This is a genomic window from uncultured Alistipes sp., from assembly GCF_963931675.1.
GTDB lineage: Bacteria > Bacteroidota > Bacteroidia > Bacteroidales > Rikenellaceae > Alistipes.
The window spans coordinates 605,393-661,938 of sequence record NZ_OZ007039.1; the positions used below are offsets into that span (position 1 = coordinate 605,393).

Here is a 56,546-nt window from a genome sequence, read left to right on the forward strand (position 1 = left end):
CCCCATTCCCAAAACGGCGAGCCCCGAAGAGTGCCGGACCAAATCAAATCCGTCACCCTTCAGGGCCCGCTGCCTGTCGCCGGCCGGGCGATTTCCGCGCCCTGCGCCTCGGAGACTACTCCTCGTCAGCCTCCTTCATCGTGTGGTAGACATTCACCACATCGTCGTCCTCCTCCAGTTTCTCGACCAGCTTCTCCACCGACTCGCGGCCCTCGGCATCGAGCTCCTTCGTATCGGTCGGGATCCGCACCGATTCGCCCGAGACAATCTCAAGTCCCTTGTCATCCAGCCACTTCTGGATGGCTCCGAACGACTCGTAGGGCGCGTAAACCGTAATGCCGTCCTCCTCGGGGTAGAACTCGTCGACGCCCAGGTCGATCATCTCCAGCTCCAGCTCCTCGGGATCGGCATTCCCCGCCTTGAACTTGAAGACGCACTTGTGGTCGAACAGAAAGCCCACCGAACCGCTGTTGCCCAGCGTACCCCCGCACTTGTTGAAGTGCATCCGGATATTGGCCACCGTGCGGTTCGTATTGTCCGTCGCCGTCTCCACCAGGAATGCAATGCCGTGAGGGCCGTATCCCTCGTAGATCACCTCCTTGTAGTCGGCGGCATCCTTCTCCGTGGCCCGCTTGATCGCGCGCTCGATATTCTCCTTGGGCATGTTCTCCGCCTTGGCGTTCTGGATCAGAATGCGGAGGCGCGTATTGCCCGAAGGATCGGCACCGCCCGCCTTCACGGCGATTTCGATCTCCTTACCCAGTTTCGTGAAGGTCCGGGCCATGTGACCCCAACGCTTCAATTTCCGCGCTTTGCGGTATTCAAAGGCTCTTCCCATAATATGAATTTTTTCGGATTTTTTCGTTCAGACTGCAAAGGTATAAAATTCACAAGAAAAAACGGAATCCATACCCAAAATATTCGGCCGCTTTTGCCCCGAAACGGCGGATTTGTCCCGGGTTTTTCCTATTTTTGCAGCGGCTCCGCCCCGCAAAAGCCGATTCCGGACCCCGGCAGCGATTGTCTGGCCCGGGCTCCGACAGTGACCGGCAGCTCCCCGGGCACCGGACCCGTCCGAAACCCAAAAAAAGAAAGCCATGGAAATCAAAAGCCGTTTCGACCATTTCAACATCAACGTCACCGACCTCGACCGCAGCCTCGAATTCTACGACAAGGCACTCGGACTCAAGGAGATCAGCCGCAAGAAGGCGGCCGACGGCTCCTACGAACTCGTCTTCATCGGGGACGGCGAATCGCCCTTCAAACTCGAACTGACCTGGCTCCGCGACCACGCCGCAACCCCCTACGAACTGGGCGAAAACGAAAGCCACCTCTGCCTGCGCGTGGCCGGAGACTACGACGCCATCCGCGAATACCACCGCGCGATGGGATGCGTCTGCTTCGAGAATCACGACATGGGGCTCTACTTCATCAACGACCCCGACGACTACTGGATCGAGGTGCTCCCGCTCAAAAAATAGGCCGGCCATGCAGAACGTCCAGAAAGAGAAACGCGACGAAGCCCTGATGCGCGAGGTCGACGAGGCCGTGCGCACGCTCCGTCAGGGCGGGATCATCCTCTATCCCACCGATACGGTCTGGGGATTGGGGTGCGACGCGACCAATGCCGGGGCCGTCGAGCGCATCTACCGCCTCAAACGCAGCGAAAACAAAAAGTCGATGCTCGTGCTGTGCGCCTCGGCCGACATGGTTGTCCGCTACGTCAACCGCGCCCCCGGCATCGCCTTCGAGGTCATGGAGATGGCCACCTCCCCCCTGACGGCCATCCTCCCCGGAGCCGCAGGCGTCGCCCCGAACCTCATCCCCGACGAAGGGACCCTCGGCGTGCGGATCCCCGACCACGAATTCTGCCGCCGGATGCTCCGCGCATTCGGGAAACCCGTCGTCTCGACCTCGGCCAACATCTCCGGAGAACCGACCGCCGTCGGGTTGCAGGACGTCGCCCGCGAGATCGTCGATGGCGCGGATTTCGTCGTAAACCCCCGTTTCGAGGGGAAACCCTCCCGCAAAGCCTCCTCGATCATCGCATTCGGAGAGGGCGGCGAGGTCAAGATCATCCGCGAGTAAGATGGCACGGACCCTGACAACACCCATTCAGAAGCGGTTCTCCGACGTCGACCCCTTCCAGCACGTGAACAACGTCGCGCAGCAGATGTATTTCGACGTCGGAAAGATGGCGTATTACGAAAAGGTGCTCGGTGCCGACGCCCTGCTGGGCGACCTGAGGATCGTCACCGTCTCGACCTCCACCTCCTACCTGGGGCAGGTCCGCATGGGCGATCCGGTGCAGGTCACGACCACCTGCGAGCGGATCGGGAACAAGAGCCTGACGCTCTTCCAGCAGATGCTCGTCGGCGACGACGTGCGCAGCGAAAGCCGCTCCGTGATGGTCGTCTTCGACTTCCCGAATCAGTGCAGCCGCCCCGTCCCCGACGAGTGGCGCCGCCGGCTGCTGGCCGAATAGTGCGGCAGGCGGCCGTCGCTCCGCAGCAGCAGGTGCATCCAGCCGTAGGCCCACCAGCAGCAGCGAAACCGGCACGGTCCGTCCCGCATCGCGCCAGCCGATGCGCCGGGAGCCGCGCGTGAAGAGCGCAAAGGGAATGAAAAACAGCGTCGCAGAGAGCGCCTGCAACATGAAGATCTGCGGAAATCCAGACAGTCGCGCTTCAGCGAGAGATAAAACGAGAAGTCCGCCCCGAAAAAGAGGTTGGCGAAGATGGGATCCAGGTGACAGTGCGTTTTTCCCACAAATGCCCTGTCCGGCAATTATCGCACCGATTTTTTTCCTAACTTTGCCGCGTCTTCAACGTCACGGTCCGCCGTCACGGTCGGAAACCGAGACAAACGGACGACCGTTCAAAGCGTTCCCGAACATGGACAAAGGAAAACTCAAAGGTCATGTGGCCCTCTGGGTCGCCAACATCATCTGGGGGCTCAACGCCCCGATCGGCAAGAGCGTCCTCATCTCCGCAACCAACCCCGGCGGCATAAGCCCCTTCGCCATGAGCGTCTACCGCATGATCGGAGCTGCCCTGCTCTTCTGGACCGCCTCGCTCTTCCTGCCCCGCGAACGGGTCACACGCCGCGACATCGTGCTGCTCTTCTTCGCCTCGCTCTTCGGCATCCAGCTCAACCAGATGCTTTTCCTCTGGGGGCTGTCGCTCACATCGCCCATCGACACCTCGATCATCGCCACGATCGTCCCCGTGCTCACGATGATCCTCGCCACGCTCTTCCTGCGCGAACCCATCACCTGGCTCAAGGCCGGGGGCGTATTCCTCGGCTGCGCCGGAGCCGTGCTCCTTATCCTCGTCAGCCAGCACGGCTCGGGACACACCTCCAGCGTCAAGGGCGACGTGCTCTGCATCATCAGCGCCGTCAGCTACGCCACCTACCTCACGGCTTTCCGCGACGTCATCGTCCGCTACTCGCCCGTGACGGTCATGAAGTGGATGTTCCTCTTCGCGGCCATCGTCGCCGTCGCAATCTACTACCGCCCGCTCGTCGAAGTCGACTACGCAGCTCTCTCGTCCCGCACCTGGGGCGGAATCGCCTTCGTGGTCGTCGGGGCCACGTTCGTCTCCTACCTGATGGTCCCCATCGCACAGCGCTACCTGCGGCCCACCGTCGTCTCGATGTACAACTATGTCCAGCCGCTTGTGGCCGTGCTCTTCACCGTCGCCATCGGGCTCGACACCTTCGGGCCCACGAAGGGATTCGCCGCGCTCTGCGTCTTCGTCGGCGTATGGCTCGTCACCAAGTCGAAGTCCCGCGCCCAGCTGGAGGCCGAAAAGGCCCGACAGGGGAAAAGCGACGTAGAGAAGGCTTAGAGCTTCCGCAACAGGCGGAATCCGACGACCGAAAAAGCGGACCGGGAAAAAGGCGGCCCCAAAAGAGAGAGGGGAGAGAGGGGAGAGAGGGGAAAGAGGGAAGGGTGAGAAAAAAGGAGAAGGGAGAGAGGAAAGGAAGAGAAAAGGAAGAAATAGGGAGGGAAAGTCGGGTCGGCTGTCCGCAGGAAGCCGAGGCGCCCATGTTTTTCGGAAGGCGATGCCCGGATTTGGCAGTTCTCCGAAAAATACTATCTTTGCCCGGTAACCTGAAACAGACTCTGAACGACATGTATCGCATCATCTGCTTGTTTGCCCTGGCGGGAGTGCTCCCCGTATCGGCCCTGCCGATCCAAACGCTCACCGATCCCGACCCCGAATACCTGATCGACACCCGTTATCTGCCAACCGATCCCGTCGCAACGACGCAACACTCCGCCCGGAAGAGATTCGACCCGTGGCAAAGCCGTCAGGAAGCCACCCTCTCCATCGGCATGTATACCGCCGTGCAGGGAGAGGACGGAGGGGCTCAGGAGAGTTACCGCCTCGATTACACATCGTTCGGGTTCAACGACCTCGGATTCCGCGTCGGGGTTCTCTACATCCCCCAGTTGCGGGGAATCGAACGATCTTTCGGGATTCCGATCCAGTTCGCCTGGCGCTCGCCGCTGCGGGGCCGCGAACGCTGGAGCGAGAACTGGCCCGACGCCGCAGCCTCAACCATCGAGAACCGCGGCAATCCGCTCCCGGGGCTGCTCTTCATCCTGCTGCCCCAGCGCATCGAGTTCAGCGGAGGTGTGACCCCCGGCTGGATCTTCGGGAAGGAGGACGTCCACTCCACGCGCACCCCGGCGGTCAACAACGGGGAGTGGTACGACGAGGGAATCCTCCGACACCACCCCTTCACACTCTCCATCGACGCGGAGATGCGGCTCACCTACCGCATCTGGCGTTTCACACTCTCCGTCTCGCCGGGGATCCACTACCATGTGACCGACAATTTCCGCACCTACACCTCGTTCTCCGACCATCGCTCCGACCCCGGACGCTGGTATTTCAGCCTTTACGGAGGATTGGGATTCCTGTTCTGAGCGGACTCCGGCACCCGGATCCCCATGACGGAAAGAGGGTGGAAGCATCTCCGCGTTCCACCCTCTTCCTTGTCGTCCGGCGACCGCCACCCGAATCAAGTCACCGCACCGCCTTCACAAGGCCCCGTTCGGCCGCCAGACGCTCCATCAGCGCGTAGGCCGCCCCGTATTCGTTCGGGATCTCCCCGTCGAGGATCGCATTCTTGATCACCTCCTTGATCTCGCCGATCACCCGGCAGGGGCCGATTCCGTAGGTCTCCATGATGATCTCGCCCGTGATCGGAGGCTGGAAGTTCCGGATCCGGTCGCGCTCCTCCAGGTCCTTCATCTTGCGGCGGACCAGTTCGAAATTCGCCAGATAGCGCTTCACCTTCGCATCGATCCCCGACGTGATGTCCGCCTCGCACAGCGTCATCAGCGCCTCCACATCGTCGCCCGCCTCGAACAGCAGCCGCCGCACCGCCGAGTCGGTCACCAGATCCTCCGAAAGGATGATCGGACGCAGGTGCAGGAAAACCAGCTTCTGCACGAACTTCATGTGTTCGTTCAACGGGAGTTTCAGCTGGCGGAAGATCCCCGGGACCATCTTCGAACCCACCACCTCGTGGCCGTGGAAGGTCCACCCCACCCGCGGGTCGTAGGCCTTCGTCTGCGGCTTGCCGATGTCGTGCAGGATCGCCGCCCAGCGCAGCCACAGATCGTCCGAACGCCGCGAAACGTTGTCCAACACCTTCAATGTATGGTAGAAATTGTCCTTGTGGGCGTGTTTGCCCCGCCGTTCAACCCCCTTCAGGGCCTGCAGCTCCGGGAAGATCAGCTTCAAAAGCCCGGTCATCTCCAGCAGCTCGAAGCCCATCGACGGAACCGGTGACAGCACGATCTTGTTCAGTTCCACGGCGATCCGTTCGCGCGAAACGATCCGGATCCGTTCGGCATTCCGGCAGATGGCGTCGAAGGTCTCCTCCTCGATCGTGAAGCCCAGCTGCGCGGCGAACCGCACCGCCCGCATCATCCGCAGCGGATCGTCCGAAAAGGTCACGTCCGGGTCGCACGGCGTGCGGATGATGCAATCCTCCAGATCCGACATCCCGTCGAACGGATCGACCAGTTCGCCGAACGTCGCGTCGTTGAGCGACCACGCCATCGCGTTGATCGTGAAGTCCCGCCGCCGCTGGTCATCCTCCAGCGTCCCGGGCGAGACCTCCGGTTTGCGGGAATCGTGCGTGTAGGACTCCTTCCGCGCCCCGACGAACTCCACCTCGATCCCCCCGGCCCGGACCATCGCCGTGCCGAAGGTCTTGAAGACCGAAACCTTCGTCCGCAGCTCCCGGCCCAGCGCTTCGGCCAGGGCAATGCCGCTCCCCACGACCACCACGTCGATGTCCGTCGAGGGACGGCGCAGGTAGTAGTCCCGCACGTAACCCCCGACCACGAAGGCCCGCACACCCTGCTCGTCGGCAAGGCGCGAAATCCGCCGGAATATCGGATTCGAAAGCGGCACGCGGCTATTTGACATGGATTTTGATTGCATCCCGCCACACCAGATAGCCCGGGCCCATCAGATGCAGCCCGTCGTTCGTGTAGCGTTTGTCGAGTTTCCCTTCGTAGTCGGCCAAGGCTCCCCACACGTCGAGGTACTGGACGCCCTTCTCGTCGCACAGCGCTTCGAGGCGCTTGTTCGTCGGGACGATCAGGTGGGCGTGTTCGTAATGGTTCCGGTACTTCGAGAAGTCCACGCCGTTCACCGGAAGGATGCTCTGCACGTAGATCTTCGTCCATTTCGACTCCGTCCGGAAGCGGTCGATCAGCCGCGCGACGTTCCGCACGATCTCATCCGGCGAGATGCCCGCCGCCAGGTCGTTCGTCCCGATCATCAGGAAGAGCTTCTTCGGGTGCGCCGCGATGATCGAATCGAGGCGTTCGAGCAACCACCCCGAACGGTCGCCGCTGATCCCGCGGTTCTTCACGTGGCGGTTCTCGAACAGCTCGGCCCATTCGCAGCCGTCGGTAATCGAATTGCCCAGGAACACGATGTCGCTCGAATGCAGCGGAAGCACGTCGAAAAGGCTCCGGCGCTGGAAGTGATACTCCCCCTGGGCGAAGGCCGCACCCGTCAGCAGCAGGGCCGCGGCAAGAATCAGCAGGCGTTTCATCCTCTTACATTTTTAAGTTCGCGGAGGTAGAGCCCCACGGTATTTTCCAATCCGTAATAGAGGGCGTCGCTGATCAGCGCATGGCCGATCGAGACCTCGTCGGTCCACGGAATGCGCTCCACGTAGTAGCGCAGGTTCTCCAGCGAGAGGTCGTGCCCGGCGTTCAGCCCCAGCCCCTGACGCCGCGCCTCCTCCGCAGCCGCCACATAGGGCGCCACGGCACGCGCGGGCTCCTCACGGTACTCCCGGGCATAGGCCTCCGTATAGAGCTCCACCCGGTCGGCACCGCACGCCTTCGCCCCGGCAACCATCGACGGCTCGGGGTCCACGAAGATCGAGACCCGGATGCCCCGTTCGTGGAAGCGCCGCGTCACGTCGCTCAGGAACTCCCTGTGCGCCAGCGTGTCCCAGCCCGCATTCGAGGTGATGGCGTCGTGCGCATCCGGCACCAGCGTCACCTGTGCCGGAACGACCTCCAGCACCAGATCCACGAACGACGGGATCGGATTGCCCTCGATGTTCAGCTCGGTCGTCAGGACCCGTTTCAGGTTCCGCACGTCGTCGTAGCGGATATGGCGCCCGTCCGGGCGCGGATGCACCGTAATCCCGTCGGCCCCGAACCCTTCGATGCGCGTGGCCGCCAGCACCACGTCGGGAAGATTCCCGCCCCGCGAGTTCCGGATCACGGCAATTTTATTGATGTTTACACTCAGTTTCGTCATAGTCTTCTCCTCCTTGTCCCGAAGCGCATCCATACAGCGACCCGGCTGCGAGGCCCTCCCTCAAACCATGTCCCGGACCCCGGAAGGGCTTTCCGACAAAAATCCACGACAAGTTTGGATTTTGCTCCCGACTTTCACTATCTTTGTATCGATATGCCGGTCGCTGCGCCTCGAAAACCGTCTGAAGCAATCCCCGGACGGGCCCGGAGCGTCTCCGGCGTGGTAAAGTTACGGATTTTTTCGAAACTCCGCCGATGAAAATCATACTTTTTTCCCGACCCCGGGTCGCCCACAAACCCGAAGTGCTCCGCGAAATGCTCCGAGCCATCGAACGCCTCGGATTCGATTTCGCCGTAAATGTGGAGTTTGCACCCATTCTCCGACACGCTACCGGATGCAATCTCCCGCCCCGACAAATTTACGGGCCACAGGTCGGCGAGCAGCCTGCCGACGCGCTCATGATCTGCTACGGCGGCGACGGAACCCTGCTCGAAGGCGTACACCGACTCCACGGTGCCCCGATCCCCGTCATGGGTATCAACGCCGGGCACCTCGGATTCCTCACCAGCGCTCCAAACAGCGACATCGGGCTCCTCTTCCAGCAAATCGCCGAAGGAAAAATACAGACCGAACCCCGCTCGCTGCTCCACGTCGAGGGCGTATTCCCCCAGCAGCCCGATTCGTATCTGGCCCTCAACGAATTCACCGTCCAGCGCCACGGCGCCGGGATGATCGTCGTCGAGACCTGGGTCGACGGGCAGATGGTCGGAACCTATCACGGCGACGGAATCATCGTATCCACCCCGACCGGCTCGACAGCCTACTCGCTCAGCGCCGGAGGCCCCGTCGTGGCCCCCGCCTGCCGGTGTCTCATCATCGCGCCGCTCGCCTCGCACAACCTCACCATGCGCCCCCTGGTCATCCCCGACTCCAGCGTCATCACCTTCCACGTCCAGGCCCGCCGCTCCGACGCCTTCGTCACCCTCGACAACCGGAACTACCCCATTCCCCACGGCGCCACGTTCTCCATCCGAAGAGCCGAACAACCGATTTTTCTCGCCGTTCCGCACAATATATCATTTTACGACACGTTACGCAATAAGATGATGTGGGGAATAGACATCCGCGGCTGACCCCCTCCGAAAGCCGTCATGGAACGTACAGCGAATCATTTATCCGATTTTTCCTGCTGTTAACAGATTTTTTCCCTATATTTGTGCCCTACCATGAGCGAATTGAAACGCATACCGCAACACGTCGCCATCATTATGGACGGAAACGGCCGCTGGGCCGAACTGCGCGGACTGGAACGCTGCGAAGGCCATGCGGCCGGGGTCGAACCCGTCCGCGCCTCACTGCGCGCAGCGGCACGGCACGGTGTGAAGTTCCTCACGCTCTACGCCTTCTCCACGGAAAACTGGGGACGGCCCTCGGCTGAAGTCGACGCCCTGATGGAACTCTTCTGCCAAAGCGTCGCCAATGAAGCCCCCGAACTGATCCGACAGGGCGTCCGCGTCCGGATGATCGGCGAACGCTCCCGATTCTCGGAAAAGGTCCAAAAGGCCCTCGCCGAAATCGAGGACCGAACCGCCGAAGGGAAAACAATCACCCTGATCCTCGCACTCAACTACTCCTCGCGCAGCGAAATAACCCGCGCCGTGCGCCGAATCGCCGAAAAAGTCGCCGACGGACAGATCGCCCCCGACCGGATTCAGGAGGAAACCGTCGCGGAAAACCTCGACACGGCACCCTATCCCGACCCCGACCTGATCATCCGAACCAGCGGCGAACAGCGCCTGAGCAATTTCCTGCTCTGGCAGGCTTCATACGCCGAACTCTGGTTCCCCGAGGTCCTCTGGCCCGATTTCACTGAAAGGGAGTTCGACCGCGCCATCGAAGAGTACGCCCACCGGGACCGGCGTTTCGGCCTCGTCAAAGGTAAATGAAGTTATTTGTTTTGACAAGAGAGCATAGATGAACTATTCCGGTAAGATATTCTCGGCTGCAGCCCTCCTCGTGCTGTGCTGCTCGAATATATTCGCCCAGGAGCCCCAGCCCCAGGATACGACGGCCGCTCCGAAACCCGCCATCTCCGAAAACGCACCGATGTTCAAAAGCGCCGGAGATCCCAAACTGTACTACATCCGAAAGATCAATGTCCACGGCGTCAAGTACCTCAACCCCGACGTGCTGAAGTCGTCCGCCGGACTGATCGAGGGCGATTCGATCTATCTGCCCAGCAACTTCATCGCAAACGCAATCACCCGATTCTGGAGCCAGCGCTTCTTCTCCGACGTGAAGATCGGAGCCGAAATCGACGGAGACAGCCTCGATCTGGAGGTGTTCCTCAAGGAGCGGCCCCGGGTCTACAACTGGATGTTCGAGGGGATCTCAAAGGGCAAGCAGAAGGAACTGCTCGAAAAACTCAAACTCAAACGAGGCAGCGAACTCTCCGATTACGTCATCGACAAGAACAAGAAACTCATTCGGGACTATTGGTCTGAAAAGGGTTTCCGAAACACCGAAGTGGACGTGCGGATCGACAACGACTCCCTGCGCCCCGGACAGGCCGTCAACGTCACCTTCCTGATCGACCGCAAGGAGAAGGTCAAGATCGGACAGATCAACTTCATCGGGAACGACCAGTTCAAGGACAAACGCCTGCGCCGCACCTTCAAGAAAACGCACCAGAAGTCCATCAACTTCTTCAAGGGCGCCAAACTCAACGAATCCGATTACGAGGCCGACAAGGAGCTCCTTATCGACTTCTACAACTCGAAGGGTTACCGAAACGCCAACATCGTCCGGGACTCGATCTATCCGATCAACGAAAAACGGATCGGGATCGACCTCGAAGTCTCCGAAGGCAACAAATACTACATCCGCAACGTCTCGTGGGTCGGAAACTCCGTCTATGAAACCGACGCCCTGCAGCGCATGTTCGGCGTCAAGAAGGGCGACACCTACGACAAGAAATCCATGCACAAGCGGCTCGGTATCGGCAAGGAGAGCAATCCCGACGAAATGTCCGTGTCGTCGCTCTACCAGAACGAGGGATACCTCATGTCGCAGATCGAACCCGCCGAGACGATCATCGGAGCCGACTCGATCGATATAGAAGTCAAGGTCTTCGAGGGCAAGCAGTTTACCATCAACAACGTCGGGATCTCCGGAAACCAGAGAGTCGACGACGAGGTCATCCGCCGCGAACTCTACACCCGACCGGGCGAGCTCTACAACCGCTCGCTGCTGATGCAGACCATCCGTACGCTCGGATCCATGGGGCACTTCAACCCCGAGGCCATCATGCCCGACATCAAGCCCGTCACCAACGAGCTCGTCGACATCAACTGGCCCCTCGAAGAGCAGGCTTCCGACCAGTTCAACATCGCCGGAGGCTGGGGATCGGGCACCTTCGTGGGATCCGTCGGCATCACGCTGAACAACCTGTCGGTCAAGAACTTCTTCAAGAAGGGTGCCTGGAGACCCTACCCCATGGGGCAGAACCAGCGGCTCTCGCTCTCGGCCCAGACCAACGGCACCTATTACAAGGCCTTCGCCCTGAGCTTCACCGACCCCTGGCTCGGCGGCAAGAAGCCCAACTCGTTCACCTTCTCGGCACATATCTCCGAGCAGAACAACGCATACTACATCTGGCAGACCGCCACGCAATACTTCCGGACGTACGGTGTCGCCGCCGGTCTCGGAAAGCGCCTCAACTGGCCCGACCCCTACTTCACCTTCTACGCCGAGGCCAGCTACGAACGCTACAACCTCAAGAACTGGACCGGATTCGTCGTCGAAAACGGCAGTTCGAACCTCCTATCGCTGAAACTCGTCTTCGGCCGCAACTCCGTCGACCAGCCCATCTATCCGCGCCGCGGTTCGGAGTTCAGCGCCTCGGTGCAGGCTACGCTCCCCTACTCGCTCTGGGACGGGAAGGACTACTCCGACCAGTCGATGAGCGACCAGGACCGCTACCGCTGGATCGAATTCCACAAGTGGCAGTTCAAGGCCCAGTGGTTCCAGGGATTCCTCAACAACTCGAACCTCGTGCTGATGCTCAAGGCCGAAATGGGATACCTCGGAAGCTACAACAAGAACAAGGTCTCGCCCTTCCAGCGTTATGAGGTCGGTGGCGACGGCATGTCGGGATACAACATCTACGGTATCGACATCATCGCCATGCGCGGTTACGAAGACGGCGCCCTCGACCCTTCGAGCTACTACTCCCGCGGTTACAACAAGTACACCGCCGAGTTGCGATACCCGGTCATTCTGAAACCCTCGTCGCAGATCTATGTCCTCGGATTCCTCGAAGGCGGTAACGCGTTCGACTCCTGGAAGGAGTTCTCGCCCTTCAAGATCAAACGGTCGGCCGGTTTCGGCGTGCGGCTCTATCTGCCCGTCGTCGGTATGCTCGGTATCGACTGGGGCTACGGATTCGATCCCCCCGCAAACTCCACCACCAAGAGCGGCAGCCAGTTCCACTTTGTCCTCGGTCAGCAGTTCTAAAATCGGCCTGATGGCAATAAATTTGAAAGAAAAGAGTTATATTTATGACAACATCTCCGGAAAACCGGAATCGATAACTTAAAATTTCAGATTATGAAACGGCTGATTTTATTGGCAGCAGGTGTGCTGTCCGCAGGAATCCTCTCGGCACAAAATTACATAGTCGTCAACAGCGAGAAGATATTCAAGTCGATAGACGCCTACAACAACACCATCGAAGAGCTGGATTCGCTCGCCAAACAGTACCAGAAACAGGTGGATGAGAAATTCGCCGAGGTAGAGACCCTCTACAACAACTACCAGTATCAGAAGGCTTCGCTCTCCTCGGCAGCTCGCCAGGCCCGCGAAAATACAATCCTCGCCAAGGAAAAAGAGGCGCAGGAGTATCAGGAAAGCCTCTTCGGGCAGGAGGGAACCCTGATGAAAACCCGAATCGCCAAGATCTCGCCGATCCAGAAAGAGGTCTTCGCCGCCATTGAAAACTATGCCAAACAGGTCGGAGCCGATCTCGTCCTCGACTCCTCGAACAACCCCACGCTGCTCTACAACAACCCCTCGGTTGAACGCACGCAGCAGGTGATCGACCTCCTGAAAAAATAAACCGACATCAAAACATTAACTGATAAACGTATGAAAAAAATTCTCAAATTAACACTTGCCATCGCCCTGCTGATGGGGTCCACGTCGCTCTTCGCGCAGAAATTCGGACGCATCAACACGCAGGAGATCATCATGTCGATGCCCGAAACCAAGACCATGCAGACCAACATGGAGGCTTATGCCAAGGAGTTGCAGGACAACATCGAGACGATGAACGTCGAATTCAATACCAAACTGCAGGATTTCCAGAAGAATTTCAACACCCTCACCGACATCGCCAAAGAGATGAAGGAGAAGGATCTCAACGACCTGCAGGCCCGAATCCGCGAATTCCAGGAGCGCGCACAGCAGGAGTATCAGAAAAAGCAGAACGAACTCCTCTCCCCGATCATCGAGAAGGCCAAGAACGCCATCGACAAGATCTCGGCAGCTGGCGGATACCTCGTCGTATTCGACACCTCGACGGGTTCGCTGGCTTACTTCGATGAGGCTACGTTGACCGACATCGCTCCCGAAGTGAAGAAGGAGCTCGGAATCACCGAGACGCCCGCAGCCACCACGACGCCTGCACCTGCCGCCGAATAAGCTGGAGGGGGGGGGCACGAAAAACAGAGGCCAATATACCCGAACGGACGCCGAACCATCAGGTTCGGCGTCCGTTTTCCAAAACACGACCCTTCAAAACAACTCGTAAAATGTTCATTCTTTCGCCTTAAAAGACTTTTCGGCACGCTTTGCCGTTATAGTTCCGTATGACAACACACCCTAACTTACTTAATGAGAAGATGAACAACGAGATCCGGGAAACCCCCATCACCCGCTTTACGCTTCAGGAACTCATCTCCATACACGGAGGTACAAACAGGCCGGGGATAATGGGTGAATGCATCGCCGCCAGCACCAAATCCCATCTGCAGACATTCCGGGATCCATGTCGAATCGATGCGTTCATCATCGGAGTCGGGACCGAAGGCGAATGCTCCGGACTGCTCAATCTCCAGGAATTCCGGATCAAAAAGGACACGCTGTTCATCTGCGGGCCCAACAGCATTCTCCAGGGCCAGTCCGTCGAACAGTTGACCGTACACACCATCGCCATATCGCCCGACTTCTTCAAGCGCATCAACATCGACACGAAACACCTGCTGCCGCTGCTCCTGCAATTTGCATCCTATCCCTGCCTGGATATCTCGCACGACGAATGCCAGGCCATGCAGAGTTTCATCGCCCTGATCGAACAGGAACTCAAGGCGCCGGAGAGCGAATTCTCGACCGAAATCATCGGGGGGCTCATCTCGGGAACCATCTACAAGGTCGGCGAGATCCTCCACCGCTACCTTTCGGAGCATCCCGAAGTCGAAAACCCGGCCCACGACCGTGCCAAGGAACACTTCACGCAATTCATCCGGCTGCTCAACGAAAGCTACAAACGAGAACGAAGCGTCGGATTCTACGCCCAGCAACTCTGCATTACCCCCAAGTACCTCACCACGCTGATCAAACGCATCAGCGGAAAGTCCGTCTCGGAATGGATCGACAGTTACGTGATCCTCGAAGCCAAAACGCTGCTCAAATATTCGGACATGAGCGTGCAGGAGATTGCCTATTCGCTGAATTTCCCCAACCAGTCGTTCTTCGGAAGCTACTTCAAACGCAACACCGGCATGTCTCCGTCGCAGTACAGGACCCGGCAACAGCACGGATAGACGGCGCAAAGCGGAGCTCCGGGAGCAAAATCCGGTATGCATAGGCCTCTTTTTACGGGCGGACGATTGGTTTAATCGCCCGCTTTTTGTACCTTGCAGGGTAATTCCGCAGCGACGGCCAATCGTGAAAAAATTCCTCAAATATACCCTTCGGGGAGTGCTTGCAATCGTTCTGCTGCTCTTCTGCTGCCTGGGCCTGCTCTATGTCCCGGCCGTGCAGGAACTGGCCCGGCGCAAAGCCCTGGGCCCCCTCTCGAAAAGCCTCGGGCTGGAGATCTCCGTAGAGCGGTTCCGGTTGCGCTTCCCGTTGCGGCTCGCCGCCGAGCAGATCCGGATCCTCGACTGCAGCGATACGCTCGTCGACTGCGGACGGATCGCCCTGGAGGTCAACCCCTGGCCGCTGGTCCGCAAGCGGGCGGTTGTCCGGGAGTTCGAAGTCGAACGTCTGGCGGCCCGCTACCGGGATACGGCGACGGGATTCGAGTTGCGAATTGCGGCCGGGCTGTTCGCCATCGAGCAGCTGCGGGCCGACCTGCAGCACGAAAAGGCTGCCGTCCGGCACATCGCGCTGGACAGCGCCGCCATCGTCCTCCATCCCGGAGAGCCGACAGCCGAAGAGAAACCCGACTCCGCCACCGCCCCGCTGCGCTGGGCCATCGATCTCGACACCCTCTCGATCCGCCGCACGGCCTTCGAAATGGGAGCGGAGGGGATCGATCCGGAGTTGTCGGTGCAGTTGGCCGAAGGGGGTGTGGAGCAGTGTCGGGTGCAGCTCGACAGCCAGCAGGTGGCCGTAGTCCGCGTATGGATCGACCGGGGCGACTACGCCTATTTCGTTGCACCTCCCACAGCCGGGACTGCCGGGACTGCCGGGACTGCCGGGACTGCCGGGACGGTCGGGACGGTCGGGACGGTCGGGACGGTCGGGACGGTCGGGATTTCCGAGAAAGCGGGAGCGGCAAGCATAGAAAAGACCGCCATGCCGGAAGCCGACGGACGTCCGAACCGTTCGGGAGCGGAAGCAACGCCTCAACCGGAAACAACGTCCGAACCGTGGAGCATCCGGATCGGGAAGCTGGCGTTAGCCGGGAACCGGGTTGCTTACGGTGTTGCAGGACATCGTCCGGCGGAGGGATTCGATCCCGGACGGATCGTCCTGAACGGGGTCGATCTGACGGTCGACTCGCTCTACAACCGCGGCGGAGCGGTCGCCCTGCAGATCCGGCAGCTGGCCTTCACCGAACGCTGCGGGCTCACGGTAGAACGGACGCAGGGGCGTTTCGAAATGGGACCGGAGGGGATTTCGCTCTCGGGATTCGAGCTCGCCACCGCAGCCTCACACCTGCAGGCCGACCTGACGGCAGGCCCCGGGGCGCTGCAAATGGAGCCGACCGCCCCGCTGACGGCCGATCTGACGGCCGAAGTGGCCACCCGCGACTTGGCCCGCATCGCCCCCGCGGCGATTCCCGCACCGCTGGACAACCGGCTGCTCAGGCTGCATCTCGCCACGGCCGGAACATGGGAGGAGCTCGAAAAGATCGGCGTGGAGATCTCCTCGCCTGAATGGCTCTCCCTTACACTGGACGGCAAGGCACGCTATCCGCTCGATCCGAAACGGCTGGACGCTTCGGCCCGGTTCCGGGGTGCACTCCGCAATCCGGCGTTTCTGCTGGAGGTCCTGCCCGATACGGCCCTGCGCCGCAGGGTGGCACTCCCGCGGCGAATCGGATTGCAGGGCTCGGCAACGGCTTCACACGGGGTCTATTCGCTGGCTTCGGTACTGACGGCCGGGACGGGACGGCGCGATGCAGAAACAGGTGCGGGTGCGGGTGAAAACGGAACCGGCCGCACCGGAACGGAGGGCCGCATCGGGTTGGAGGGACAGTTCGACGCGCAACGGAAGGCCTACGAGGCGACGATTCGCTGCGACAGTTTCCCGGCAGGGAGTTTCCTGCCGTCCGATTCGCTCGGACGGATCGATCTGACACTCTCCGCCCGAGGCGAAGGGTTTGATCCACTGGCTCCCGCGACCCGGGGCCGGATTCAGTTAGAGGTTGCACGGGCGGAATATCGCAGGCACGACTTCGGTGGGGTCAGCGTGGAGGCCGGACTTGCGGAGGGACGGTTGACCGGACGGATCGAGGACCGCGATTCGGTCCTGCGGCTCGCGCTCGGAATCGAGGGGCAGTTGACCCGGGAGCGGCAGCAGGCCCGGATGACAGGGCGGGTCGGATGGTTCGATCTCGCGGCACTGGGGCTGATCGCCGAACCGATCGGCGGAATGTTCCACCTCGATGCCGAAGCCGCGGCCAACGCCCCCGGATGTTACGACGCCCGCATCGCCCTGGACAGCATCGCCATTCGGAACGGAACGGAGGTCGACCGGATCCTTCCTGCGAGCGCAGCCTTCCACACCGATTCGACGCAGACCCGGGCCGAGATGCAATCGGGAGATTTACGACTGGAGTTCCGCTCCCCGGAGGCACTCGATTCGCTGAAGAACGCACTGCCCCGGTGTATCGGCGTGCTGACGCAGCAGATGCAGGCCCAACGGCTCGACATGGATTCACTGAGGCCCGTCCTGCCCGATTTCCGGCTGCAACTCTCGGCCGGACGAAACAACATCCTGAACAACTTCCTCCGCACGAAGCAGGTCGCCTTCCGAAGGCTGGAAATGCTCGGGATGAAGGGGGATTCGCTGCCCGTGGCGCTCGGAATGCAGGTCGAGGGGCTGACTTCGGGAGGCATCCGCCTCGACAGCGTGGAGGTGTCGATGCGGCAAAGAGGCCCCCGGCTGCAATATGCCCTCCGGGTGGCCAACGCCCCCGGGAATCTCGACCACCTGGCCGCTGCCGGCGTCTACGGCAGCATCGTACAGAATACCGCCCGGGCCAACCTCTACCAGCGCGACCGCAGCGGCCGCGAAGGATTGCGCTCGCAGATCGACGCCGCATGGAACGACTCCCTCGTCCGCGTAACGCTCGGGCCCGATCCGCAATTCGGATTCGAACCCTGGGCCGTCAATCCCGGCAACTACCTCGTCTACCGCTTCGACCGCAGGATCGGGGCCGACCTCGATTTGACCCGCGGAGAGCAGCGGTTCGCCATCCATTCGCTCCCCGAAGAGGGTTCGACGGACGGAATTCGGCTCGAAACGGCCGGGCTGGGGATCGGGACCATCCTGAAGCTGCTCCCCTCGGCGCCGCCCGTCGACGGTATTTTCGGCGCCGATCTCGCCCTGAGGTTGGGGGCCGATACGCTCGGGATGCAGGGGACGGTCTCCGTCGCCGGGCTCTCCTACGACCAGCAGCGATTCGGGGATGTGGCGCTCACGGCACGCTATGCCCAGGGCGCCGGGCAGCAGGCCGAAGCCCGGCTCTCGCTCGATTCCATCGATATGCTGGCGGCCTCCGTCCGCTATCGGAAAGAGGACGAAAATCCCCTCACGGCTTCGCTCGCCATCCCGGGGCTTCCCCTGCAACGTCTCAATCTCTTCCTCCCCGAAGAGATGCTGCAACTCTCGGGGGATCTCTCCGCCGAACTCCACGCAACGGGATCGCCCCGGAGGCCCATCCTCGACGGCGGTCTGCACTTCGCCGGCACGCAGCTCCGCGTCCCGATGATCGGCACCGCATTCACGCTCGCCGACGACACCATCCGCTTCGACCGCAGCCGCCTGCTCCTCGATCGATACGCCATCCTCGCCCCGAATCGCAAACCGCTGACAATCAACGGCGAGGTCGACCTTTCGGATTTCGCACGCATGAGTGCCGACCTTACCCTGCGGGCCGCGGATTTCCAACTCGTGAACGTCCCCCGCAAGGAACGGACAACCGTCTACGGAACCGCCTACCTCGACCTGAATACCTCCGTCAAGGGGCCCGTCGACGAACTTGCGGTCCGCGGAAACGTCGCCCTGCTCGGCGGAACAGACATCAACTACGTCATGCAGGGTTCCCCGATGGAGGTCAAGGAGCAGTCGCAGAACCTCATCACGTTCGTCTCCTTCCGCGATCTCGACGCGCAGGAACCCCTCGAAGAGCTCCCGCCCGTGAAGATCGGAGGGCTGGACATCGCCCTGAACATCGACATCAACAACGACGTCAAGGCCGCCGTCGACCTCTCCACCGACGGCAGCAACCGCATCGACCTCCGCGGCGGAGGGAACCTCGCCTACACGATGAACCCCCTGGGCGACATGCGTCTCGCAGGGAAATATGTCCTCTCGGGCGGAAACGTCAGGTACAACCCGCCCGTCATCGCACAGAAAGTTTTCAGGATCAAGGAGGGCAGCTACGTAGAATGGATCGGCGACCCCGCCGACCCGTCGTTCAACATCACCGCCGTGGAGAGCATCCGCACAACCGTCTCCTCCTCGTCCGACGGTCAGGATGCCCGGGCGGTGAATTTCGACATCTCGATCAATATCCGCAACACGCTCACCGACCTGGCCATCAGCTTCGACCTCGCGGCGCCCGAGGACCTCACGATGCAGAACCAACTCAACTCCCTCACCGCCGAACAGCGGGCCAATCAGGCCATGAACCTACTGATATACAACACCTACACCGGGCCCGGGACCACCGCCAAGGTCAGCTCCGAAAACCCGCTCAACACCTTTATCCAGAACGAACTGAACCAGTGGGCGCAAAACAGCCTCAAGGGTGTGGACCTCTCCTTCGGAATCGACTCCTACGGCCAGGATGACCCCAACGGGCAGCGGACCGACTACTCCTACCGCCTCTCCAAGAACCTCTTCAGCGACCGCATCCGCGCCGTCATCGGAGGCAAGTTCAGCACCGACACCGACCCGACCCAGAACCTCAAGGAGAACCTCATCGACGACATCTCGATCGAATACATGCTCGACAAACGCGACAACATGTACATCCGCCTCTTCCGGCACACCGGTTACGAAAGCATCCTCGAAGGCGAAATTACCGAAACCGGCGTCGGATTCGTCATCCGCAAACGGATCTCACGGCTCGGGGACCTCTTCCGGTCGTCGAAACCCAAACCCCAAAAACAGGTACGACATGAAGACGAGGCTCAATAGAATCCGGGGCGTACTCACCGCCGTGGGGCTGCTGCTGCTCGGAGCCTGCTCCACAACCCGCCGTATCCCGGAGGGCGAGGTCCTCTACACCGGGGTGAAACACTTCCGCATCCTCCCCGATTCGGGGGTCGTACTCTCCGCCGAGGCCGAAAGCGCCGCCCGCGAACCCCTCTCCGTGGCTCCCAACAACCCGCTCTACAGCCCCTATCTGCGCACCCCCTTCCCGACCGGACTGTGGGCCTGGAACTACTGCTACACACCCCGCGAAAAGGGATTCAAATACTGGTTCTACAAACGGCTGGCCAAAGAGCCCGTCCTCCTCTCGAGGGTCCAGCCCGCAGTCCGCACCCGGGTCGCCGAACAGGCCCTCGAAAACCACGGCTATTTCGGCTCCCGCATCTCGGACTCCCTGCGCTACCGCAAGCACGGGCGCAAAGCAAAGGTCGACTACACACTCCGCATCGCACGACCCTGGTACTACGGCAGCGTCGAGTATCCGAAGGTCAACCCGACGATGGAGCCCCTGATCGACAGCCTCCGCGCCACCTCGCTGATCCGATCCGGCGCGCAGTACAACCTCGATACGCTGACCGCCGAACAGCAGCGGATCACCGGAATCCTCCGAAACCGCGGATACTACTACTTCCGCCCCGAATACCTCGAATACCTCGCCGATACGACCCAGCGCCGCCAACAGGTCGACCTGCGGCTGAATCTGAAACCCAATCTCCCGGCCACGGCCCTCAAGCCCTATCGTGTGGGGGATGTCACCGTGCGTCTCCGGAACCTTCAGCCCGGGCCCGTCGATACGCTCCGCATCCGCAACGCCACGGTATTCGCCCAGCAACCCATGAAGATCCGGCCTCGGCTCCTCGCCCGGACCCTCACCCTCGAACCCGGCGAGCTCTTTACCGTCGAGGCCCAGAACCGGACCCAAACCGAACTCAACAAGCTCGGCATCTTCCGATCCGTCAGCCTCTCGGTCACACCGCTCGATTCGCTGCGCGGCGGGGACTCGCTCGACGTCGCCATCGACGCCCGGTTCGACTACCCGCTGGAGGTCGCACTCGAAACCGATGTCACCTCCAAGTCAAACAGCTTCATCGGACCCGGTATCGCCCTCAAGGTCAGCAACAATAACCTCTTCCGCGGCGGCGAGGTCCTCGATGTCAAGCTGAACGGATCCTACGAGTGGCAGACCGGAAACAAAAACTCCGGAGGACGCTCCTCGCGGCTCAACTCCTATGAGCTGGGGCTCAATGCGAACCTGAACCTCCCCCGGCTGCTGCTGCCCCGCGAGTGGGTCCGCAGGATGCGCTATCCCGGAAGCACCTCGTTCCAGCTGGGTGTCGACCTGATGAACCGGCCCCGTTTCTTTCACCTGATTGCCTTCAGCGGGTCGGCAGGATACAATTTCCAGACATCCCCCTACAGCCACCACGCCCTCACGGTCTTCAAACTCACCTACAACCGGCTGCTCCATACCACCGCCAGTTTCGACCAGACCATGGAGGAGAACCCCTCCATCGCCATGAGTTTCCGGAACCAGTTCGTACCCTCGATCAGTTATACCTACACCTTCGACAAAACCTACGGCGCAACCGGAAACCGCCGCTTCTACTGGCAGAACAGCCTCACATCCGCCGGGAACCTCCTCGCCGGAATCCTGCGCGCCTGCGGCGAACGACAACCCCAACTCCTCTTCGGCAACCAGTTCTCGCAGTTCGTCAAGGAGGTCAGCGAAGTGAAGTTCTACCACCGCATCGGCCGCCGCAACAACTGGCTCGCAACCCGCTTCCTCGTCGGCGTGGGGTATGCCTACGGAAACTCCGAGGTGATGCCCTACAGCGAACAGTTCTACATCGGAGGAGCAAACAGCATCCGCGCCTTCACCGTCCGCTCCATAGGCCCCGGCAGCTACCGCCCGCCCGCCGACGACAGCGACGGATATCTCGACCAGACCGGCGATTTCAAACTCGAAGCCAATATCGAATACCGGTTCGGGATCATGGGACGTCTGAACGGCGCCGTCTTCCTCGACGCTGGAAATGTCTGGCTGCTGAAAAACGACCCCAAACGTCCGGGAGCCGAACTCAAATGGAAAGGACTGCTCAATGAAATCGCACTCGGAACCGGATTCGGGCTGCGCTACGACATCAGTTATCTGGTCATCCGCGCAGACCTCGGGATCGGCATCCACACCCCCTATCCCAATCCCGACAAACGGGGCTATTACAACATCTCCAGTTTCAGGGACGGGCTGGGATTCCACCTCGCCATCGGGTATCCCTTCTGAGTCGGGCTGGCCGAAGGAGCAGGCTGGCCGGGCTGGCCGAACCGGACCGGGCAGACCGAAAGGATCAGAAAGGCAGGAAGAAGGCTGAAAAGGGCCTAAGAAGCCGGACAGGAGAGGCGGAAAAGAAGAGGCCGGAGAGAAGGCCGGAGGACGCAAAAGAGAACCGGAAGAGGGGCGGAAAAGGATCGGAAGAGGGCCGGGAGGTTGGCCGGAAAGTTGGTCGAAAGGTTGGCCGGAAGGTTGGCCGGAACAAGTTGCAGCGGCTCCACCCCGCGGCCCGCACTAAAACGGATAACCCACCCCGAAGTTCAGCGCCGTATTCTTCCACTTGAAGTTGTGGATCCAACGCTCGCCCGCCGGATTGTTCGGATTGTGAAGCTGGATGCCCCAGTCGAGGCGCAGCACCGCAAACTTGATGTCGAAACGAAGACCCAGACCCGTGTTGAAACCCAACTGCCGGTAGAAACGGTCGAAATGGAAAACCGCATCGTCCGAATACTCGTTCGGATTCTGGCGGATATACCAGATGTTGCCCACGTCGAAGAACGTCGCACCGTGGATCATGCCCCAGATCGGGAAACGCAGTTCCAGATTCGCCTCCAGTTTCACATCGCCCGTCTGCACCGGGAAGGCGTTGTGCGGATTCGCCACCGAACCCTGACCCAGCGTTCGCGGCGCCCAGCCCCGCATACCGTTGCTGCCGCCGCAGTAGAACTGGCGATCGAACGGAACCGACTCCGAATTCCCGTAGGCCATCGCCACACCGCCGTAGAGGTGTCCGACCAGTGCCGTCACGTCCCCCAGCATGATTTTACGGCTCACACTCAGGTCCGTCCGGAAATACTGCGAATACTGGATGCCGAAGATCGTATAGTAGTCCTTCCCGGCCGCCGGGGAGAAAAAGGCGTGCTCCACGGCATCGATCAGGTTGCCCGCCGTCTCGCCGTTGAAACGGACCGTCGTGGCGTTGCCCCCGAAGTTCTTCCGCTGGTTGTTGTAGCTGTAGCCGAACGACAGTCCCCCGATGAACTGCGTGCTGAAACTGTTGATCAGGTATTTGTTCTGCGTGCTCCCCAGAAACTCCGGGTCCACCGGCCGGGTCATGTCGATCACGTTGATGTCGATCGGCCGCAGCGAGAAACTCGAATAGCGGTTGTTCGTCCACAGATATGTCAGACCCGCACTCGACAGCGTCCGCGCATAGTAGGGACGGTCCTGGAAATTCACCGAAATCTCGATCTTCGTCCGGGGCTGGTTCACGTTCCGAAAGCGGCGCATGTGCCACGGCGCCAGGAACCGCGGGAAGGTCAGGCCCGCCGTGATTCCGAACTCCGTGGCCCGTTTCTTCCGCGCATCCGGGGCCTTCATGAACTCGTATCCCGCCGTGAACGACATGTCGAAAGACTCCGCACCCCGGAAAATATTCCGGTTCTGGTAACCCACCGTGGCCTTCAGTCCGTAGAAACTCGACGTCGTGCTCCCTTCGAGGTCCACTTTCACGCTCTGGCGCAGCGTCGGCGTACAGAGGATGTTGCACGTCAGATAACCCTCCCGCGTATAGAGCGTCGTCTGCGTGGAGTCCGCCGACGATCCGATGAACGAGACGTAGTTCGTGGAATCCACACGCTGCGGCTGCTCCTCAAACGCAATCCGCGTACTCTTGAAATAGCCCAGCGACATCAGGTCCGCATAGGCCCGGTTGACCTGCGACGAGTTGTAGATGTAGTTCGGGTAGAGCGGGACCGTCTGACGCAACACCCGCGGCCGCAGGTTCGGACGTTTTTCGTAGATGATGTTCAGACCCCGGTAGTAGGTCGTATCCAGCCGCGAGAAGAGTGTCGTATCGTTCCGGAGCTCCGTCGGGTCGTAGTCCGGGAAGATGTTGATCCGGTCGATGCGGTAGACCATGTTGTTGTCCATCACGGCCTTGCCTCGGGCATCGTAACCCGACAGGTACTGCTTGACGACCACCCGAAGGTCCACCTTCCGGCCTCCGCCCAGCGTATCGGCCAGGTACATGATGTTGTTCACCGAGAAGTTGTAGTAACCCCGGTCCCGCAGGTACTCCGTAATCCGTTCCCGTTCGGCATCCAGCACCGTCACGTCGTAGATCGCCCCCTGCCGGAGCAGCGTCCGCGACGTATCCGGGAGAACGATCTGTTCGAGGAACCGGTCCTGGAATTCGTAGGAAATCGAATCGATCCGGTAAGGGGCGCCCTGATGCGTATGGTAGTAGACCTTCGCCCGTTTGCGACGCGACACGGTGTCGACCCGGAACGAGACCTGCGAATTGAAGAACCCTTTCGAATCCATGTAGACCTTCAGGTTCTCGGCGCTCTTCTGCGTAAGGCTCTGGTCCAGCAGCACCGGGGCTTCGCCGATCTTCCGTTTCCATTCGTTCCAGCGGTTCTCCTTCGCAGGATTGGCCTGTTCGTAGAGCCAGACGTAGAAATTCGTTCCCAGGAAGCGTTTGTTCGGACTCTGGCGCACGTACTTCTCCAGCTCCGAAGCCGGGATCCGCTCCCGGCGCGGAACCGTCCGGTCGGATTCCACCTTCACCTGCTGCACAAGGTAGCTGCCCTCGGGAATATGCCGCGTGACGCTGCACGCCGAGCCCACCAGGCCCAGCAGCGCTGCAACGATTATGCGGCACAGCTTGCCCACGGAGGATCAGTGATTGAAGAAGCCCTTCTCTTTCAACAGCGCAAAATAGGACTCCGAGATGGCCAGGTTGTCCCGCCTCACATAACGCCGTTCGGTGAAGATCTTCGCCAGATTCGGCAGGCCGTTCTCCTCCAGCAGCCGTTTCGTCAGTTCCGACTCCTCGCGTTCGGCCCACAGTTCGTCGATCTCCGCAGTCGTATAGTCCGTGTATTTCTCGTAATGGACCACCGCATCCAACGGAAGGCGGTCGGTCAACCCGGGCGATTCGGCCGGATAGCCCAGCACTACCGTTGTGAGGGGAATAACCCCCTTCGGGAGCTCCAGGATCCGCGAAATGTCACCCGCGGTATAGATCGTCGTGCCGAGGATGCAGATCCCCAGCCCGTGCAGTTCGGCCTCCACGCAGAGATTCTGCGTCGCCAGCCACGCATCCGCCGAGGCGTTCAGGAACCACGCGAAGTTGTCGTAGGCCGGATCGGCGTCGCGCTGTTCGCACCACATCGTAAAACGGTGCACGTCGGCGCACACCGTCACCAGACACGGAGCCTCCAGGACCATCGGCTGGTTGAAATGGCACGGCGAGAGTTTCTCGCGCAACGCCCGGTCACGGGTCACGATCAGCGAATAGAGCTGCATGTTGCCGCACGTCGAAGCCCGCGTGGCGGCTTCAAGGCATTCGCGCAGAACCTCTTCGGGAATCGGCGTCGGGCGGAATTTACGTATCGAACGATGCTTGAAAAGCACACTTTTCATAGATTAGACCTTTAAAAAACACCTTTGTCTTACAAAATATCCGGACTCCGAGACTCTCGGGCGGATATTTTTCACAAAAGTAGCAAAACTTTTAGAAGTTTTACTATTTTTGTACAGGATAAACCGCCGCACAAAGAGGCCCGACCGTGCGCCGTACAATCCGGGAACAACCGCCAGGTCACCGACTTGCCGGGACAAAACAGCCGAAAGGTGCAAACCGAATTTGCAAAATACGAGGGTGCCGGAAACGACTTCATCCTCATCGACAACCGCAACGGCGTCTTCACGCCCGAGCCCGGCTTGATCGCCCGGTTGTGCGACCGCCACTTCGGAATCGGAGCCGACGGAGTGATGACCCTGGCCCACAGTGCCGAAATCGACTGCTCGATGCGCTACTACAACGCCGACGGATCGGAAGGCGAAATGTGCGGCAACGGCGCCCGATGTTTCACGCTCTTCGCCGAACACCTCGGAATCGGAGGCGAAACCAAATTCTTCGACGCCGCAGACGGACTCCACACCGCCCGCATTCTCCGCACGAAGGGGCTCACCGGAGAGATCGAACTCGGCATGATTGCCGTCCGTGAGATTCACGAAGGCGACAGCTGGTGGTTCCTCAATACGGGAGTGCCCCATTACGTCGAGTTCGTCGACAACCTCGATTCGGTCGATGTCGTGGGTTGCGGCCGCACGATCCGCTACGACACGGCTCGTTTCCCGCAAGGTACGAACGTCAATTTCGTCCAGGTCACCGGGAAGGGCGCCATCCGGATCCGTACCTACGAACGCGGCGTGGAGAACGAAACCCTCGCCTGCGGAACCGGGGCTACCGCCGCTGCCATCGTGGCCAACTTCGCCCTCCAGCCCGAAACTTCCCGCTATGCAGTCTCCGTACCCGGAGGGACACTCGCGGTACGGTTTTCGCATGAACCACACACGCAGATTTACACGGACGTCCGCCTCTCGGGTCCCGCCCGCCGGGTTTTCGAAGGCACGTTCGACCGCGAAAACTTCTAATTACCAACCTTTTCCATTTCCCTATCCATGAAAACACAAAAGGGAGTCCGTGAACACGACACGGACGAACTTCGGAAAGCCAAGCGCCTCGAACCCATCCGCAAAAGCGGTAAAGAACGTCACGCCCTCTACAGCAAATTCGAGGAGGATGAGGACGACGATGCGTACACCTCCTACATCAAGCGCGAATCCGCACTCGACTACCTCGACGACGAAGAGGAAGCATAAACCCGTTCACCCATGATCGAAAAATTCATCATGGCAGGGCCCACGGCCCTGCATGTCTGCGACTCCCAACAGGGAGAGCGATGTATCGTGCTGCTGCACGGTTATCTCGAATCGATGCTCGTCTGGGAGGATTTCATACCTTATTTATATAAGGAGGTGCGCGTCGTGACGCTCGACATCCCCGGGCACGGCATCTCCGTCGTCCAGGGCGAAAAGCACTCGATGGAGTTTCTGGCCGACACCGTGGCCGATGCCATCCGTGCGCTGGGAATCTCCCGCTGCACGATCGTCGGGCACTCCATGGGCGGCTACGTGGCCCTGGCCCTCTGCGAACGCCACCCCGACCTGCTCGACGGAGTGGTATTGCTGAGTTCGACGCCGAATCCGGACACGCCGGAGAAGGCCGAGAACCGTCGGCGCGAGATTGCATTGGTGAAGGCCGGCAAGAAGGAGTTGCTGGCGCGGGTCGCCCCGGCAGCAGGATTCGCCGAGGAGAACCGGGACCGGATGAAGGATTACATCGAGGATCTCACCGAACAGGTCTTCATCACCGAAGATGACGGAATCGTGGCATTGCTGAACGGCATGATCGACCGCAAGGATCAAAATGCGATGCTGCGCGAGACCCGGGTGCCGGTGCTCTTCATCCTCGGGCGCAAGGACAACTACATTCCGGTAGAGGTCGCCGAGAAGATGGTTGCCGACCATCCCGAAGCCCGGGTTGTCTGGCTCGAAAATTCAGGGCACATGGGCTTCCTCGAAGAGCCCGAGGCAACCGCCCAGGCGCTGCTCGATTTCGTCAAGGCGCCGAAGTGATCCGCCGTCTTAAGAAGACGGTTTCAGGGGCGGCCGACCGGCACATGGCTCAGACGCAAATCCCCGCTCTCCAACCTTATAACCTCCCCACAAGCCCCGGTAGCAGAAAACCGGGTCGAATCCCTATTCGAATCGGCTGCCCCCAAACCCAAAGGGGGCTTTCTTAAAGCCCAAACCCTTCCTTTCAAGGAGGGGTTTGGGGTGGTTGTCTGCATCAATGGCGGCTTGCCGCCTCTTCAAGACCAGAAATACGGACATCCCGGGATGTAAAGCAGACAATACCTCAAATACACACAAAAAAAGACCAACCCGTAAAGGCTGGTCTTGAAGAGGCGGCTACCTACTCTCCCACGGGATAACCGCAGTACCATCGGCGTTAGTGAGCTTAACTTCTCTGTTCGGAATGGGAAGAGGTGGAACCTCACTGCTATAACCACCTAAAAGATCCTGTGCTTCATTCTATCGAAGCCGTGCGAGTATCTTCCGATACAAAGCCGTCGCACCCGGTATAGCTTGACACGTTAGGGAAATGAGATATAGATGCGCTGTAGGAAAGCCGTTCGGGTAATTAGTACTGCTCGGCTTTGACATTACTGTCTTTACACCTGCAGCCTATCAACGTAGTCGTCTCCTACGCCCCTCAAGGGAAGACTTATCTTGGGGATGGCTTCGCGCTTAGATGCTTTCAGCGCTTATCCAAACCGAACGCGGCTACTCGGCGGTACACTTGGCAGCATAACCGATACACCGGAGGTTCGTCCAACTCGGTCCTCTCGTACTAAAGTCAGGACCCCTCAATCTTCCTGCGCCCGCGACAGATAGAGACCGAACTGTCTCACGACGTTCTGAACCCAGCTCGCGTGCCACTTTAATCGGCGAACAGCCGAACCCTTGGGACCTTCTCCAGCCCCAGGATGTGACGAGCCGACATCGAGGTGCCAAACCGCCGCGTCGATATGAGCTCTTGGCGGCGATCAGCCTGTTATCCCCGGAGTACCTTTTATCCTTTGAGCGATGGCCAGTCCACACAGAACCACCGGATCACTATACCCTACTTTCGTACCTGATCGACTTGTCGGTCTCACAGTCAAGCGCCCTTATGCTATTGCACTCTGCGCACGGTTACCATTCGTGCTGAGGGCACCTTGGGAAGCCTCCGTTACGCTTTTGGAGGCGACCACCCCAGTCAAACTACCCACCAAACGGTGTCCCCCTCACCGGGGTTAGAATCCAAGTACACAAAGGGCCGTATTTCAACGTCGGCTCCTCGAACACTGGCGTGCCCGACTCAATGCCTCCGGCCTATCCTACACATTCTGTACCCAAATTCAGCGTTAAGCTATAGTAAAGGTTCACGGGGTCTTTTCGTCCCGTCGCGGGTACCCGGCATCTTCACCGGGACTACAATTTCACCGAGCTCACGGTTGAGACAGTGTCCAGATCGTTACACCATTCGTGCAGGTCGGAACTTACCCGACAAGGAATTTCGCTACCTTAGGACCGTTATAGTTACGGCCGCCGTTTACTGGGGCTTCGATTCAATGCTTCTCTTGCGATGACATCCCCTCTTAACCTTCCAGCACCGGGCAGGTGTCAGGCCCTATACCTCTTCTTTCGAATTTGCAGAGCCCTGTGTTTTTGATAAACAGTCGCCTGGACCTCTTCGCTGCGCCCTACTCTCATAGGGACCCCTTTTCCCGAAGTTACGGGGTTAATTTGCCTAGTTCCTTAACCGTGATTCACTCGAGCACCTTAGGATACTCTCCTCGACCACCTGTGTCGGTTTACGGTACGGGTGACATGCACTGTAACTTAGAAGATTTTCTCGGAAGTCAACTTGGGTGAACTATCAGATTGGCCGTAGCCGCTCCGTACTGTCAGGTCTCAGCAAGGACTAACTCTTAATCTGTCCCTATACCTACGCCTTTTAACCACCTATTCCGTCAGGCGGCGTCACTTACGTCCCTTCGTCTCTCCATCGAGGTACATGTCAGTATCGGAATATTAACCGATTGTCCATCGAGATCTCCGTTCGGATTACCCTTAGGACCCGACTAACCCTGATCCGATTAGCGTTGATCAGGAAACCTTGGTCTTGCGGTGTGCGGGTTACTCTCCCGCATTATCGTTACTTATGCCTACATTTGCTTTTCCATACGCTCCACAAAATCTCACGACTCTGCTTCGGCGCGAATGGAATGCTCCCCTACCACACTCTCGTGTCCAGAATTTCGGTGATATGCTTGATGCCCGTTTATTATCCACGCTCTGTCGCTCGACTAGTGAGCTGTTACGCACTCTTTGAATGAATAGCTGCTTCCAAGCTAACATCCTAGCTGTCTCTGCAACAAAACATCGTTAGTTCAACTTAGCATATGCTTTGGGACCTTAATTGCTGGTCTGTGTTGTTCCACTCTCGTAACCGGACATTAGCACCCGGTCGCTCACTGCTGTAAATCATACTACTGGCATTCGGAGTTTGTCAGGATTTGGTAGGCGGTGAAGCCCCCGCATCCAATCAGTAGCTCTACCTCCAGTAGACTCTTTATTACAACGCTGCCCCTAAAGGCATTTCGGGGAGTACGAGCTATTTCCCAGCTTGATTAGCCTTTCACCCCTACCCTCAAGTCATCGAGAAGCTTTTCAACGCTTATTCGTTCGGACCTCCAGTCGGTGTTACCCGACCTTCATCCTGCTCAAGGGTAGATCGCAAGGTTTCGCGTCTACAACCACTGACTGGCCGCCCTGTTCAGACTCGCTTTCGCTTCGGCTCCGTGACTCCTGTCACTTAACCTCGCCAGTGATTAGTAACTCGTAGGCTCATTATTCAATAGGCACGCCGTCACGGCACGAAGCCGCTCCGACCGGTTGTAAGCGTATGGTTTCAGGTTCTATTTCACTCCCCTGTTCGGGGTTCTTTTCACCTTTCCCTCACGGTACTGGTCCACTATCGGTCTCTTGGGAGTATTTAGCCTTACCGGGTGGTCCCGGCTAATTCTGACAGGATTCCTCGTGTCCCGCCATACTCAGGATACTGCTATCGAAAAACTAACTTACCTGTACGGGCCTTTCACCCTCTATGGACGAACTTTCCAGATCGTTCCAGTTCATTGTCTCTTGAATATCGCAGTCCTATTACCCCGGCATTGCCGTAACAATACCGGTTTGGGCTCCTTCCCGTTCGCTCGCCGCTACTTAGGAAATCGATGTTTCTTTCTTTTCCTCCTCCTACTAAGATGTTTCAGTTCAGAGGGTTGGCCTCCGTCGCCGGATGTCAGGCCTTCTGCCTGACGGGTTGTCCCATTCAGAAATCTCCGGATCAAATCTTGTTTGCAAATCCCCGGAGCTTATCGCAGCTTACCACGTCTTTCTTCGCCTCCAAGAGCCTAGGCATTCCCCATACGCCCTTATTTACTTTCTTACAACTCCTTATACGTCGCAATACGTATAAGAACCATATCTCATCTCCTTAATCATGTCAATGAACGTTGAATCTTGCGATTCAGAGTGGAGGATAAGGGAGTCGAACCCTTGACCCCCTGCTTGCAAAGCAGGTGCTCTAGCCAACTGAGCTAATCCCCCGAGTGTTGCATCGGTGTAGTCCCGTGCGGACTTGAACCGCAGACCCCTACATTATCAGTGTAGTGCTCTAACCAACTGAGCTACGGGACTGTTATCCGCGGGAAAACCCCACTCGAGTATAACATTAAAAATTACCAGTTACTTTGAGAGAAAATCGTAGATCGATCTGTCTGCGAACAGTCATACTCTCCAGAAAGGAGGTGTTCCAGCCGCACCTTCCGGTACGGCTACCTTGTTACGACTTAGCCCCAGTCACCGGTTTTGCCCTAGGTCGCTCCTTGCGGTCACGAACTTCAAGCACCCCCAGCTTCCATGGCTTGACGGGCGGTGTGTACAAGGCCCGGGAACGTATTCACCGCGCCATGGCTGATGCGCGATTACTAGCGAATCCAACTTCATGGAGGCGGGTTTCAGCCTCCAATCCGAACTGAGACAGGCTTTCGAGATTCGCATCCCCTCGCGGGGTAGCTGCCCTCTGTACCTGCCATTGTAACACGTGTGTAGCCCCGGACGTAAGGGCCGTGCTGATTTGACGTCATCCCCACCTTCCTCTCGGCTTACACCGGCAGTCCCGCCAGAGTGCCCAGCTTGACCTGATGGCAACTAACGGTAGGGGTTGCGCTCGTTATGGGACTTAACCCGACACCTCACGGCACGAGCTGACGACAACCATGCAGCACCTAGTTTCTCGCCCCGTAGGGAAGACCTGTTTCCAAGTCCGTCGATAACTTTCAAGCCCGGGTAAGGTTCCTCGCGTATCATCGAATTAAACCACATGTTCCTCCGCTTGTGCGGGCCCCCGTCAATTCCTTTGAGTTTCATTCTTGCGAACGTACTCCCCAGGTGGATAACTTATCGCTTTCGCTTAGCCACCGACCGTGTATCGCCGACAGCGAGTTATCATCGTTTACTGCGTGGACTACCAGGGTATCTAATCCTGTTTGCTCCCCACGCTTTCGTGCCTCAACGTCAGATATAGTTTGGTAAGCTGCCTTCGCAATCGGTGTTCTGTATGATCTCTAAGCATTTCACCGCTACACCATACATTCCGCCTACCGCAACTACTCTCTAGTCCAACAGTATTAGAGGCAGTGCCGGAGTTAAGCCCCGGGATTTCACCTCTAACTTATCAAACCGCCTACGCACCCTTTAAACCCAATAAATCCGGATAACGCTTGGATCCTCCGTATTACCGCGGCTGCTGGCACGGAGTTAGCCGATCCTTATTCATACGATACTTTCAGTCACCTACACGTAGGTGAGTTTACCCTCGTACAAAAGCAGTTTACAACTCATAGAGCCGTCTTCCTGCACGCGGCATGGCTGGTTCAGACTTGCGTCCATTGACCAATATTCCTCACTGCTGCCTCCCGTAGGAGTTTGGTCCGTGTCTCAGTACCAATGTGGGGGGTTAACCTCTCAGTCCCCCTATGTATCGTCGCCTTGGTGAGCCGTTACCTCACCAACAAGCTAATACAACGCATGCCCATCCAAAACCACCGGAGTTTTCAACACCAAAAGATGCCTTTCAGTATGTTATGGGGTATTAGTACCAATTTCTCAGTGTTATCCCCCTGTTCTGGGTAGGTTGCATACGCGTTACGCACCCGTGCGCCGGTCGCCGGCAGTTGAAGCAAGCTTCAACCCCGATGCCCCTCGACTTGCATGTGTTAGGCCTGCCGCTAGCGTTCATCCTGAGCCAGGATCAAACTCTCCATTGTAAAAAAAGAATGTTTCGTTAGAGTCCTGACTATTCGTTTTCCTTTAAAGGAAATTGACAGATAAATACTACAATTTTGCTCTCAAAATATAACCAGTAATTCAAAGAACCACTTTAAAAAAGCTTCGCATTTTGGTTGCGAAAGGGATTGCAAAGATAAGTCATCTTTTTGAATCCCGCAAATCTTTTTCAAGATTTTTTTTCGGCCTTCCCGAAGGAGCGGCGCGAAAGGGATTGCAAAGATAGGTAATCTTTTCCAAACCTCCAAAAACTTTTTCAAGAACTTTGCATCTTATTGAAAACCAGACCTCAAAACCGTCTCAAGCTCCTTTATTGTAAACCTTCGACTTGTTTGTAAGAACCGTTGTTTCTCAAATGCGGATGCAAAGGTAGCGACTTTTTCCGAACCTGCAAATATTTGCGGCTATTTTTTTCAAAAAAATCATTTTTTTGCCAAAAGAAGGCCCCCTACCCTATATATATTAGGCAGGGGGCTTCAAATCCCTCTTTCTGCAACCCGTCCGTCAGAGCCAGCCGCCATTCCCGGCCAACCCGGCCCGCGAAACCACTGCAAACTCCCGGGTAAACTCCGTATCGCCCGCCGTCGCCTTTATGCGCAGGATCGAAACGCCCGGCCTGGTGCTCCGGAACGTAATCTGCGAGCCGTCGATCTGCTGCGACGCGGCGGCGATCCCCAGACTCTCCGGAGATTCCAGATCCGCAGACTCCAGCGCCACCTTACTCTGCTCGCCGCCGAAGAAACGCGCGAAATCCACCGTCGTGGACTCCCCGACCGGAATATAAATCGCCGAAGTCCCCCGGATCGCCAACAGCAGTTTGAGCGCATCGACGCAGCCGCCGCCCATCTTGTCCTGGTAAGCCGTAAGATCGGGAACCGTGATCCCCTCCTTCGTACCGGTGAAATAGTGGTCGATTCCATAGACCGAGCTCAACAGCAGCGACTTGAACTCCGCCGCCGTATATTTGCGGCCCAGCTGCGCCGCATAGGAGAGCCCCAGGGCCGCAACGCCCGAAACGTGCGGGCACGCCATCGAGGTCCCCTGCATGAACCCGTAACCATAAAACGACGGATCCTGTTTCCGGCCATCCTGATAGTCGATGGCATTGTCGCAGAGGATCGTGCTCAGCACCTGGCCGTCCGCATAGTATTTGCCCGACTCCTCGGCCGGAGAGGTATAGACGTCCCCGCCCGGAGCCGTCATGTCGACCCACGTGCCGTAATCCGTATAATAGGCCGGGCAGAAGGCCCAGTCCATCGCCCCGACGGCAATCACCGGCGAGTAGGCCGCCGGATACATCGGGGCATCGCCGTAAATATCGCCGTCGTTCCCCGCCGCGAAGATCACCAGGCCGCCCTGCAGCGGCGAATTCGGGTTGTTGGTCCCGGCACCCGCGACAAAGGTATCGATCGCCGTGCGGATCACGCCATAGGAACGATCCCACTCCCTGTCGATCTGATCTGCCGTAAGGTCCTCGAAATCATATCCCCAGCTGTTCTGAGCGATGACGGCGCCGTTCCTCCAGGCATACTCGAAGGCCTTCACGACCGGATTGCTCGATTCGTCGCCGTCGCCGTAGCCCATGATCTGGCACGACATGATCTTCACGCCGCCCTTGCCGCTCCGGCCCCCGGCTATGCCGCAGACGCCGCGCGAATTGTTGTTCACGGCGGCGATCACGCCCGCAACGTGCGTGCCGTGGTCGGCATAGGTCCACCCGTCCTCGTCGTGCATGGCCGAACGCCAGTCGAGTTCCGCCGTATTGTCCCAGAAGTTGTAGCCGTGTTCCTGCGGTTTGGAGGGGTTCGACCAAATGTTGGCCGCCAGGTCGGGGTGCGTCGTCTGCACCGGCTCGTCGAGCACCGCGACGACGATCTCCTCGTCGCCCGTACAGAGCTGCCACGCATCCAGCAGGTTGATATCCGCACCGGCTCTCGGCGTGGAGAAGTATTCGTTCGGGCCGGCATTGTCGAAATGCCACTGATAGGGCAGCATCCTGTCGTTCATGGAGGTCGAAGCACGGGTTTCGCCCAAAGCCGGGAAGTGCCCGGAACGGGCCGGAACGACCCGTCCGACATGCAGCGGGCGGATGTGCCGCGGATTGATCTCATACTCCACGGCCGAAATCCCCGACACGGCGGCAAAACGCGTCCCGACCTCCGAGAGGTCGGCGTCCTTGTCAAATGCGACCCGGTACCAGCAATTCATACCCGTCCGGTCGTAAACCGCCTCCCATTCGGGATCGTAGTCCACGATTCGCTGGAAGCGGTCCGCGCCGATCTCTTCAAGCAGCGCATCGATGTCGTCAACGCCCGAACGGGTTGCGCATCCCCCTGCACGGGTGGAAGCCTGTTGCGCCTGCGCGGCGGCCACGGTCCGGGCCATCTCCGGGGAGAGTTTCACCGAAAGAGCTCCCTGCAAGGCGACCTCCGGGGCCGGAGTCCCAATAATTCGGGCTTGGGTCCCGGACGTCTCCAAGGGCTCCTTCACACAAGCAGCCGCGGCCACCAGGCTGCAAATGATCAACAATCTCTTCATACACATTTCTCTCTTGATGTAAGATTCCAAAGGTATCGCTTTTTTGCAAAAATCAAAATATCCGGCCCGGATTTCCGCCAAAATATACCCCATTCTCCGAAAAAAAGAGATTTTTTCGTATTTTTGCCCCGCACAACAACCGGAACTTATGAATCTGAAAAAAATATCCCTGCTCGTCGTCCTGCTGCTCATCGCAGATCAGGCCCTCAAGATCTGGATCAAGACCCACATGCACCTCGACGAGTCGATCGTGGTCTTTCCCGACTGGTTCCAGCTCCGTTTCATCGAAAACAACGGCGCCGCATTCGGCATGCACATCAACACCGGCAGCGGTTTCGACTGGGGGAAACTCCTGCTCGGGATATTCCGCATCGTGATGGTCGGATTCATCGGGTGGTTCATCTGCCACCTCGCCAAAAAACGGGAAGGGACTCCCAGGGGGGTGATCGTCGGGCTGGCGCTGATCTTCGCCGGGGCCATGGGCAACATCCTCGACAGTGCCTTCTACGGGCTGATCTTCTCCGAATCGACCCCTTACAGCGTGGCGGAATTCGGCGGGCACTATGCCGGGTTCATGATGGGGAAGGTCGTAGACATGTTCTACTTCCCGCTGTTCCAATGGAACGGAGTGCCGCGGATGCTGCGGTTCCTGGTCGACAGCAACAACTATTTCTTCGGCGCCATCTTCAATCTGGCCGATGCCTACATCTCCGTGGCCGTAGTCTATCTGCTTCTGTTTCAGTATAAATTCTTCAGCAAGTAGTTTTTTTTCAAAAAAACGGTTGTGAATTCGGAAAAAAGTATTACTTTTGCACACCGCAATTCCGAAAAGACACCGGAAAATGCCCAGGTGGCGGAATAGGTAGACGCGCACGTTTCAGGTGCGTGTGCCGCAAGGCGTGCAGGTTCGATTCCTGTCCTGGGCACTGGAAACCCCGTTGAACGCAAGTTCAGCGGGGTTTCGCCTTTTCCGTATCCGCATCGTCCTGTTTTTACTGGTTTTTCTCCAATACGGGCAAGTTGTTGCTGCCAAGTACGTACTTCCAGCCCGTGCCGGAAAGAGCCGTGTTCATGGCATCCTTGGCTCCTGACCAGTTACCGTCCGTCACCTGTGTGGTTCCGCCGGTACCTACCTGGTCTTCACCGATGCCTTGTTCCTGACCGTTGCCTCCCCAGTAGCAGGCGGTGATGATACCGCTACCTAACATGGAGTCCTTGAAGTTCCGTCCCGCCACGCCGCCTGTGGCTCCGTCCGAGCCTTTGACAGTCCCTTTGGCATGGTAGCAGGCAGTCAGGGTGCCTACATCGTTGGTTCCCGTTACGCCGCCTACATAGATGGTGCCGCTTCCGCTACCGGTCACGCTGCCCCAGGCATAGCAGGCTTGGATGCAGGATCCGCCGTTGCTTCCCACCACACCGCCGGCAAAATAGGTGCCTATATCGTTGTTACTTACAAGGGTCACGCTGCCCGTGGCATAGCAGGCGGTCAGGATGGCACCACTATTCGTTGCACCTGCCACGCCGCCTGCCCGCTGCGTTCCCTTCACTGTGGCCGAGGAGCTGCATCCAGTGATGGAACCGCCCACTTGGTAGCCCACCACACCGCCTACGTCGCTAATGCCGCTGACGCTGACGCTACCCGACACCGAGCAGTATTCAATGTTGCCATAGCTATATCCTGCCACGCCGCCGACGCTGCCCAAACTGTTATCGCTTGTTATCTGTACGCCCTCCAGCACCACGTTCTTCACCGTGCCGCCGGAGCCGATCCTTCCGAACAGACCCGCATATTGGTCACTTCCCGTCACGGTCAGCCCCGTGATGGTCTTGCCGTTGCCGTCAAAGATGCCGGTGTATGCGTTATTGTAGTTTGTGCCTATCGGCGTCCACTCCATATCTGTGAGATTGATGTTTTCAGTCAAAGTAATGTTGATACCGAGATTACCGTTGTTGGCTATGTCTGCCACAGCCTTCAATCCCTCGGCAGTAGTCACGATGTAGTTGCCCTGTCCGTCGTCGGTATATCCCTTGTCCTTATCCAGCGTGATGTCATAGAACTTGCCCGCCTCGGGAGTGATGGCAGCGGAGAGGTTGCGCTCCTCGGTGCCGTTTGCCCGCAGTTTCGTGATTTCGTAGCCGGGCACCACGTTCGCCTCCCAGCAGGTGATGGCGTTGCCGTTTTCGGTATATTCGCATTTCATCATCTCTATCCAGTCTTCTTGCGAGCCTTGCACTACCTCACCTTTTTCATAAGTACACCGTGTGTAGGTATAGAGCTGGAGGCTGTAAGAACATACGAACAACGAACTACCATACGTTACCAAGTTTCCAAAATATCAGCGTTTTAGCCCGATTGTTGGTAACATAAGAAACCATACGCTACCGATTAGTTAAGGCGTATTTGGGTTCCTTTTTGGGTTCGGCTTATTTTCCTTGTTGTCGGGGTATCGGGAACTTGTTAAATTTATCCATTTCGGCGACCTTCAATTTATCGACAATTTTAATATAGGGCTTCATCGCTTTGTAGTCGCTGTGCCCCGTCCACTTCATAATGACCTCGGCCGGAACCCCAAGCCTAAGCGCGTTTATGATAAAAGTACGCCGGCCGCAATGGGTGGTAAGAAGGGAGTATTTCGGTAATACTTCTTCGTGCCGAACATTCCCCTTGAAATATACGACCCTTGTAGGTTCGTCGATACCCGCCATTTCCCCCATTACTTTAAGGTGTTCGTTCATTTTTACGTTACTTATGACCGGTAGGGCCTTATCGTTCGGCAAACCTATATTCTCGTACTTTTTCAGTATGGCCCGGCTATACTTATTCAGTTCGATAATAAGGCCGTCTACGGTCTTTTGAGTAACCACGCTTATATAATCCTTCTTTACGTCGCTTCGGCGCAATTTTGCCACGTCAGAATAACGAAGGCCGGTAAAGCAGCAAAAACAAAAGACATCGCGCACGGCTTCCAGCGAAGACCGGGACGGCGGAAATTTGAAGGAATACAGGTTAAACAGTTCTTCCCATTCCAAGTATATAATTTCCTTTGCGTTTCCGTCGGCCCCTTTGAACTTCGGCTTAAATGTTTCGTGTACGTTGCTTGGGTTATATCCTTTATGGTGCGCCCAACGCAGGAACCACCGAAGAAAGGACATGTTTTTAGATATAGTAGTATTACGAAGGTCGGCTTTATGAAGGCTTGTAATAAACTTTTGTAGGGTAACTTCGTTTATTTCGTCAAATGTAAGATTCTTGTTAAACGCTTCCAAGTGCTTACGCAGGCTATTAAACTTCGTATAGGTCGCTTTCGTCCAATCATTCAAACGGCCCATAGTTTCCATAAATTCGGCATAGGCTTTATAGAATGGCTGGCCGCTTTCTTCCGCTTCGGTAGCCGGGGTTCTCTTCCCGGTCGCTTCATCGAAGGCCGTTTTAAGTTCGGCCGGTGTCGGTACCCGCTTTTCCAGCAATTCGAAACGGGTAAATATGGCTTCTATTTGTTCTTCGCAAGCCGTGATAGCCTTATTTATTTCGCCGGCCGTTTGTCGGAACCGGTTTTTTGTATTGGAGATAACGCGGCCTTCTTCTTCGTTCCACTTTTCCGGTTCGATACTATACCCTACCCGAAAGTCTACCCGGTACCCGGCATAGCAAACACGCATACGAATAGGGCGACACTCTACCAATACACCCCCTACCTTTTTAGGAAATAGATTAAATTTAATAGTCCGCTTCATTTTGAAAACATATTACCCCGGCCGGTTAATAACCAATCGGAAGAAACGGAATACTTGGCTACCAAATAATAAAGGGCTTCTATTTGTATAGACTTATAGCGGGAAACTTTACCGGGCCTTGGGGTTACGCCGTAAGTAAATCGGGTTTCCCGATAGCGGGAAGCACTTAACCCGGCTTCCTTGCAAAATGGTTCCAACGCGGACAAACGGCCCAATGAAACAAGGGCTTCTATCGCTTGGAAGAAACGGCGGTTTACGCCGTCTTCGATAGGGGTTATTATCTTAGGCTTCTTTACTCCCATTTTCAAAGCTCCTTAACATCATTTCGAACGCCGCCTTTGGTACTATGGCAGTTTCTGCGCCGGAAATAAACGCCGCTTCCAAGGCATTAAACACCGCTTCCGGCATATCCCCGTAATACTTGGGTTGGTCGTAGTATTCGGCTACTTTTATTTCGATTGTTTCCGGTTCCATTATACACAGTTATTTTTATCGAATTTTTGATTTACGGCACTTTCGTACGCCGGTCGGTAAGAAGTATAGTTATATAGATTTGCTTTGAAATTTGGGGCATTTCTGCCCGTTTTTACAAATCCAAACTGAAACGCCATACGAACAACCAGCAATAAACGCGCTGCATTGCCCTATTTTTCGCTTAGTTTTTCGATTACAGATATAAGCCGGGCTATTTGGCTATCCTTTTCTTTTATCATTTCTTGATAGCCTTTTTGTAGTTCAATCATACCCGCAATATCATTAGTTGTAACCCGATTCCCATTACCGGCAACGGCCGTATTATTGTTACCCGAAACCCGGTTTGTATTATTGCCTTGCAGCATTTCCCCGTCCCCCGTCAGAAGCCAAATAGGGTTAAGGTCGGGGAACTTTTCGCCGATAGACTTCATTTTGTCGGGTTGTATCGACGTTCGTATAGAATTGACATAGGAAACAGAAACGCCGATTTGCCTACAAAATTCCCGTTCACTAATATTTAGGGTCTTGATATATTCCCTAAGTCTTTCTTTTACACCCATATAGCGAATTTTTAGAAGGTTGTCTAAAAAATATTTTTCATTTTTGCGCTGCAAAACCTTGCATATTACACTGCATTGCTATATATTTGCAGCGTGTAACATATACGATTGCAAAGGTATAATAATAATACGCTTCGAGCAAATAAACGGCATAGCAAAAAATACCTAAGCAATTTAAGCGACAATAGATTATGAAGTACGATACGACATTTATTAACCGAAACTTCCTTTTGAAGGTCTACGGGATAGACAGCGAAAACAAAAGGATAAACCGCCTTGTAGGGGTTTCCGGCTTGGTGGGGTTAATCGGCGTAGAGCTTACCGAAAAATTCATTACCCGCGCACTTAACAGCAAGAAAGATAGCGTAAAATGCCGCCTACGCAGAGGATTACAAGTAACACTATATTTCAAATAGAAGATGAAGAAGACAGTAATAGTTAATGGCAAAGCAAAGCGTATAGAATTTTCGTACGCGATAGGCGAAACTATTTCGCTAAGCAATAACGAGGTAATAAAACCTTGGGGACGGGTTACGGAAAGGGTAACGGTTTCTAAACTAACCTTTACGATTAACGGAAAGACCTACGAAGGAACGCGCACCTTTAAGGTTGCCGGCGGCCCATACTCGGAAACCTTCGAGTTCGACGGGAATAGCTTTGCTTCCCATAAACAAGCAATTGAATACATACTTAACAATATTGAGAAATGAGCGAAACGACAATTTACAAAGAAGGATTTAACGCCGGCTTTATGCAGCTTCGGCAAATTGACGTAGAAGCCGCCACAAAGGAACTCTGGCAGGCGTTGGGGATTAACAACCGCAACACTTTCGCGGCTTACAAGTTCGGACGTATCGAACCCAAGGCAAGCCAAGCCGTCGCCGTCGAATTGGTATTTAGGAAGTACGGCGTTACGACTAACATTTGGGGGAAATAGAAATGAGAGCCGAAGCAGGACTAACGCAGCGCGAAACCCAAATAGCCGAATTATTGGCTTGGGGAGCCGCAAAAAAGGAAGTGGCCGACAGGCTTTCTATTTCGCCCCGGACAGTTGAGAATACCGCCCGAAACATTTATAGCAAGATAGGAATACAAAAGGCTACGGAGCTTTGCGTATGGTGGTTCTGCACACATTGCGGCGTTTCCTTCGACCTATCCCCTATAAAACGGACAATTATAGCCTGCTTCTTCCTTGCGACTATTCTACCGTATGAAATGTACGCACAAGGCGAAACCTACCGACTATTCAGAAGCCGCAAGGTTGCCGAACGCATGGCGACACGAAGAACCGGAAGAAGACCGGAATACGAATTAGATTTTTGGGAACTATAAAAGGCAAAGGCTATGAAGCAACTAATTAAAGAATTATCCCTTTCGGGATTGACGCTAAAACAGAAGGCGATAGTATGGTATTTCGCTATATCGTTTTGCCTCCTTGCAAGCACGGCGGAAGCCCCGTTTTGGTTCTTGTTTTTAGAGGTTGCCAACTTCGCTAATGCCGCCCGCCTTATAAAACGGGTTCCGCTACCGGAAGACCCACAAGATAGTTAGGTATGGCAGACTTAAATACAAGACTTATAGACCTTACGGCGGGGGAATTATTAGAGCTAATGGGGAAAGGACAAAGCCCCCGGATAGAAGTAGACGTTACCAAAGACCCGAAGAAAAAATACGTCTACGGCCGGGCCGGGATTGCCGAACTATTCAAATGTTCCAAGACTACCGCCAGCCGCATAAAACAAAGCGGCTTAATCGACGGCGCATATAAGCAGGTCGGAAGGTTGATAATAGTAGACGCGGAAAAAGCCTTAGAGTTGGCCGCAAAACGAGCAAAGAAAAGTAACAACCGAAATAAATAACTTGTTATGAACAAGAAGGTAACATTAAAAGAACTGACCCTTAAAAACTTTAAGGGTATTAGGGACTTGGCCGTAAAGTTCGGCGAAGTAACCACCATTGCCGGCGCAAACGCGACAGGTAAAAGCACCGTTTTCGACGCTTTTACTTGGGTGCTTTTCGGCAAAGACAGTAACGACCGTACGGATAGCGGGAAAGGCGCATTTACCGTTAAGACGGTCGGCCCGGACGGGAACCCTATACTTAAATTGGAACATTCCGTAACGGCTGTTTTAGACGTAAACGGCGAAGAAGTAACCCTTACCCGCACCCTTACGGAAGATTGGGTAAAACCGCGCGGCAAGGCCGAAGTAGAACTTAAAGGAAATACTACGCATTACTTCTGCAATGGCGTAGAAATTAAAGCGGGAGCGTTCCAAGAGAAAGTAACGGCCATAACCGAAGAACAACTTTTTAAGTTAATTACGAACCCGGCTTACTTCCCTTCGTTGGATTGGAAAACCCAGCGCGAAATATTGCTGCGCATTGCCGGGGGCGTAACATACGAAGAAGTGGCCGCCGGTCGCGCCGATTTTGCGGCTATCCTTTCCCAGCTTTCCGGTAAAGATTTGGCAGAGTTCAAACAAGAAATAGCCTACCGCAAAAGCCGGATTAAGGAAGGTTTGGAAAAATGCCCTATCGAGATTAACGCAATAGACAGCGTTACGCCCGAAGCACCGGATTACGAAGCCTTGGAAGCCGAAAAGGTACGTTTATCCGCCGAATTGGAAGAAGTGGATGCGGCTATTACGGACGTTGCAGAAACGGCCCGCAAACACTACGAAGGGGTGCAGGGAAAACGCAAAGCGATTAACGACCTTCGGAACCAGCAGCAAGATATAATTTTTCGGGCAAGGCAAGCGGCCCAAAAGGAAGGTTACGAAAAGAACGCCAAGCGTAACGAGGTTAAGACCAGTTACGAAATAACCAAGCGAGAAGCAGAAAATTATAATACCGCTTCGGAAAACGGCCTTTCCGATATTCGCTATACTATTAAAACCCTTACTTCCGAAATAGCGGACTTATCCGCCAAGGTGGAAGCCAAGCGCGAAGAATGGAATACGCGGAACGCCGAAGAATACAAAGTAAGTACCGACGGCCTTATTTGCCCGATATACGTAACCTTATGCTCGGACGCAAGCGTTTTGCGTATGGACGCTATCGCCAAGGAGAAGGCGCGGGCCAAATTCGACGAAGCCAAGACCCGCGACCTTACCCGGATTACCGAAGAAGGCAAAACGCTAAACCAGCGAATAGCAGAAAAGAAAGCGCGGTTACAGGAATTGGAAGCCCAACTTTCCGAACGTATGGAAGCTATCGCCGCTAAGAAAGCCGAATACGCGAAGAAGTTACAGGACTTGGAAGCGGAAATAGCCGCCAACCCGGAAATAACCGTATCTACCGACATTATCCCCGAAGACTTACCCGAATGGAAGGAGATAGAAGCCCGGATAGCCGAAATATCCGCTACCATTTCGGATATACCGGCGGCCGATACTACCGAGCTTACCGCCAAGAAACGGGAACTTACGGCCCTTTTGGACGAAGTAAAACAAAAGCTAAGTATTCGGGACACCATTGAAAAGAACGCCGCAAAGAAGGCCGAAATATTGGCAAGGGAAAAAGAATTAGCCCAGCAGCAAGCGGACTTAGAAAAGCAGGAATTTACGATAGACGAACTTAATAAGGCCCGAATGGACGAAGTAGAACGCCGGGTAAATAGTAAGTTCCAAAACGTCCGCTTCCGAATGTTCGAACCCCAGCTAAATGGCGGCGAAACCCCTACTTGTATCGCAATGGTAGACGGGGTTAAGTACGCAGACCTTAATACGGCCGGAAAGATAAACGCCGGGCTTGACATCATTAACACGCTTTGCCTGTATCACGGGGTAAGCGCACCGGTATTCATCGACAACGCCGAAAGCGTAAACCAACTATTCCCGGTTGCTTCCCAGCTTGTAAAGTTGATTGTAACCACCGACAAAGAATTAACCATTATCCACTTATAAAAAATTAAAGTTATGAAAGAGAACAAAGAAAAGCGCGAGTTCGCGCGACAGTTGGAGCAAATCTCCGAAACGCTTACGCAGGCGGTAAAAAACAGTGAAGGCCGGGCATATATCCTTATCGGTATTGACCGGAAAGAAGGAGAAGACGGCGATACGCAGGGCGTAATAGCCGTAGGCGGTGCAGGAAGTCAAGTAATAGAGGGATTGGCGAATTTCTTTGCCGAAGAAAAGACCGCGCCGCTTGCCTCCGAAGCTATGAAATTGGCGACCTTGAAGAAGTTAAGCCGACTTCTTGAAACCGAATAACAACAACCTATAAAAATATGAGTTATGGCAGAAGAAAAAGGATTGACCGTAATTGACGAAGCAAAGCGGAAATTCGAACTTGCCTGTAAGGACGCTTCGGCCTTGCAGATTGTAAACAACTTCGGCGCGGCATTTACCGCCGTAAACGTAATTGCCCTTTTGCGCGAAGCCCTTTCCGACGAAGTAATGGAACGTGTATTTATGCCGCTTATGAACACGAAAGTAGGCTTTCTTACCGACCGCAACGGGCGACCGCGCAAAAACGGAACGGTACAACCGCTTTACACTATTCCGGTTGTTCGGGACGCGATTATAGACGCGGTAAGTATCGGGCTTCTTCCGACCGGCAACCAATTTAATATTATTGCCGAACGAATGTACCCGACCAAGGAAGGCTATACGGCCCTTCTTCGGAAACTCGGCGTAAAATACTTCATCGACGTATCATTTGACAAAGGCCAAACCGCCGGATTTGCGGAAGTGCCTTGCAAAATCAGCTACACGTACAACGGAGAAAAAAACAGCTTCGGAATAGTGGCTACCGTGAAGAAGGACGATTACAGCAGCCCCGACCAAATCCGGGGTAAAGCCGAACGCCGTGCCAAAAAAGCCCTTTACGAGTATATAACCGGTTGCGACTTCGGCGACGCGGACGAACAAAGCGGCCCCGTTGAAGACGTAGAATATAAGGACGTTACCCACGAGGTAGAAGCCGAGGTTAAAAACAATGCCAACACAGGCGGAACACTTGATTTCGGCCAAGCAGGAACGAACGGAACCCAGCAAGTACCTAAAACACCCGGATTCTAATATGAAAGTAATTTTTGGTATTGCCTTTTTGACGGCAAAGGACATCGACGCAATGAACGCCCGGATTAACAAAGCGGCGGACATGGCGAAGGTGAGCGAACAGAGCGTAGCCCAGCAGGGCAAAGCCCTTAACCAATTTTCTGGCAAGTTCGCTACGGCTATGGACTTCATCGGCCGGAACCTTCCGCTAAAAAGGAAACGTAAAGCATTTCGCAAAATCGTAGAAGCGTAGTACAATGGTTCTAAAAGTATTAGGCAGTAGCAGCCAAGGAAATAGCTACATTTTGGAGAACGACCGCGAAGCCTTGTTATTGGAAGCGGGCGTAAGATTCGCCAGCGTGAAGCAAGCGTTAGACTACAATATAACGAAGGTTGTAGGCTGCCTAATTACCCACGAACACAAAGACCACGCAGGCTACATTAACGAAGTATTGAAAGCTACCGTACCCGTCTACGCTTCGGCCGGTACCATTGAGAACACCCCAATAGAAGACCCGCACCGCGCGAATGTTTGCAAAGCCGGAAGTCTTTTTACCCTCGGCGGTTTCCGAATTATTCCTTTCGGGACTAAGCACGATTCCGCCGAGCCTTTGGGGTTCTTCATCAACCACGAAGAAACGGGTAATATCCTATTCGCTACCGATACCTATTACTTGCCCTGCAAGTTCGCGGGACTTAATAACGTATTGATAGAATGTAATTACCGCTTAGACCTATTGGACGCGAATATAGCGGCCGGGCGTATTCCCGCCGTTGTTCGGAACCGTACGCTAAAATCGCATTTAAGTTACGACCATTGCGTACAGGCGTTACAAGCCAACGATATAAAGGGGGTAAATAATATTGTTCTTATCCACCTTTCCGACGGTAACAGCAACGCCGAACAATTCCGGGCCGGAGTGCGAGCTGCAACCGGTAAAACCGTACATATAGCCGAAGCGGGGCTAATAATCAATTTCGACAAAACCCCCTTTTGATATGATTAAAGGATTTGACCAACAAACGCAGCCCTTAAACGATTACGAAATGGGCGTACTTCTTCCGCTTCTCGTACGGGGGCTTAGGACGAAAATAGGGCGCGAAAATGCCGTAACAAACAAGCATATCGTAAGCAGCCTTAAAGGTTCCTATAAACTAAACGACGCACGGGTAAGGAAGATTATAAACCACATAAGGACAAACGACCTTATACCGGGCTTAATAGCCACTTCCGACGGGTATTTTATCGCCCAAAGCGAAGCGGAACTATTGGAGTACGAAGAAAGCCTAAAAGGGCGTGAAGACGCTATTAGGGCCGTCCGGTTGAGTATTGCGCGACAAAGGCGAATACTTTACGAGCAAAAGAGGGAAGAAAAGCAAAGTTCACTTTTTAACAAATAACAAAATGGAAAAGCAGTTTTTTATGGTTTACGCCGAAGGCCAAGGCGCACCGACGTACAAACACGAGAACGAACAGGCGGCCAGCAAGGAAGCCGAACGATTGGCCGAGAAATTAGGGGTTAATACGACCGTATTACAGGCCGTAAAAACGGTTGCCCCGAAGGATATTACCAAGCGCGTAAAAACCTACGCGGACGCTTGCGCGGTGCTTGGTATTGAGCCGATGAACGAAACCGTATTAGCGAAGTTGGGCTTTACCAAGGACGAAATAGCCTACCGCAAGTTAAAGACCATTGCCGAAGCCCTTAACGAAGGTTGGCGGCCGGATTGGGCCAATAGCAACGAGTACAAATATTGGCCTTGGTTCGTGTCTAACTTCGCGCTTGCCGGCTTTTCGTACGCGTCTACGAATTGCGCGGCTTCGTGTACGGGTGCGGGTCTCGGCTCCCGGCTTTGCTATAAAACCCGTGAACTCGCCACGTACGCGGGCCGTCAGTTCGAAGGTATTTATAACGATTTTCTTTTAATCAAAAAATAACGAAACATGGAAAGAGAATTAGGGAAAGACCTCGAACAAGGCAAGAAGCGCGTAGCCTTCCTTATGGATAATTGCGACGCGGTGGAAGAAAAGGGGTATATGAAACCTTTTACCCCGGAAGAATTGGCCCGCATGAAAGAAAGCCTTTCGGAAACGGACATCGAAATTAACGACATCGAGGAAGAAAAGACGGCCGCGATGAAGGACTTTAAGGCCCGTTTGGAACCCCTTACGACGGAGCGAAAAAAGACCTTGGAAGGACTGAAAAAGAAGGCCGAATTTGTTACCGAAAGGTGCTTTAAGTTCATCGACCAAGAAGCCCGCGAAGTCGGCTATTACAATGAAAACGGCGACCTTATCGAGAGCCGGCCGGCGTACAGCGAAGAATTACAAACAACACTTTTTCAAATCGGAAGAAAAACAGGTACTAACAACTAAAAAGCAAAACAATGACGAAGCAAGATTTAATTACGGTCGTTGGGAGTAAAACCGGGCAAAACGATAGCCATGTAAGGCCGATTATCGAAGCCACATTAGACGCAATTAAGGAATGCGTACAGCGCAAGGAACCCGTTTACCTTCGCGGCTTCGGAACCTTCCAGCCGAAGAAACGGGCCGAAAAGAAAGCCCGCAACATTACTGCCGGTACTACGATTATCATACCGGCGCACGAAGTAGCCCACTTCAAACCAAGTAAAAGTTTCACAATCAACAAGTAAAAAAGTATGGACGAAAACAAAAAAGTAGTAGTAAACCTTCCCCAAGGAACTACGAAGGCGGAAATTACCGTAAGAGAAGGCGCAGCTTACCGCGTCCTTGACCCCAAGCCCCCCGTAAAAATCGACCTTTCCGGCGTTATCGGTGCGCCGGTAGAGTTCTTAGAAAAGCGGCTTTCCGAAGCCGACCAAATAGACCCGAAGCGTTGCCACGTTTTGGTAGACCGGGAAAAGGTGTGTATTACACTCGTTACGAACGAGAACGACGAATATACTACGGGCCGGGTGGTAGGTCGTCTTTCCCAGCACCCCAAATTTTCCGAATTTGGGATTAACGCCGGCAAAGGTTGGGAACCTAACGAGTTGGGGCAGTTCTTCAAAATGAACCGCGCATTTTTCCCGGACAAAACCGCGAATATGAAGCTCGTAACCGAACTTAAAAACTTCGAAGCTACCGTAAATTCCAAGGTGGAGAAGCAAAAGAGCGAAAAGGGCGACTTCAAAGATAATTATAGCGGCGTGGTTATGAGTAACTTGCCGGAAGCCTTTACCCTTCAAATTCCGATTTTCAAAGGTATGCCGGCGGAAACTATCGAAGTGGAATTTTACGCTTCGGTAAACGGCCGCGACGTAACCCTGCAACTTGTAAGCCCCGGAGCGTGCCAGCTTTTGGAAGACCTGCGCGACCGAATTATAGACGTGCAGGTAGCCCGCATTCGGGAACTAAGCCCCGAAATTGCGATTATCGAGCAATAGCAGTATTAACCCAGCTACCCCGGTTTCCGGGCCGGGGTAGCTTTTCAAAAGTAACAAAATGGCAAAAAGATTTATAGATACCGACCTATTTAAGAAACGATTTATAAGGGACTTACCGCCCGCTTATAAATTGCTTTGGGTGTACCTTTTTTGCGAGTGCGACAACGCCGGAATATGGGAAGTGGACTTAGAGGTAGCCGGGCTTTATTGCGGCGAAACGTACGACTTAGAGGATTTCGAAAAAGCCTTTGCCGGAAGAATCCATTTCTTCAATAACGGAAGCAAAGCGTTTTTACCCGAATTTATCATATTTCAGTACGGCGTGGTATCGAACTTAAACCCTACGAACAACGCGCATAAATCGGTATTGCAAAAACTTGAAAAATACGACCTTATACGGGTATTGAACGAAGGTATTACCCAGCCACCGCAAGGGCCGACGTTAGGAGCTGGCAAGCCCCAAGGCAGGAGCAAGGCAGCCCCTAAAATGAAAGGCGGTAAAATCTTTCAGAAGCCCACCTTAGAAGAAGTTACGGCGTATTGCCAAGAACGAGGTAACGACGTAGACCCGCAAGCGTGGATAGATTACTATACTTCGAACGGTTGGAAGGTGGGCCGTAACTGTATGAAGGATTGGAAAGCGGCGGTTAGAACTTGGGAGCGTAACGAAATAGGTAATAATGGAAATGGACGAAAAGGACAGCAGACAGGGGCCGCAACGGGTGGACTTAACCCGGTTCCGGGCGGTACTTCAAAGAAAGGCTTTACCGGAACGCTTTAAGGTTGATAAGTACCCCGAAGACGTGCCGGCAATGTTGCGGGAATGTTATATAGCCGAAGTTATGCGGCGGCGTATGCAGTTCATCGACGACGAAGCGACCCAAAGCCATATAGAAAAGGCGGCAAAATGGCTTACCGGTAATTGCAAACCGGGGCTTCTGTTATTCGGAACGGTAGGTAACGGTAAAAGCACCTTAGCCCGCGCGATAGGTAGCCTTATCGGGATTTTGTACGAAAGTGCATATTTTGACCAACGAAAGACGGTTAGGACGGTATCGGCCTTAGAACTTGCAGACATAGCAAAGAATGAACCGGAACGCTTTAACGGCATTAAGAAAGCCGAGCTATTAGCTATTGACGACGTAGGTACGGAACCTTCCGTAGTGAAGGTTTGGGGAAATGAAATTAGCCCCTTTGTCGATACGATTTACTACCGGTATGACCGGCAGCTATTTACAATTATGACCAGCAACCTAAATGCGGAAGACTTGGCGAACAAATACGGCGAACGTATTGCCGACCGATTTACGGAAATGTTCGATAGAATCCCGTTTATAAACCATTCTTATAGAAAATAATAGCCAACATGGAAAAGATATACATTTCGGGACAGATAAGCGGCCAGCCAATAGAAGAAGTAGCGGCCAAATTTGAAGCGGCGGAAACCATGTTAAAAGCCCAAGGTTACGAGGTGGTAAACCCGCTTAAAAACGGTATTCCGGCTAATGCCTCTTGGGAAGTTCACGTAGCTATGGACGTACTTCTACTTATGGGGTGCAAGGCTATCTATTTGTTGCCCGATTGGGGATTTTCCAAAGGGGCTACACTTGAAAATAATTTAGCCGAATTGACAGGTAAGACAATTATTTACGAAGAAGTACCGACCTTTCAGAACATAAAGCAGGCAATAGCCGAAGGCATGGGCGTTGCCTTCTACGATATTGTAGGCGAAAGTCGAGAGCAAAAGCACGTCTTTGCCCGCATGATTTTCGCCCAGCTATGCCGTGAAGAAGGGGCGACGGTAGTAAAGATTGCAAAGGAGATGAAACGGAACCACGCTACTATTATCTACTACCTCAGAAAATACCCGGACGATTACCAATATACCTCCGAATTTAGGGGTTATGTAAACGCAGTGAAAGCCCACCTATCAAAAGACTAATTTTCCGCGAAAGCGTATTACTATAATGCGAAATGGACGATATTAGATTACTATATATAGACTTGTTTTGCGGTGCCGGTGGAACGAGTACAGGCGTAGAGAAAGCCAACTATAAGGGGCGTAAATGCGCGAAGGTTATAGCTTGCGTAAACCACGACGCGAACGCCATAGCGAGCCACGCGGCCAACCACCCCGAAGCGCAGCACTATACGGAAGATATGCGAACTTTGGACTTATGCCCATTGAAAGAACATACGGCCGAAATGCGCCAAATGTACCCTATGGCGAAAATTGTACTTTGGGCTTCACTTGAATGTACCAATTTCAGCCGTGCCAAAGGCGGCCAGCCTCGCGACGCAGATAGCCGCACCCTTGCCGAACATTTGTTTAGGTATATAGAAGCCCTTGCCCCCGATTATATCCAAATCGAGAACGTAGAAGAATTTATGAGCTGGGGCGATTTGGACGAAAACGGAAAACCGATTAGCAGGGATAAAGGGCGGCTTTATACCAATTGGGTAGATAACGTAAAAGCCTACGGGTACAAGTTCGACCATAGAATACTTAACGCGGCGGATTATGGGGCATATACCAGCCGAAAGCGTTTCTTCGGGATATTTGCCAAACCGTACCTACCTATCGTATGGCCGAAGCCTACCCACTCAAAGACCGGGGGCGGCGACCTTTTCGGCAGCTTGGCGAAGTGGAAACCCGTAAAGGAAGTTTTGGACTTTGCCGATGAAGGGGAAAGTATCTTTAATCGTAAAAAACCGCTTTCGCCTAAGACCTTGGAACGCATATACGCGGGCCTTATAAAGTTCGTAGCAGGCGGGAAGGATTCGTTTTTGATTAAATATAATTCAGTCAATAAGAAGACGGGTAAGCATATCCCGCCTTCGATAGATGAACCATGCCCTACCGTAGCTTGCCAAAACAGGTTAGGAATAGCGAACATTCATTTTCTCGCAAAGCATTTTAGCGGACACCCGGAAAGTAAGGTTTTCAGCGTAGACAACGTAGCGGGAACCATTACGACCGTAGACCACCATAGTTTAGTAGGGGCCGAATTTATTTCGGCATATTACGGAAACGGGCATAATCATTCCGTAAATGCGCCTTCGCCGACCCTTACAACGAAAGATAGGCTTTCGGTAGTAAAACCGCAATTTATAGCGAATAGTTATAGCGGCGGCGGGCAATTATCAAACTTGGATAAGCCTTGCCCGGCAATAATGACAAACCCAAAGCAAAGCGTAATAGCCTGCAAATGGTACCTTATGAATCCCCTATATTCCAATACCGACGGTTCCGTCGAAAAGCCGTGTTTTACCCTTATCGCTAAAATGGATAAAAAGCCCCCGTTCCTTATCGCTACGGAGTGCGGCCAATTGGCAATAGAGATTTACGAAACCGATAGCGGCCCAATGCGGAAAATAAAGGAGTTTATGGCCCTTTACGGTATCGTCGATATAAAAATGCGAATGTTAAAAATTATCGAGTTAAAGCGAATTATGGGATTCCCGGAAAACTACACCCTTATAGGGACGCAAGCCGACCAAAAGAAGTTTATCGGCAATGCGGTAGAAGTGAATATAGCCCGTGTTCTTTGCGAAGCCTTGGTAGAAGAAATAACAACCGAATTACTAAAAGTAGCCTAAGCAATGACAATACAGGAACTAAACACGCGCCAAGGTTGGACGTTAAACCAAAAGATAGACCACGCGGTAGGGACGGTAGAAGCCTTCCTTTCCCGTACGGGTAAAGTCCCCTACGTTTCCTTTTCAGGCGGCAAGGATTCTACCGTATTGCTCGACATAGTGCGGCGGTTTGTCGATAGGGATATAAAAGCGGTCTTTTGCAATACCGGCAACGAGTACCCCGAAATATTCCGCTTCGTCAGAAGCACCGAGAACGTAACGATAATACGGCCGGGAATTACGGTAAAGGAAGTTATCGGTAAGTATGGTTTTCCGCTTATATCGAAAGAACAGGCGCACGGCATACGCCAAGCCAAAACGACCAAAAGCGAAAAGCTACTTTCTATTCGCCTTCACGGAACAGATAAAACGCGCGGGTACACAAGTGGAAAGATTGCCGACCGTTGGCAGTATCTAATAAAACAGCCTTTTATGGTTTCGGAACAATGTTGCGAATGCCTAAAAAAACGGCCTTTTGCGAAGTATAATAAGCAGACCGGCGAAGTACCGATATTGGGTATTATGGCCGGCGAAAGCGATTTAAGAAAACGGCAGTATATACGGCGGGGCGGTTGCAATTCATTCCAAAATAACCATATAGCAAGTTATCCGATAAGCATTTGGACGGACGCGGATATATGGGCTTACTTGCGGAAATTCAAAGTTCCGTACTGCGAACTATACGATAAGGGGCACACCCGAACCGGTTGTATGTTTTGCGGCTTCGGAGCGCACATAGAAAAAATATCGCGCTTCGAACTATTGTACGACCTACACCCCAAAGCCTATAACGTCTTTATGAACTACCAAAACAACGGTTATACTTACCGGGAAGCCTTACGCGCTATTGGGGTTCAGCTACCGGACGAAACGCCGCGATTATTCACAAGTAAAGATTTTCAAACCAAATAATTAAAGCAATATGTTAGTATTAGAAGCAATTGGCAACCTCGGAGCGGACGCCATTATTAAAGACCTTAACGGGCAAAAGTACATAGCTTTCAGCGTAGCCCATACCGAAAGCTATAAAGATTCGCAGGGGCAAAGACACGAACGTACGACTTGGGTAAGCTGCCTTAAATACGGAGAAAGCCCGGTAATTAACTATTTGAAGAAAGGAACCCGCGTATTCATTCGCGGCGAACTTTCGGCCAAGGCATACGAAGCCGGCGGAGTATTACAAACTGGTATAAATTGCCGGGTTAGAGAATTGCAGCTTTTAGGCGGAAACCGGGCCGACCAAACAGAAGTCCCCCAGCAGGCCGTAACGACTTCGGCCGCTGCCCCAACGTATGCGCCGACACAGCCGCCGGCATATCAGCAACCCGAAGAAGTAGACGATTTACCATTTTAACAGTTACCGATATGATAGGAAAGAAATTAAGCCCCGTGCTCGAAGAAATGGAAGCTACCCTTTGGGAGTACGAAGCATTTAACGGGGCAAAACCGAATTACACCTTAGAAGGGTTCCGGGCTTCTACAAAAATATTTATGAGCGCACTCGTAGATAAGTTTTTCGAGAAGCAGCAGGCCGAAGGAGTTAGCCAAGAAGACACCTTAAAAGCCGTCGAAAAATTAGGGCAAGACGTTCGGGCCTTGGTCTTTAACGCTACCGGAATAGATACGCACCTACTTTATAACCGAACAAAAGTTAATTAACGATGAAAGCAGTAGTAACGCTTGGCAAACACTTCGGCCCGAAGCACCCACGTAAAGGGCAAGAAACGGGCTTTATAGCCAAAGTAGCCGACGGGCGGAAGGTACACACCTGCCGAAGCAATTACGAGTATTGGCGGGCAAAAATCGAAAAAATAATGGCTACGGGTGGAGTTCTTAGCGTCCGCCAATGGAGCGAAAAACCATACCGAAGCCCCCAAGAAGTTATAACCGAGATTCCGGCCGACATTGTCGGCGTACAGAAATTGGAGTTACGACGGGAAAAGTGCGTAGTAAATCACTACGCGGAAGCACAATTAGACGACAAACCGATAATATCTGTCGTTTATTACGATTATGAAGCAAAGGTAGACGGCCTCCCCGTCCCCTTGGAGATTTTAGCCGAAAACGACGGGCTTACAGTAGACGATTTTAAGGCATGGTTCGCGCCGGTATTTGACGCTGCCGAAAAGAAGTACCACGAATTGGCCGGACTCGCTTCTGCGCTTACTCTTGACTTCGCTATTATTCACTTTACAAAAAGGCGGTACTAATGGGAACACGAAGCAACAATTTGCCGAGCGGCCTATATAGGGACGACGACGGAAGTATAGGGCTTATAATATGCCCCAAATGCCAGCGCGAAAACTATGCGCTTAATGTAGCCCTCGGTTATTGTACTTGGTGCGGCTACAACGCGAATAAAGATTATAACATACATAAAAATAAAGACGATGAAAGTAAAGGACATAATTAAGGACGACAAATTTAACGAGTTCTTAGGCTACGAAAGAGAAGCCTATAACAACCGACCGGCTCCGCAAGAAGGTTACAGGTATCGCCGGACACCGTACGACGCATTGAAGGACGCAGGGATATTTACGGTAGAAGGTATTAGGGAAACTTTTATAAAGGTTGCGAACCTTGAAAGCGGCCTGCCGAAGTCCCAGCGCGACGCGATAACCGGGCTTGTTTTCAGAGTAGCCCAAACGGTAGTAAACTATCGGGCGAAACAAGAAGTAGAAACTAAAAAGTAATGGTATGAACAAAGGGGAAATTACCTATACGATAAAGATAAAAAAGCGTACCGGCCTATTTTGGAATACGGTGTTTTGGCTTGTATTCTTTGCGGTCGTGCCGCTTCAATTGATTTGCTTATGGCTTTCCAAAGGGTTAGCCATTATTTCGGATTTGCTCCGGGAACTTTGTTACCGGGCATGGTTCAAACAAACAACAAAATAAGTATATGGGATTCAAAACAATAAAGCAGCATTACGATATAAAGCATATCGTAGCTATCTATAACGAAGAAAAATACGGCGGGGCTTGTATTTGTATCGGTTCCGGGTATGTTCACGGGCTTATAGCCATAAATATAGAAACCGGTAAAGTTTTCTATTCGTCTTTGGTTACGCCCGGCGAGAATAGCGAAATAGGACAGCTTGCCGCCCGTATTAAGGCAGACGAAAAAAACGGGGTACTTCGGGCCTTGATTGATGAACCGGACACCTTCGCCCGAAACCTTCCGGTATTCACTATTGACCGGTGGGCGGTAAAGGCCGAACTATGCGAGGAATACGGCTGGCCGAATACAACCCATAGCGGCGCGATTATGTACGAAAATACATACTTCCGCACACGGGGCGAAGCATACGCCTACCTTCTTAAAGAAACGAAAGCCGGGGTTCGGTATTGCCGGTTTTCTGAAAACTTCAAAGAAGGGCTTACCCGTATTGGCTTGGCTATCCGTATCGGATTGCGGGAAGTATGGTTTTGGGTTGCGGCCCGTACTATTGGCCGTTTCATATAATTAAAATAGCCGAAAAGGTACAACAGTATTTATTAACGGTAAAATACAAATAGGTATGTTCGACACAGACAAAGTTATAGTAGTTGCCGACGTTACGAAGCTGCCGTATTTATCGGTTGCAAGGTTTTCGGGCGGGTGCCGGATAAATGGCGTATTCTACGCTTATGTTCCCCAGCGCGATATTTTGGTACGCGAAGATTGGTTAAAGCTATATTCGGCTATGGATTACAACAAATTTATAGCTGCCGTTAAGACCGGAGCCAAACCGAAATTGCCGACTTGCCGGACTTGCAAGCACCGCCAGCGTTGGGAATTGAACGACCATAGTACGAAGATAGTGCAAAGTTGCGCTCTTCAAAAGAGCCGAAGAACTGGTAACGGATTGAAACGGATAAAGGTAAATAACCCGGCTTGCCACTTGTACGAAAAAGAAACCGAATAATATGCGACATATAGAAAGCCAAATACAGAAGGACTGCGTTACTTGGTTCCGGTTGCAGTACCCGAAAATAGGCCGCCTTCTTTTTGCGGTTCCGAACGGCGGGGCGAGGAATGCGAAGGAAGCCGCGATTATGAAGGGCGAAGGAGTAACGGCCGGGGTTGCCGACCTTATTCTGCTTTACCCTTCCGGCGGGTTTCATTCCCTTTGTATCGAGTTTAAGACCCCCAGCAAAAGCAATCGGCAAACACCCATGCAAAAGGAGTGGCAAGCGTTGGCCGAAGCACACGGTAATAAGTACATTGTTTGCCGTTCCTTAGAAGACTTCCAGCAGGTTATACGGGCATATATCCCCCGTTTATGTTGGTAACTTTTTAATTATTCTTGGATAAAGAAGCGTATTATAATAATACGCTTCTTTTATTTTTGCATAACGCGAATATTTACATACTAATAGACGTACGCAGGTATGAAAGAAAAGATTTTACAGGCCCTTA

The 56,546-nt window shown here is 54.7% G+C and carries 57 protein-coding genes, 3 tRNA genes and 3 rRNA genes (1 of these 63 cut by a window edge); 45 read left to right on the top strand and 18 right to left on the bottom strand.

What is annotated here, in order from left to right:
• Positions 1-115 precede the first annotated feature (115 nt).
• The gene (locus ABGT65_RS02555) at positions 116-838 is read right to left on the bottom strand and encodes a YebC/PmpR family DNA-binding transcriptional regulator (protein ID WP_346699624.1); all 723 of its coding nucleotides are present in this window, start codon (positions 836-838) and stop codon (positions 116-118) included.
• Positions 839-1,097: 259 nt separating this feature from the next.
• On the opposite strand from ABGT65_RS02555, the gene ABGT65_RS02560 reads away from it, so the two are divergent.
• From ABGT65_RS02560 to ABGT65_RS02580, 5 genes are all read left to right on the top strand, one after another.
• Complete coding sequence (locus tag ABGT65_RS02560; protein ID WP_346699625.1) at positions 1,098-1,481, top strand: VOC family protein; 384 nt, start codon at positions 1,098-1,100, stop codon at positions 1,479-1,481.
• Positions 1,482-1,488: 7 nt separating this feature from the next.
• Positions 1,489-2,088 (top strand): L-threonylcarbamoyladenylate synthase, encoded by a 600-nt coding sequence (locus tag ABGT65_RS02565; protein WP_346699626.1) that lies wholly within the window; start codon positions 1,489-1,491, stop codon positions 2,086-2,088.
• Position 2,089: 1 nt separating this feature from the next.
• Positions 2,090-2,485 carry a thioesterase family protein gene (locus ABGT65_RS02570; RefSeq protein ID WP_346699627.1) on the top strand — a complete coding sequence of 132 codons (396 nt, stop codon included), beginning with the start codon at positions 2,090-2,092 and terminating at the stop codon, positions 2,483-2,485.
• Between the two features lie 409 nt (positions 2,486-2,894).
• On the top strand, positions 2,895-3,851 hold the full coding sequence (locus tag ABGT65_RS02575; RefSeq protein ID WP_346699628.1) for a DMT family transporter: 957 nt from the start codon (positions 2,895-2,897) through the stop codon (positions 3,849-3,851).
• Positions 3,852-4,138: 287 nt separating this feature from the next.
• The gene (locus tag ABGT65_RS02580; RefSeq protein WP_346699629.1) at positions 4,139-4,939 is read left to right on the top strand and encodes a hypothetical protein; all 801 of its coding nucleotides are present in this window, start codon (positions 4,139-4,141) and stop codon (positions 4,937-4,939) included.
• Between the two features lie 100 nt (positions 4,940-5,039).
• On the opposite strand, the gene ABGT65_RS02585 is transcribed toward ABGT65_RS02580, so the two are convergent.
• From ABGT65_RS02585 to ABGT65_RS02595, 3 genes are read right to left on the bottom strand one after another with little or no spacing between them, the layout of a single operon-like run.
• Positions 5,040-6,455: an HD domain-containing protein gene (locus tag ABGT65_RS02585; protein WP_346699630.1), complete on the bottom strand. Its 1,416-nt coding sequence runs from the start codon at positions 6,453-6,455 to the stop codon at positions 5,040-5,042.
• Positions 6,445-7,092 carry a GDSL-type esterase/lipase family protein gene (locus ABGT65_RS02590; protein WP_346699631.1) on the bottom strand — a complete coding sequence of 216 codons (648 nt, stop codon included), beginning with the start codon at positions 7,090-7,092 and terminating at the stop codon, positions 6,445-6,447. Before ABGT65_RS02590 ends, ABGT65_RS02585 begins: the two co-directional genes overlap by 11 nt.
• Positions 7,089-7,814: a pyridoxine 5'-phosphate synthase gene (locus ABGT65_RS02595; protein ID WP_346703044.1), complete on the bottom strand. Its 726-nt coding sequence runs from the start codon at positions 7,812-7,814 to the stop codon at positions 7,089-7,091. Before ABGT65_RS02595 ends, ABGT65_RS02590 begins: the two co-directional genes overlap by 4 nt.
• 254 nt (positions 7,815-8,068) lie before the next feature.
• On the opposite strand from ABGT65_RS02595, the gene ABGT65_RS02600 reads away from it, so the two are divergent.
• The 8 genes from ABGT65_RS02600 to ABGT65_RS02635 all read left to right on the top strand — a co-directional run bounded on the left by ABGT65_RS02600 (position 8,069) and on the right by ABGT65_RS02635 (position 21,987).
• Positions 8,069-8,947 carry an NAD(+)/NADH kinase gene (locus tag ABGT65_RS02600; protein ID WP_346699632.1) on the top strand — a complete coding sequence of 293 codons (879 nt, stop codon included), beginning with the start codon at positions 8,069-8,071 and terminating at the stop codon, positions 8,945-8,947.
• Between the two features lie 93 nt (positions 8,948-9,040).
• Positions 9,041-9,760: an isoprenyl transferase gene (locus ABGT65_RS02605; protein WP_346699633.1), complete on the top strand. Its 720-nt coding sequence runs from the start codon at positions 9,041-9,043 to the stop codon at positions 9,758-9,760.
• Between the two features lie 28 nt (positions 9,761-9,788).
• Positions 9,789-12,329 (top strand): outer membrane protein assembly factor BamA, encoded by a 2,541-nt coding sequence (gene bamA, locus ABGT65_RS02610; RefSeq protein ID WP_346699634.1) that lies wholly within the window; start codon positions 9,789-9,791, stop codon positions 12,327-12,329.
• 93 nt (positions 12,330-12,422) lie between these two features.
• Positions 12,423-12,929 carry an OmpH family outer membrane protein gene (locus tag ABGT65_RS02615; RefSeq protein WP_346699635.1) on the top strand — a complete coding sequence of 169 codons (507 nt, stop codon included), beginning with the start codon at positions 12,423-12,425 and terminating at the stop codon, positions 12,927-12,929.
• Between the two features lie 30 nt (positions 12,930-12,959).
• Complete coding sequence (locus tag ABGT65_RS02620; RefSeq protein WP_346699636.1) at positions 12,960-13,514, top strand: OmpH family outer membrane protein; 555 nt, start codon at positions 12,960-12,962, stop codon at positions 13,512-13,514.
• A 200-nt stretch (positions 13,515-13,714) separates the two neighbouring features.
• Positions 13,715-14,635, top strand: a complete 921-nt coding sequence (locus tag ABGT65_RS02625) for a helix-turn-helix domain-containing protein (protein ID WP_346699637.1) — start codon at positions 13,715-13,717, stop codon at positions 14,633-14,635.
• A 157-nt stretch (positions 14,636-14,792) separates the two neighbouring features.
• Positions 14,793-19,691: a translocation/assembly module TamB domain-containing protein gene (locus ABGT65_RS02630; protein WP_346699638.1), complete on the top strand. Its 4,899-nt coding sequence runs from the start codon at positions 14,793-14,795 to the stop codon at positions 19,689-19,691.
• Positions 19,672-21,987 (top strand): BamA/TamA family outer membrane protein, encoded by a 2,316-nt coding sequence (locus ABGT65_RS02635; RefSeq protein WP_346699639.1) that lies wholly within the window; start codon positions 19,672-19,674, stop codon positions 21,985-21,987. The genes ABGT65_RS02630 and ABGT65_RS02635 overlap by 20 nt, the downstream gene beginning before the upstream one ends.
• Positions 21,988-22,269: 282 nt before the next feature.
• Here ABGT65_RS02635 and ABGT65_RS02640 read toward each other — a convergent pair whose 3' ends face one another.
• Together ABGT65_RS02640 and ABGT65_RS02645 are read right to left on the bottom strand one after the other, a co-directional pair.
• Positions 22,270-24,651 carry a BamA/TamA family outer membrane protein gene (locus tag ABGT65_RS02640; RefSeq protein WP_346699640.1) on the bottom strand — a complete coding sequence of 794 codons (2,382 nt, stop codon included), beginning with the start codon at positions 24,649-24,651 and terminating at the stop codon, positions 22,270-22,272.
• Between the two features lie 6 nt (positions 24,652-24,657).
• Positions 24,658-25,404: a nitroreductase family protein gene (locus ABGT65_RS02645; RefSeq protein WP_346699641.1), complete on the bottom strand. Its 747-nt coding sequence runs from the start codon at positions 25,402-25,404 to the stop codon at positions 24,658-24,660.
• 210 nt (positions 25,405-25,614) lie between these two features.
• On the opposite strand from ABGT65_RS02645, the gene dapF reads away from it, so the two are divergent.
• The 3 genes from dapF to ABGT65_RS02660 are packed head-to-tail and all read left to right on the top strand — an operon-like array spanning position 25,615 to position 27,465.
• Positions 25,615-26,421, top strand: a complete 807-nt coding sequence (gene dapF / locus ABGT65_RS02650) for a diaminopimelate epimerase (RefSeq protein WP_346699642.1) — start codon at positions 25,615-25,617, stop codon at positions 26,419-26,421.
• Between the two features lie 27 nt (positions 26,422-26,448).
• The gene (locus tag ABGT65_RS02655; protein WP_346699643.1) at positions 26,449-26,649 is read left to right on the top strand and encodes a hypothetical protein; all 201 of its coding nucleotides are present in this window, start codon (positions 26,449-26,451) and stop codon (positions 26,647-26,649) included.
• A 12-nt stretch (positions 26,650-26,661) separates the two neighbouring features.
• On the top strand, positions 26,662-27,465 hold the full coding sequence (locus tag ABGT65_RS02660) for an alpha/beta hydrolase (RefSeq protein WP_346699644.1): 804 nt from the start codon (positions 26,662-26,664) through the stop codon (positions 27,463-27,465).
• Positions 27,466-27,792: 327 nt separating this feature from the next.
• On the opposite strand, the gene rrf is transcribed toward ABGT65_RS02660, so the two are convergent.
• The 6 genes from rrf to ABGT65_RS02690 all read right to left on the bottom strand — a co-directional run bounded on the left by rrf (position 27,793) and on the right by ABGT65_RS02690 (position 35,325).
• Positions 27,793-27,906: ribosomal RNA gene (gene rrf / locus ABGT65_RS02665) — 5S ribosomal RNA — on the bottom strand.
• Between the two features lie 106 nt (positions 27,907-28,012).
• A 23S ribosomal RNA gene (locus ABGT65_RS02670) occupies positions 28,013-30,886 on the bottom strand.
• Between the two features lie 87 nt (positions 30,887-30,973).
• Positions 30,974-31,047, bottom strand: a tRNA-Ala gene (locus ABGT65_RS02675).
• A 16-nt stretch (positions 31,048-31,063) separates the two neighbouring features.
• Positions 31,064-31,137 (bottom strand) — tRNA-Ile (locus ABGT65_RS02680).
• 103 nt (positions 31,138-31,240) lie between these two features.
• Positions 31,241-32,768 (bottom strand): 16S ribosomal RNA (locus tag ABGT65_RS02685).
• The 16S, 23S and 5S rRNA genes sit together here with 2 tRNA genes alongside, the layout of an rRNA operon.
• 523 nt (positions 32,769-33,291) lie before the next feature.
• Positions 33,292-35,325 carry a S8 family serine peptidase gene (locus ABGT65_RS02690; RefSeq protein ID WP_346699645.1) on the bottom strand — a complete coding sequence of 678 codons (2,034 nt, stop codon included), beginning with the start codon at positions 35,323-35,325 and terminating at the stop codon, positions 33,292-33,294.
• 148 nt (positions 35,326-35,473) lie between these two features.
• Between ABGT65_RS02690 and ABGT65_RS02695 the strand changes: the two genes are divergently transcribed.
• A complete protein-coding gene (locus ABGT65_RS02695) occupies positions 35,474-36,088 on the top strand; it encodes a lipoprotein signal peptidase (RefSeq protein ID WP_346699646.1) in 615 nt (204 codons plus the stop codon).
• Positions 36,089-36,169: 81 nt separating this feature from the next.
• Positions 36,170-36,251 (top strand) — tRNA-Leu (locus ABGT65_RS02700).
• 66 nt (positions 36,252-36,317) lie between these two features.
• Here the strand turns inward: ABGT65_RS02700 and ABGT65_RS02705 are convergent.
• The 5 genes from ABGT65_RS02705 to ABGT65_RS02725 form a co-directional block, all read right to left on the bottom strand.
• Entirely contained in the window at positions 36,318-37,529 is a 1,212-nt protein-coding gene (locus ABGT65_RS02705; protein WP_346699647.1) for a GLUG motif-containing protein, read from the bottom strand.
• 220 nt (positions 37,530-37,749) lie between these two features.
• The gene (locus ABGT65_RS02710) at positions 37,750-39,060 is read right to left on the bottom strand and encodes a site-specific integrase (RefSeq protein ID WP_346699648.1); all 1,311 of its coding nucleotides are present in this window, start codon (positions 39,058-39,060) and stop codon (positions 37,750-37,752) included.
• Positions 39,057-39,368 carry a hypothetical protein gene (locus tag ABGT65_RS02715; RefSeq protein WP_346699649.1) on the bottom strand — a complete coding sequence of 104 codons (312 nt, stop codon included), beginning with the start codon at positions 39,366-39,368 and terminating at the stop codon, positions 39,057-39,059. The genes ABGT65_RS02710 and ABGT65_RS02715 overlap by 4 nt, the downstream gene beginning before the upstream one ends.
• On the bottom strand, positions 39,343-39,534 hold the full coding sequence (locus ABGT65_RS02720) for a hypothetical protein (RefSeq protein WP_346699650.1): 192 nt from the start codon (positions 39,532-39,534) through the stop codon (positions 39,343-39,345). The genes ABGT65_RS02715 and ABGT65_RS02720 overlap by 26 nt, the downstream gene beginning before the upstream one ends.
• A 170-nt stretch (positions 39,535-39,704) precedes the next feature.
• Positions 39,705-40,148 carry a helix-turn-helix transcriptional regulator gene (locus ABGT65_RS02725; RefSeq protein ID WP_346699651.1) on the bottom strand — a complete coding sequence of 148 codons (444 nt, stop codon included), beginning with the start codon at positions 40,146-40,148 and terminating at the stop codon, positions 39,705-39,707.
• Positions 40,149-40,513: 365 nt separating this feature from the next.
• Here ABGT65_RS02725 and ABGT65_RS02730 point away from each other — a divergent pair, with 365 nt between their 5' ends.
• The 26 genes from ABGT65_RS02730 to ABGT65_RS02855 all read left to right on the top strand — a co-directional run bounded on the left by ABGT65_RS02730 (position 40,514) and on the right by ABGT65_RS02855 (position 55,610).
• The gene (locus ABGT65_RS02730; RefSeq protein ID WP_196053051.1) at positions 40,514-40,804 is read left to right on the top strand and encodes a hypothetical protein; all 291 of its coding nucleotides are present in this window, start codon (positions 40,514-40,516) and stop codon (positions 40,802-40,804) included.
• Positions 40,801-41,031 carry a hypothetical protein gene (locus tag ABGT65_RS02735; RefSeq protein WP_015545850.1) on the top strand — a complete coding sequence of 77 codons (231 nt, stop codon included), beginning with the start codon at positions 40,801-40,803 and terminating at the stop codon, positions 41,029-41,031. Before ABGT65_RS02730 ends, ABGT65_RS02735 begins: the two co-directional genes overlap by 4 nt.
• A gap of 2 nt (positions 41,032-41,033) precedes the next feature.
• Complete coding sequence (locus ABGT65_RS02740) at positions 41,034-41,426, top strand: helix-turn-helix transcriptional regulator (protein ID WP_346699652.1); 393 nt, start codon at positions 41,034-41,036, stop codon at positions 41,424-41,426.
• A 12-nt stretch (positions 41,427-41,438) separates the two neighbouring features.
• On the top strand, positions 41,439-41,645 hold the full coding sequence (locus ABGT65_RS02745; protein ID WP_346699653.1) for a hypothetical protein: 207 nt from the start codon (positions 41,439-41,441) through the stop codon (positions 41,643-41,645).
• Between the two features lie 2 nt (positions 41,646-41,647).
• The gene (locus ABGT65_RS02750) at positions 41,648-41,953 is read left to right on the top strand and encodes a DUF3853 family protein (protein WP_196053054.1); all 306 of its coding nucleotides are present in this window, start codon (positions 41,648-41,650) and stop codon (positions 41,951-41,953) included.
• Between the two features lie 6 nt (positions 41,954-41,959).
• The gene (locus ABGT65_RS02755) at positions 41,960-43,999 is read left to right on the top strand and encodes an AAA family ATPase (protein ID WP_346699654.1); all 2,040 of its coding nucleotides are present in this window, start codon (positions 41,960-41,962) and stop codon (positions 43,997-43,999) included.
• Positions 44,000-44,011: 12 nt separating this feature from the next.
• Positions 44,012-44,305: a hypothetical protein gene (locus ABGT65_RS02760; protein ID WP_196053056.1), complete on the top strand. Its 294-nt coding sequence runs from the start codon at positions 44,012-44,014 to the stop codon at positions 44,303-44,305.
• Positions 44,306-44,329: 24 nt separating this feature from the next.
• Complete coding sequence (locus ABGT65_RS02765; protein WP_346699655.1) at positions 44,330-45,115, top strand: hypothetical protein; 786 nt, start codon at positions 44,330-44,332, stop codon at positions 45,113-45,115.
• A gap of 1 nt (position 45,116) precedes the next feature.
• Positions 45,117-45,347: a hypothetical protein gene (locus ABGT65_RS02770; protein ID WP_346699656.1), complete on the top strand. Its 231-nt coding sequence runs from the start codon at positions 45,117-45,119 to the stop codon at positions 45,345-45,347.
• Positions 45,348-45,351: 4 nt separating this feature from the next.
• Complete coding sequence (locus ABGT65_RS02775) at positions 45,352-46,092, top strand: MBL fold metallo-hydrolase (RefSeq protein ID WP_346699657.1); 741 nt, start codon at positions 45,352-45,354, stop codon at positions 46,090-46,092.
• 1 nt (position 46,093) lies between these two features.
• On the top strand, positions 46,094-46,495 hold the full coding sequence (locus ABGT65_RS02780; RefSeq protein ID WP_346699658.1) for a hypothetical protein: 402 nt from the start codon (positions 46,094-46,096) through the stop codon (positions 46,493-46,495).
• 4 nt (positions 46,496-46,499) lie between these two features.
• Positions 46,500-47,033: a hypothetical protein gene (locus ABGT65_RS02785; RefSeq protein ID WP_346699659.1), complete on the top strand. Its 534-nt coding sequence runs from the start codon at positions 46,500-46,502 to the stop codon at positions 47,031-47,033.
• Between the two features lie 6 nt (positions 47,034-47,039).
• Positions 47,040-47,471: a hypothetical protein gene (locus tag ABGT65_RS02790; protein WP_196053062.1), complete on the top strand. Its 432-nt coding sequence runs from the start codon at positions 47,040-47,042 to the stop codon at positions 47,469-47,471.
• An 11-nt stretch (positions 47,472-47,482) separates the two neighbouring features.
• A complete protein-coding gene (locus ABGT65_RS02795; protein WP_196053063.1) occupies positions 47,483-47,752 on the top strand; it encodes an HU family DNA-binding protein in 270 nt (89 codons plus the stop codon).
• A 6-nt stretch (positions 47,753-47,758) separates the two neighbouring features.
• Positions 47,759-48,505 carry a hypothetical protein gene (locus tag ABGT65_RS02800; protein WP_196053064.1) on the top strand — a complete coding sequence of 249 codons (747 nt, stop codon included), beginning with the start codon at positions 47,759-47,761 and terminating at the stop codon, positions 48,503-48,505.
• A 58-nt stretch (positions 48,506-48,563) separates the two neighbouring features.
• Entirely contained in the window at positions 48,564-49,286 is a 723-nt protein-coding gene (locus tag ABGT65_RS02805) for a hypothetical protein (RefSeq protein WP_346699660.1), read from the top strand.
• A gap of 73 nt (positions 49,287-49,359) precedes the next feature.
• The gene (locus ABGT65_RS02810; protein ID WP_288895550.1) at positions 49,360-49,863 is read left to right on the top strand and encodes a replication protein; all 504 of its coding nucleotides are present in this window, start codon (positions 49,360-49,362) and stop codon (positions 49,861-49,863) included.
• 8 nt (positions 49,864-49,871) lie between these two features.
• On the top strand, positions 49,872-50,447 hold the full coding sequence (locus tag ABGT65_RS02815) for a DUF4406 domain-containing protein (protein ID WP_346699661.1): 576 nt from the start codon (positions 49,872-49,874) through the stop codon (positions 50,445-50,447).
• A 32-nt stretch (positions 50,448-50,479) separates the two neighbouring features.
• On the top strand, positions 50,480-52,105 hold the full coding sequence (locus tag ABGT65_RS02820; RefSeq protein WP_346699662.1) for a DNA cytosine methyltransferase: 1,626 nt from the start codon (positions 50,480-50,482) through the stop codon (positions 52,103-52,105).
• Positions 52,106-52,108: 3 nt separating this feature from the next.
• The gene (locus ABGT65_RS02825; protein WP_346699663.1) at positions 52,109-53,056 is read left to right on the top strand and encodes a phosphoadenosine phosphosulfate reductase family protein; all 948 of its coding nucleotides are present in this window, start codon (positions 52,109-52,111) and stop codon (positions 53,054-53,056) included.
• A gap of 10 nt (positions 53,057-53,066) precedes the next feature.
• Positions 53,067-53,498, top strand: a complete 432-nt coding sequence (ssb, locus tag ABGT65_RS02830) for a single-stranded DNA-binding protein (RefSeq protein WP_196053070.1) — start codon at positions 53,067-53,069, stop codon at positions 53,496-53,498.
• Positions 53,499-53,509: 11 nt separating this feature from the next.
• Entirely contained in the window at positions 53,510-53,803 is a 294-nt protein-coding gene (locus ABGT65_RS02835; protein ID WP_196053071.1) for a hypothetical protein, read from the top strand.
• Between the two features lie 2 nt (positions 53,804-53,805).
• On the top strand, positions 53,806-54,354 hold the full coding sequence (locus ABGT65_RS02840) for a hypothetical protein (protein ID WP_301237037.1): 549 nt from the start codon (positions 53,806-53,808) through the stop codon (positions 54,352-54,354).
• Between the two features lie 180 nt (positions 54,355-54,534).
• Positions 54,535-54,837, top strand: a complete 303-nt coding sequence (locus tag ABGT65_RS02845) for a hypothetical protein (protein ID WP_346699664.1) — start codon at positions 54,535-54,537, stop codon at positions 54,835-54,837.
• A 4-nt stretch (positions 54,838-54,841) separates the two neighbouring features.
• A complete protein-coding gene (locus tag ABGT65_RS02850; protein WP_301237038.1) occupies positions 54,842-55,042 on the top strand; it encodes a hypothetical protein in 201 nt (66 codons plus the stop codon).
• 4 nt (positions 55,043-55,046) lie between these two features.
• Complete coding sequence (locus ABGT65_RS02855; RefSeq protein ID WP_346699665.1) at positions 55,047-55,610, top strand: hypothetical protein; 564 nt, start codon at positions 55,047-55,049, stop codon at positions 55,608-55,610.
• A gap of 248 nt (positions 55,611-55,858) precedes the next feature.
• Here the strand turns inward: ABGT65_RS02855 and ABGT65_RS02860 are convergent, their stop codons facing one another.
• On the bottom strand, positions 55,859-56,251 hold the full coding sequence (locus ABGT65_RS02860; protein WP_346699666.1) for a hypothetical protein: 393 nt from the start codon (positions 56,249-56,251) through the stop codon (positions 55,859-55,861).
• A 267-nt stretch (positions 56,252-56,518) separates the two neighbouring features.
• Between ABGT65_RS02860 and ABGT65_RS02865 the strand changes: the two genes are divergently transcribed.
• Positions 56,519-56,546, top strand: partial view of a hypothetical protein gene (locus ABGT65_RS02865; protein ID WP_346699667.1) — the start only. 263 nt of this gene lie beyond the right edge of the window; 28 of the gene's 291 nt are visible here — the first part of the coding sequence; the start codon lies at positions 56,519-56,521; its stop codon lies off the right edge, out of view.

Bases quoted from the DNA above. Each gene is read 5' to 3' on its own strand.
- ABGT65_RS02555 (WP_346699624.1), bottom strand. From the start codon at position 838: ATGGGAAGAGCCTTTGAATACCGCAAAGCGCGGAAATTGAAGCGTTGG.
- ABGT65_RS02560 (WP_346699625.1), top strand. From the start codon at position 1,098: ATGGAAATCAAAAGCCGTTTCGACCATTTCAACATCAACGTCACCGAC.
- ABGT65_RS02565 (WP_346699626.1), top strand. From the start codon at position 1,489: ATGCAGAACGTCCAGAAAGAGAAACGCGACGAAGCCCTGATGCGCGAG.
- ABGT65_RS02570 (WP_346699627.1), top strand. From the start codon at position 2,090: ATGGCACGGACCCTGACAACACCCATTCAGAAGCGGTTCTCCGACGTC.
- ABGT65_RS02575 (WP_346699628.1), top strand. From the start codon at position 2,895: ATGGACAAAGGAAAACTCAAAGGTCATGTGGCCCTCTGGGTCGCCAAC.
- ABGT65_RS02580 (WP_346699629.1), top strand. From the start codon at position 4,139: ATGTATCGCATCATCTGCTTGTTTGCCCTGGCGGGAGTGCTCCCCGTA.
- ABGT65_RS02585 (WP_346699630.1), bottom strand. From the start codon at position 6,455: ATGTCAAATAGCCGCGTGCCGCTTTCGAATCCGATATTCCGGCGGATT.
- ABGT65_RS02590 (WP_346699631.1), bottom strand. From the start codon at position 7,092: ATGAAACGCCTGCTGATTCTTGCCGCGGCCCTGCTGCTGACGGGTGCG.
- ABGT65_RS02595 (WP_346703044.1), bottom strand. From the start codon at position 7,814: ATGACGAAACTGAGTGTAAACATCAATAAAATTGCCGTGATCCGGAAC.
- ABGT65_RS02600 (WP_346699632.1), top strand. From the start codon at position 8,069: ATGAAAATCATACTTTTTTCCCGACCCCGGGTCGCCCACAAACCCGAA.
- ABGT65_RS02605 (WP_346699633.1), top strand. From the start codon at position 9,041: ATGAGCGAATTGAAACGCATACCGCAACACGTCGCCATCATTATGGAC.
- bamA (WP_346699634.1), top strand. From the start codon at position 9,789: ATGAACTATTCCGGTAAGATATTCTCGGCTGCAGCCCTCCTCGTGCTG.
- ABGT65_RS02615 (WP_346699635.1), top strand. From the start codon at position 12,423: ATGAAACGGCTGATTTTATTGGCAGCAGGTGTGCTGTCCGCAGGAATC.
- ABGT65_RS02620 (WP_346699636.1), top strand. From the start codon at position 12,960: ATGAAAAAAATTCTCAAATTAACACTTGCCATCGCCCTGCTGATGGGG.
- ABGT65_RS02625 (WP_346699637.1), top strand. From the start codon at position 13,715: ATGAACAACGAGATCCGGGAAACCCCCATCACCCGCTTTACGCTTCAG.
- ABGT65_RS02635 (WP_346699639.1), top strand. From the start codon at position 19,672: ATGAAGACGAGGCTCAATAGAATCCGGGGCGTACTCACCGCCGTGGGG.
- ABGT65_RS02645 (WP_346699641.1), bottom strand. From the start codon at position 25,404: ATGAAAAGTGTGCTTTTCAAGCATCGTTCGATACGTAAATTCCGCCCG.
- ABGT65_RS02655 (WP_346699643.1), top strand. From the start codon at position 26,449: ATGAAAACACAAAAGGGAGTCCGTGAACACGACACGGACGAACTTCGG.
- ABGT65_RS02660 (WP_346699644.1), top strand. From the start codon at position 26,662: ATGATCGAAAAATTCATCATGGCAGGGCCCACGGCCCTGCATGTCTGC.
- ABGT65_RS02690 (WP_346699645.1), bottom strand. From the start codon at position 35,325: ATGAAGAGATTGTTGATCATTTGCAGCCTGGTGGCCGCGGCTGCTTGT.
- ABGT65_RS02695 (WP_346699646.1), top strand. From the start codon at position 35,474: ATGAATCTGAAAAAAATATCCCTGCTCGTCGTCCTGCTGCTCATCGCA.
- ABGT65_RS02705 (WP_346699647.1), bottom strand. From the start codon at position 37,529: ATGATGAAATGCGAATATACCGAAAACGGCAACGCCATCACCTGCTGG.
- ABGT65_RS02710 (WP_346699648.1), bottom strand. From the start codon at position 39,060: ATGAAGCGGACTATTAAATTTAATCTATTTCCTAAAAAGGTAGGGGGT.
- ABGT65_RS02720 (WP_346699650.1), bottom strand. From the start codon at position 39,534: ATGGAACCGGAAACAATCGAAATAAAAGTAGCCGAATACTACGACCAA.
- ABGT65_RS02730 (WP_196053051.1), top strand. From the start codon at position 40,514: ATGAAGAAGACAGTAATAGTTAATGGCAAAGCAAAGCGTATAGAATTT.
- ABGT65_RS02735 (WP_015545850.1), top strand. From the start codon at position 40,801: ATGAGCGAAACGACAATTTACAAAGAAGGATTTAACGCCGGCTTTATG.
- ABGT65_RS02740 (WP_346699652.1), top strand. From the start codon at position 41,034: ATGAGAGCCGAAGCAGGACTAACGCAGCGCGAAACCCAAATAGCCGAA.
- ABGT65_RS02745 (WP_346699653.1), top strand. From the start codon at position 41,439: ATGAAGCAACTAATTAAAGAATTATCCCTTTCGGGATTGACGCTAAAA.
- ABGT65_RS02750 (WP_196053054.1), top strand. From the start codon at position 41,648: ATGGCAGACTTAAATACAAGACTTATAGACCTTACGGCGGGGGAATTA.
- ABGT65_RS02755 (WP_346699654.1), top strand. From the start codon at position 41,960: ATGAACAAGAAGGTAACATTAAAAGAACTGACCCTTAAAAACTTTAAG.
- ABGT65_RS02760 (WP_196053056.1), top strand. From the start codon at position 44,012: ATGAAAGAGAACAAAGAAAAGCGCGAGTTCGCGCGACAGTTGGAGCAA.
- ABGT65_RS02765 (WP_346699655.1), top strand. From the start codon at position 44,330: ATGGCAGAAGAAAAAGGATTGACCGTAATTGACGAAGCAAAGCGGAAA.
- ABGT65_RS02770 (WP_346699656.1), top strand. From the start codon at position 45,117: ATGAAAGTAATTTTTGGTATTGCCTTTTTGACGGCAAAGGACATCGAC.
- ABGT65_RS02775 (WP_346699657.1), top strand. From the start codon at position 45,352: ATGGTTCTAAAAGTATTAGGCAGTAGCAGCCAAGGAAATAGCTACATT.
- ABGT65_RS02780 (WP_346699658.1), top strand. From the start codon at position 46,094: ATGATTAAAGGATTTGACCAACAAACGCAGCCCTTAAACGATTACGAA.
- ABGT65_RS02785 (WP_346699659.1), top strand. From the start codon at position 46,500: ATGGAAAAGCAGTTTTTTATGGTTTACGCCGAAGGCCAAGGCGCACCG.
- ABGT65_RS02790 (WP_196053062.1), top strand. From the start codon at position 47,040: ATGGAAAGAGAATTAGGGAAAGACCTCGAACAAGGCAAGAAGCGCGTA.
- ABGT65_RS02795 (WP_196053063.1), top strand. From the start codon at position 47,483: ATGACGAAGCAAGATTTAATTACGGTCGTTGGGAGTAAAACCGGGCAA.
- ABGT65_RS02800 (WP_196053064.1), top strand. From the start codon at position 47,759: ATGGACGAAAACAAAAAAGTAGTAGTAAACCTTCCCCAAGGAACTACG.
- ABGT65_RS02805 (WP_346699660.1), top strand. From the start codon at position 48,564: ATGGCAAAAAGATTTATAGATACCGACCTATTTAAGAAACGATTTATA.
- ABGT65_RS02810 (WP_288895550.1), top strand. From the start codon at position 49,360: ATGCAGTTCATCGACGACGAAGCGACCCAAAGCCATATAGAAAAGGCG.
- ABGT65_RS02815 (WP_346699661.1), top strand. From the start codon at position 49,872: ATGGAAAAGATATACATTTCGGGACAGATAAGCGGCCAGCCAATAGAA.
- ABGT65_RS02820 (WP_346699662.1), top strand. From the start codon at position 50,480: ATGGACGATATTAGATTACTATATATAGACTTGTTTTGCGGTGCCGGT.
- ABGT65_RS02825 (WP_346699663.1), top strand. From the start codon at position 52,109: ATGACAATACAGGAACTAAACACGCGCCAAGGTTGGACGTTAAACCAA.
- ssb (WP_196053070.1), top strand. From the start codon at position 53,067: ATGTTAGTATTAGAAGCAATTGGCAACCTCGGAGCGGACGCCATTATT.
- ABGT65_RS02835 (WP_196053071.1), top strand. From the start codon at position 53,510: ATGATAGGAAAGAAATTAAGCCCCGTGCTCGAAGAAATGGAAGCTACC.
- ABGT65_RS02840 (WP_301237037.1), top strand. From the start codon at position 53,806: ATGAAAGCAGTAGTAACGCTTGGCAAACACTTCGGCCCGAAGCACCCA.
- ABGT65_RS02845 (WP_346699664.1), top strand. From the start codon at position 54,535: ATGAAAGTAAAGGACATAATTAAGGACGACAAATTTAACGAGTTCTTA.
- ABGT65_RS02850 (WP_301237038.1), top strand. From the start codon at position 54,842: ATGAACAAAGGGGAAATTACCTATACGATAAAGATAAAAAAGCGTACC.
- ABGT65_RS02855 (WP_346699665.1), top strand. From the start codon at position 55,047: ATGGGATTCAAAACAATAAAGCAGCATTACGATATAAAGCATATCGTA.
- ABGT65_RS02860 (WP_346699666.1), bottom strand. From the start codon at position 56,251: ATGAAACCCGCCGGAAGGGTAAAGCAGAATAAGGTCGGCAACCCCGGC.